This is a genomic window from Candidatus Viridilinea mediisalina, from assembly GCF_002532535.1.
Classification (GTDB): domain Bacteria; phylum Chloroflexota; class Chloroflexia; order Chloroflexales; family Chloroflexaceae; genus Viridilinea; species Viridilinea mediisalina.
Genome location: NZ_NQWI01000004.1, coordinates 57,672 through 99,627, shown reverse-complemented (window position 1 = coordinate 99,627; position 41,956 = coordinate 57,672). Strand labels below are relative to the sequence as shown.

Here is a 41,956-nt window from a genome sequence, read left to right as displayed (position 1 = left end):
GCTGAGCCTGTCGAAGCCACGCAGTGCGCCGCCGCACCGCTGGCTGAGCCTGTCGAAGCCACGCGGTGCGCCACCGCACCGCTGGCTGAGCCTGACGAAGCCACGCGGTGCGCCACCGCACCGCTGGCTGAGCCTGTCGAAGCCACGCGGTGCGCCGCCGCACCGCTGGCTGAGCCTGTCGAAGCCACGCGGTGCGCCACCGCACCGCTGGCTGAGCCTGTCGAAGCCACGCAGTGCGCCGCCGCACCGCTGGCTGAGCCTGTCGAAGCCACGCGGTGCGCCACCGCTTTTGGTAAACAGCCTGTGCTATAATAGTTCTACCTCTCGCGGGCTCAACATGGCGCTGCGTCCGCTGCTGATAGGAAGGAAGTTGCTTTATGCGACGCGGTGGAATCCTTATTTTGTTGATTGGCCTCATCCTCATCGTCGGAGCAGGTGGCCTCTTCCTCTTCATGCAAACATCAGGTGGGATAAGCCCACTTGAGCCGGGGGATTTTGATCTAGCAGAGCTTGCCGCTGAACCAACTGAGATACCGGGGGTGGAGATTGTGGTCGCCCGTGCCCCTATTGCTGCTGGGGTGATTATTACTGATACGGTCTCTTTGCTACGTCTTGATGAGATCGATCACAACCTCTTTAATGCTGACCGTAATGTGCAAAGTGTGCTTGATGTGCAGGGGATGATCCTGCTGCAACCGGTTGGGCCAGGTGATCCTATTCTGCAAAGTAACCTCACTGAGCCGGGCTTGGCGCAGCGCATTCCGCCTGCCGAAGGCAACCGCCCGCGTCATAAAGCCTATCCCTTGGTGGTGAATAACCTAACCGGGGTGGCGAATCAGGTGAAAGAGAATGACTTTGTAGATGTGGTTGTCACCTTTGTCGTGCCGCGCACGATCTCACGGGTGGTGCCCCGCGATCCCGATGCGCCACCTGAGATGCAGATGCCCCCCCAGGCGGCATTTGATACTCAGTTGATGGTAAGCACCAAAACCATCGTGCAGGGTGCTCAGGTACTCCAAATCCTGCGTCCGCCGGTGACGGTTGATCCTACGCCGGAGGGCCAAGCTGCTGGCGGTGGGGTGCAGGTTGATGATAGTGGCGCCGTGATTGGCCCAGGTGCTGATCTGGAGGCAGCCGGAGGTACGATTACCCAAGGCACATGGACGGTGCTGCTCGCGCTCAATGCCCAAGAGGCTGAGTTGCTCGAGTTTGCCCAAACCTCCGATGCGCGCATCGTCTTGGTACTCCGTGGTGCTGGCGATACCGACTTTGAGCCGACTATTGGCGCTTCTTTGGATCTCTTGATGGATGAGTTTGCGCTGCCTTTGCCCGAACCGCCCCCCTTCTACGTTGTTAGCCCCGATGAGCAGTTGACCCCGGTGCCGACGCGCACGCCCGCCCCGACTCGTGTACCGTAAGTGTAAAGGAACCCGCCATGAGTGAGGCCGAGAAGATCCGCGTGATGATCGTGGATGATATTGTTGACACGCGGGATCAGCTTGAAAAATTGCTCTTCTTCGAGAAAGATATCGAAGTGATCGCCAAGGCTGGGACGGGGCGCGAAGCGGTGGCCCTGGCCCAGAAACAACGCCCTGATGTTATTCTCATGGACATCAATATGCCGGATATGGACGGCATTGCGGCGACTGAAGCGATCATGAGCCAAGACCCCGGGGTGCAGGTTATCATCATGAGTGTGCAGGGTGAAACCGATTACCTGCGCCGTGCAATGTTGGCCGGGGCACGCGAGTTCCTTACGAAGCCGATTAGTGCCGATGATCTCTATAAATCCATTCGCCATGTCCATAAGCTGGCCGCGTCGCGCCCCAAGGTCTCGTCCGCCCCGGCGGGTGGCGCTGGTGCGCCTGGTGGCAGCGGGGGCGATGGTGGTGCCGAAGGCCGGATTATTGCCGTCTTTAGCCCTAAAGGTGGTGTTGGTACCTCTTCGGTTGCTGCGAACCTTGCCGTGGCGATTCGCCAACAGACCAACAAGAAGGTGGCGCTCGTTGACGGTAATGTGGTCTTTGGTGACCTCAGTGTCATCTTGAACCTGCGCTCCGATAAGACGATTATTGATTTGGCGCAACGGGTTGATGAGCTCGACCGCGATCTGCTCAATGATGTCTTGGTGACCCATACTTCCCAGGTGAAGGTACTCCTAGCCCCGCCTGACCCGCAGCGCGGTGAGTTGGTTAGCTCCGATCACCTGCGGGCTATCCTTGAAGCGCTGCGCCAAGAGTTTGAGTATGTGGTGGTTGATACCCCCGCCTCGTTTCAGGATCGCTCCCTGGCCGTACTCGATCTCGCCTCACGCATTGTCACCCTGATGACCTTGGAGATGCACTGCATTCGGAATATTAAGCTCTTCCTAGAGGTTGCCGATCTGCTGGAATATCCCCACGAAAAGGTGATGCTGGTTCTCAATAAGGCGAGTAATCGTACCGGCATCCGTGCCGAAGATGTAGAGAAGAACATTCAGCGCAAAGTTGTACTCCAGATTGGCGATGCGGCTCAGGATGTCACCTTTTCGATCAATCAAGGGGTACCACTGGTGATTGGGAAACCAACCCACCAGATTTCCCGCGATGTGAATACGTTGGCACGCGACCTCACGGCTACCGATAAGGGCCAAGCAGCGGCGGCCCCTGGTGCCGCTGCTGCCCCTGAGCCGCCTCAGAAGAGCGGTGGACTCTTCTCACGCTTGATTAAACGCTAGTCTGTTTGGAAGGGAGGCTCTTAGAGATGTCACTCCTTAAGCGCATTGGGGGTACCCCCCCCGCTGATGCGAAACCAACTGCGCCCCCTGCCCAGCAGCGGTCCGGTGCCCCCGCACCACCCTCCCGTCCTGCGGGCCAAGCGCTGCGTCCCAATATGCCTAGCATGGACGATAATTTTAATGAGATTAAGCTGCGGGTGCAGAATCGCTTGATTAATGAACTCGATCCTAAGCTTGATCTGAGTAATAAGGCAAAAGTTCGCAAGCAGGTTGAGGAAATCTTTCACTCGATCTTGGATGGTGAAAGCATCGTCTTGACACGCTCAGAGCGTCAGCGCCTCTTTGAAGGCATTGAGGCCGATATTATTGGCTTGGGGCCGATTGAGCCACTCTTGCAACAAGAGAGTGTCAGTGAGATCATGATCAATGGGCCTAAGCAGATCTACATTGAGGAGTCGGGTAAGCTCATTCGCAGTGAGATTACCTTTGATGGTGATGATCATGTGTTGCGGATCATTGACCGCATTGTGGCTCCGCTCGGTCGTCGTATTGATGAATCTTCGCCAATGGTGGACGCCCGTCTGCCCGATGGCTCACGTGTCAATGCGATTATTCGCCCGCTGGCGCTCAATGGCCCTACGGTGACTATTCGTAAGTTCCGTAAGGATAAGCTGGAAGTGAGTGATCTCGTGCGCTTTGGTTCGATGAGCCAAGAAATGGCCGAGTTCCTTTCAGCCTGTGTGATGGCCCGTACCAATATTGTTGTGGCGGGTGGGACTGGTTCCGGTAAGACGACGCTGCTCAATGTGCTCTCTTCGTTCATTCCCGAAGATGAGCGCATTATTACCGTTGAGAATGCTGCTGAGTTGCAATTGCGCCAGGATCACGTGGTGAGCCTTGAATCGCGCCCGCCGAACGTTGAGGGCCGTGGTGAGGTTTCCATCCGCGATCTGGTAATCAACTGTCTGCGTATGCGCCCTGAACGGATTATTGTCGGTGAGTGTCGTGGTGGCGAGACGCTCGATATGCTTCAGGCGATGAATACGGGCCACGATGGCTCGATGACGACGATCCACGCCAATACCCCCCGCGACTCGATTGGCCGTATCGAGACCATGTGCCTCATGGCCGGTATGGATCTGCCCGCCCGCGCTATTCGTGAGCAGATTGTCTCGGCGGTGCAACTGCTCGTGCAGCAGTCGCGCCTCAAAGATGGCTCACGTAAAGTCACCAATGTCACCGAAGTCTCGGGTATGGAGGGTGATGTGGTGGTGATGCAGGACATCTTTGTCTTTGAGCAGACGGGCATTGATGAGCGCGGTAAGATTGTTGGTACCTTGCGCCCCACTGGGGTGCGGCCCAAGTTTATTGAGAAGTTTGAGTCGATGAATATCTACCTACCACCGCATACCTTCGGTAGTAGTGATCGTTTTAGTTTCTAAGGGATGCTATGGATCAACTGCTTACACCCGAGTTGATGCCCTTTATCTTGGGGGGCTTTGGTCTGCTCTTGCTGCTGCTGATTGTTGCAGTGGTTGTGGTCATGCGTAACTCGGGTGATAGAGATGTCGCAGAGCGGTTGAGTGAATTCGCGGGTGGTGGTGCTGAAGCCCAACAAGGGATGGATCCACGCCAAGCCCTTGAACAAATTGATAAGGTCGTTTCCCAGAGCAAGCAGGGCAGTAATACCGCCCGCGATTTGGCGCGGGCTGATGTGAAACTGACCGTCGCTGAGTTCTATTTGACAAAATTGGCCGCTGCCGGTATTGGTGTCGCTGTAGGGCTCTACATCGGACGGGCCAGTGGCACCGCGATGATCGCTGGCGCGATTGTTGGTGCGCTTGTCTTCTCTTTCTTCCCCAACATGTACGTGAACTTTCAAGCCAAGAAGCGCTTGACCGCCTTTAATAACCAGTTGGGCGATACGATTACGATGATGGCTAATGCACTGCGGGGTGGCTATAGCTTCCTACAGACACTTGATATGGTCTCCAAAGAGGCACCCTATCCTGTGAATGTTGAGTTCCGCCGCGTGGTGCAAGAGGTTGGTTTGGGCCGGAGTACCGAAGAGGCGTTGGCCAATTTGCAACGCCGGGTACCTTCCGAAGACCTTGATCTGCTCATTACTGCCGTCAATATTCAGATGGAGGTGGGTGGTAATTTGGCCCAAATCCTTGATACGATTGGTCATACTATCCGTGAACGTGTGCGTATCAAGGGGGAAATCCAGACCCTTACCGCTCAAGGCCGGATTTCGGCTTGGGTGATTACTGGCCTGCCGATTGGCCTGGCGATCTTTATCTCAGTGGTCAACCCCGATTATATGGCCCCCATCTTTAGCTTTGGGATGCCGCCGGAACACTGGTGCTGTTTGCCGGTTGTCTCTTTGGTGATGATTGGCATCGGCTTTGTGACGATTATGAAGATTATGGATATCGAGGTGTAGCCATGGATCCAATGGTTATCCTCTTTGGTGTCATTGTTTTGGCTGGTATTGGTTTGCTCATCTTTGGCTTGGTGCGGGCGCGCCAGCCTGATAATATTGGTGAGCGGCTGACCCAGTTCACAGAACGGGCTATGACCCTTGAGGAACTGGAACTTCAGCAGCCCTTCTATCAGCGTGTGCTGATACCTATGGCCCAGAATGCGCTTACGGCGTTGGGTAAGCGTGGGCCAAAGCAGAGCGCGGAACGGCTCAAGACGAACCTGCAAATGGCGGGTAATCCTGGCAATATTACCCCAGCAATGTTTGTTGGTCTGCGCGTGGTTCTTTCATTACTCCTTGGTTCGATTGTTGCAGCCTTGACCTTTCGTACCATGGAGTTGAACCAAGCTCTGCTCTATAGTGGGGTTGGCTTTACCCTGGGCTATATGCTGCCAGTCACGTGGCTGGGGCGTAAAATGAAGGCGCGTCAGCACTCTATCCAGAAGGCGCTACCCGATGCCCTTGACCTGCTCTGTATTAGTGTTGAGGCTGGCCTCGCGTTTGACTTGGCGCTCCAACGGGTGACCCAGAAGTGGGACGATGAGTTGAGCCGTGAGTTTAAGCGTGTGCTTGCCGATATTCGGCTTGGTCGTACCCGCCGTGAGGCGCTCAAAGATTTGGCGCAGCGCACCGGCGTGGAAGATGTGCAGACCTTTACCGCCGCAATTATTCAGGCTGATCAGCTCGGGGTCTCGATGTCCAAGATTCTGCGGCTCCAATCCGACCAGATGCGCGTGCGTCGTCGCCAACGGGCTGAAGAGCAGGCCCAGCAGGCTCCAGTGAAGATGCTCTTCCCCATGGTCTTCTTGATCTTCCCCGCTCTCTTTGTCGTTATTCTTGGCCCCGCTGTTCCCCGCTTGATGGATGCGTTTGGTGGCTAAGCATGCCTCTCCGTGTTGTGAATCAAACCCGTGGTACTAATCTCGCTGAGGCGTGTGCCGAAGCACGAAGCTTTGTGGCGCGTGGCCGCGGCCTGATGGGCCACCCCGGTTTGGCTCCCGGCGAGGGGCTGCTGATTGATCCATGCTCCAGCGTGCATAGCTTCTTTATGCGCTTTCCGATTGATGTGGTCTTTGTTGATCGCCATCATCGTGTCGTTGGTCTTACCGTGGCAATGCCCCCCAATCGCCCCTTCGCTGGCGCTTGGGGCGCTCGCTATGTGGTTGAGTTGCCCGCAGGCACTATTGAGGCTAGCGCAACTGAGTTGGGCGATCAGTTGGCCCTGGAGCAGGTATGATGCCATTTCAGATTGTAGTTGGATAATGCGACAACGTTCTCTTTGGCTGGGCTTTGGTTCGTTCTTGGTTTGGGCGCTGCTCTACCTGCTGACCCTCACGGATGTTCATACCTATGATGCGCTCTCCTACATTTTGGATGTGGAGCGCAAACCATGGCGTGAACTCTTTCATCCCCACCATTTAGCCTATGGGCCGTTGGGGGCGTTGGTGCATGGGCTTGCAACGGCTTTTGGTTGGGCGCATGGTGCCGAACGCCCGCTTCAGGTGATGAATGCGCTCGCTGGGGCGTTGGGTTGTGCGCTCTTTGTGCGTCTCGTGGCCCATACCCTGCCTCAACGTACCCGGGCGGCAGCTTTGGCTGGCTTGCTGCTGGGGGCCAGTTATGCCTATTGGTACTATGCGATTGAGGTTGAGGTCTATACCATTGCGGCAATTTTCCTTATTCTTGCCCTGGGCCTGATGCTCCAATTGGCGCAACGGCCCCACCTTGGGTTGGCTCTGGCCCTGGGCCTTACCCAAGGGCTGGCGGTACTCTTCCATCAGTCCAATGTACTCTTGAGCCTACCGGCCCTCGTGGCTCTGCTGCTGGGCCTCCAAGCCGCAGGCCAGCCCCTGATCAGCCGTTCAGCCGTGCGCCTATTGCTGGCCTATGGCGCTCCGTTGGCCCTGATTGTGGCGGGTGCCTACGTGGGGATTGGGCTGGGGCTGAGTGGCTTGCGTGACTGGGCGTCCTTCTATGGCTGGGCGGCGGGCTATGCTACCACTGGCTTTTGGGGCGGGCCACTTGGTTTTGAACGTTTGCCCCTGCTTGGCCAGGGTTTGGCTGATACCTTTGCCCATCCAGGCGGCGCGTTGGTTGGTCTGCTGCTCCTCGTAAGTCTCCTGCTGCGCTGGCGCAGTTTGCAGTACGCCCCGCGTGGGGTGCTGCCTCTGACTCTGAGTTGGCTGGCGATCTATGCAGCCTTCTTTATCTGGTGGGAGCCGGATAATATTGAGTTCTGGATTGCCAGTTTGCCGCCGTTCTACCTGTTGCTCTTGACCGCACTCTTTGCCCCTGCGCCACCACAGGCTGTGCCGCAGGCTACGCGCTGGCTGCCACTCTTGGTGCTGCTCTGCGGCCTGTGGATGCTCGGGGCTAACCTGACGACCATTCGGACACGCGGTGATGCTGAACGCGATCTGCAGCGTGTGGTTGCCGCTGCGCTCGCTGCTGCTAGTGAGCCAGGCGATCTCTTGGTGCTGCCCGACGATCTGCTTGAACTCTACCTGCCTTTCTATGAGCAGCGGGAACAGGTGATTTCGCTCAATCAGGCCGTGGCCCTCGTGGGTAGCGATTGGCCGCGTGCCTGTGCCGCCATCCAGGAGCGGATCGAGCTGGCGTTGGTGAGTGGCTATGCCGTGATCGTGGCTGCTGATGCGCTGCGTCCCCCCCCCGCAGCCCCTGGCGATCCGCCAACCCCGGCCCAACGCCTTGGTTTGACCCCTGACATGGTTGAGCGTTGTTATGAGCCCTATGTGCAAGCATTGCAACCACTCGATCTCGGTATAGAACAGCAGGTCTATTTCCAGTTACCTGCGGTACAGCAATTGGCCACTGGGCCGGGCTGGGATTTCCGCCAACTGCGTTGGGGCTGGCGCTTGCACAATGGCCAGGATCATGGCCTCAGCGAGGCGGGCTGGGCCATCACGCCTGAGCTTGACCCCTATTGGCTGAGCCCGCCGATGCACGTGCAAACTAGCGAGTTTGCTGCCTTGGAACTGCGTTTCGCCGCGACCACTGCGGCCCGTGATGCCCAACTCTTCTTCCTTGATCAGACCGGCCAAACCGCAGAGGAGCGTTCGCTCCGCTGGGATTTGCACCCAGGCCCAGAGTTGCAGACCTACTGCCTAGTGTTGCAGGGTGCCCCCGGTTGGGAAGGGCTGGTCACTGGCTTGCGCCTCGACCCCGTGGGCATTGGCGACGGTGGCCGTGTGGTACTGGAGTCCATCCGCTTTGTTGATGCTTGCACCTCTAGCTATGTCGTGCTAGAATAAGCGACAGTGCGCCGTCAGGGCGCGTTTTGTTGCGCCAGGGAGGATGAAGAGCGATGGCTTCCAAAAAGGGTAATCGGATTGTGATTAAGCTCAAGAGCACGGAGAGTGGCCATAGCTACACGACGATGAAGAATCGGCGTAACGATCCGAGCCGCATTGAGTTGCGTAAGTATGATCCGTTGGTACGACGCCATGTGGTCTATCGTGAGACCAAGTAGGTGGGGTGGCTTGCTCAGTTATAGAGTTTTTTAAGGGCTTCAAAACGCCAACGAGGAGAGGTACCGAGGATTGAACCACAGAGGCACCGAGGGCACAGAGGTGTTGGAGTTGAGGTAATGCCAACAGATGGTTGCTTCGCCACAAATTTCTCTGTGTTCTCTGTGTCTCTGTGGTTCAATCCTCTGCATCTCTGCAAAAACTCTATGTAACGAAATGATGTCATGACCCTCGTAAGTGTTGGCGGCTTGGCCAAATACTATGGTGCCGAGCTGATTTTTCAAGCGATCAATTTCCAGATTGCGCGTGGTGATAAGATCGCGCTGGTTGGCGTCAATGGCGCTGGCAAGAGTACCCTGCTGAAAATCTTGGCGGGCCTTGAGACGCCAGACACGGGTCAAGTGGCTTCGGCACGCGGTACGCGGGTGGCCTATCTGGCCCAAGAGGTACGCTTCACTGGTGAGCAGACGCTCTGGCAGGAGATGGAAGCCGCGTTGAGCAATCTGGCGCTGTTGCAGCGCGAGATTGAGGCGCTAGAGCCGCTGATTGCCGATACCAATGGGCCCGATTGGGCCGCGCACATGGAGCGCTACGGCGAACTAACTGCCCGCTTTGAACATGGCGGGGGCTATGAGGTTGAGCAGCGCATCAAACGGACGCTGCAAGGCTTGGGCTTTCACGAGGCGCACTATCACCAGCGGCTCAATCAGTTTTCGGGGGGCCAGAAGACGCGTGCGGCCCTTGCGGCCACGCTCCTTGCCGATCCCGATCTGTTGCTGCTCGATGAGCCTACCAATCACCTGGATATGCAGGCCCTCGAGTGGCTGGAACTCTTTTTGCGTAATTGGGACGGTACCTTGGTGGTGATCTCCCACGACCGCTACTTCCTCGACCGGGTGACGAAGCGTACGCTGGAGTTGGCCTTTGGAACCTTGGAGGACTATCCTGCGCCCTACCAGAAGTACCTCGAACTGAAGGCCGAACGGCTCGAACGGCGCATGAAGGAGTTTCAGGCCCAGCAGGAGTTTATTGCCAAGACGGAAGAATTCATTCGGCGCTACAAGGCCGGCCAGCGGGCGCGTGAAGCCAAGGGGCGCGAAAAGCGGCTCGAACGGCTCAAGCGCGACCATGGGCTTGATCGGCCCCGTGAGCAGGCCAAGCTGAAGCTCTTCCTTGATGCCAAGCTGCGGAGTGGCGATCTGGTCTTGGCGCTTGACGGCTTGGTGATTGGCTATCCGGGCGACCGTCGGCACGAGTCTGAGCCCCGCGTGCTTTTGCGCGCCGATGGCCTTGAGTTGACTCGGGGCGAACGAGTGGCGCTCCTTGGGCCGAATGGCTGTGGCAAAACAACCCTGCTGCGCACCCTGATTGACCAACTGAAGCCCTTGCAGGGCCAGCCGCGCTTGGGCCATCAGGTACAGATTGGCTACTATGCTCAAGGCCATGATCTGCTCAATTGGGAGGCAACGGTACTTGAGGAGTTGTTGCGTGTTGGCCCCAACTTGGGTGAGGCCGCAGCGCGCACCATGCTAGGGCGCTTCCTCTTCAGTGGCGATGATGTCTTTAAGCGCATTGCCGATCTGAGTGGTGGTGAACGTTCGCGGGTGGCGTTGGCCCAACTGATGGTGCTGCCGGGCAACCTGCTGATCCTAGACGAACCAACCAACCACCTCGATATTGGGGCGCGTGAGGCGCTCGAAGGGGTGCTGCGCGACTACCCTGGCTCGATCCTCTTTGTTTCGCATGATCGCTACTTCATTGATGCCGTAGCCGACCGCATTTGGCTGATTGAAGAGGGGCGCATGCGGAGCTATCTAGGGGGCTACAGCGCCTTTATGGCCGCCCGTGAAGCCCAACCGGCCAGTCAGTCCAGCGCACACGAGCAGCAGCGGAGTAAACAGGCTGAAGCAAGTAGTGTAGGATCACCAAACACCAGCAGCCAAATCTCGGCGGAAGAACGCCAGCGCAAAAAGCGCATCGCTGCACTCGAGTCTGAAGTTGCCCTCTTAGAACAGGAGCTTGGCCAACTCAAGGCTGAACTGGAAGCCGCTAGTGCGGCTCAGGACATCAAGCAGATTACAGCACTTGGCACCCAGTATGCCGAGTTGGAAGATCTGCTGGCGGCTAAGTATGAACAGTGGGAACAGTTGGCAGCGTAAGGGTGCGCGAGGGAACTTGGTTCCCTCGCGCACCCTTACGCCTACTTGCATGCTGCGCCTATACACGCAATAATGGTACAATAAGACAACGCAAGCCCCGGTAGGCATCGAAAGTCTTTCGTACCATGCGCATTCTCCTCGCCGACGATGATAGTGTTACCCAGCATCTGCTTAGTCGCACGCTCCAGGTTGCAGGCTTTGATCCGGTGATTGTGAGCGACGGCCTAGCAGCGTGGGAGCGACTTCAGGTTGAGTATTTTCCCATCTTGATTGTAGATTGGGTTATGCCCGGCTTGGATGGGCCAAGTTTGATTCGTCAGGTACGCAAGACCACCTTTTCAGGCTATGTCTACACCATTCTGCTCACGAGTCGTCAGGCTCAGGATGATCGGGTGGACGGCCTTGAGTCGGGGGCTGATGATTTTCTAACCAAGCCGGTAGATCTGCGCGAGTTGCGGGCACGCCTTGTAGTGGCATCGCGTATCATTCAGCTTGAGACGCGCCTGCGTGAAGCGAATGCGCGTTTGGCCTACCAAGCGAGCCATGATCGTCTGACGGATCTCTTCAACCGCCCGACCATCACCGAGTATGCTGAGTCGGAATTGGCCCGCATGCAGCGTACCGGGCAAAATCTGAGCTTGGCCCTGCTCGACATTGATGATTTTAAGCCCATCAACGACCGTTATGGCCATATGGCTGGCGATGTAGCACTGCGCCATGTTGGGATGCGAATTACCGCAGCGGTGCGGCCCTATGATTGGGTGGGGCGCTGGGGCGGCGAAGAGTTTCTGATTGTGCTGCCCGAAGCCAATGTGGAACAAGCCTATATCATTGCTGAACGGGTGCGTGAGAGTATTGCTGCTGAGGCGCTGGCGCTCAACCCTGATCTGGCGGTCAGGCTCACGGTGAGTGGAGGGGTAACATGCACCGGGGAGCGTAAGGATGTGAGTGTTGATACGCTCTTTGCCGAGGCTGATGAGGCGCTCTATTGCGCCAAGCGTGCCGGGCGGAATCGGATTATGCGTGCCAATGAAGTCTCCCCATGAGTGTCGAACAACCAAGGCATGGACGCCATGCCCGTCTGCAGAGCTACCCCTCGCCCGGTAAGCAGAACGCGCTCTGGTACTATCCCCAAGTGACCGGGGGCTATGCCCGGGTGGCCCGCAATGCAGCCCTGATCCAGTTGGCACGCTACACGCCTGTTCTGCCCCTAAAGAACATGCTCTACCGACGCCTTGGGATGCAGGTAGGAGCCTATGTCTCGGTGGGCTTGATGGTCATGATTGACATCTTTTTCCCCCAAGATGTTACGCTGGGCGAGAATTGTGTGATTGGCTACCAGTCTACGATCCTCTGCCACGAGTTTACCCGCCACGAGTGGCGTCGCGGGCCTGTGGTGATCGAGCGAGATGTGACGATTGGCGCCAACTGCACGATCCTGCCGGGCGTCATTATCGGCGCAGGCGCCACCGTTTCGGCCATGAGCCTCGTTAATCGTGACGTGCCCCCAGGGGCCTTTGCGGGCGGTGTGCCGGTGCGCGTACTACGGGCCTCGTGAGGTGCTATCATGAGTATGGCTACGAAACCATCGCTTGAGACGATCATTTTGAGATTACAACAGCTTATGCCGGAAATCATATCCGAATATAGCGTAAAAAAAATTTTCGTATTTGGTTCTTATGCTCGTCATGAACAACGTGATGATAGTGATTTAGATTTACTCGTGACGTTTTACACAAAACCTGGCTTATTAAAATATATCGCATTAGAACAATACTTGTCAGATATGCTTGGTATCCCTGTTGATCTTGTTATGGAAAGTGCTTTGCGTCCTGAAGTGGCAACACATGTATATGCTGATTTGATACATGTATGAGTAATACTCATTTAAACAGTAAATACATAGAGGATATCTTGTCTGCCATGGACAAGGTTCAATCGTTCATACAGCATTTTGATGAGATTCAATTTTATAAAGATGATAAAACCGTTTTTGCTGTCATTCGTGCCCTTGAGATTATTGGTGAATCAACTAAGCGTATACCTACATCGCTACGTTTGATGTATCCTTCAGTTCCATGGCGTGCAATGGCAGGAATGCGTGATAAGCTCATTCATGATTATACACATGTTGATCTTACTGTTGTATGGAAAACGGCAACGGAAGATATTCCTCTTATTCGGCTATTGCTAGAAGAAATACACAATGACTTATGCCAGCAAGATGATCAAGATCCATGATTATGTGTATCATAGCTATGGGTTAGTTGAGAAACTTCTTCAACTCATCCTGCGCTACCCATTGCTCTTTTGGGGCTGTATGCTGGCCAATCTGGTAGGGGTCGTGTGGGGCGGTTGGGTCTGGTATGGGCCGCAGTTGGCGGCGGCACCGCTCTGGGCCTGGCCCTTCATTCCTGATTGCCCGGCTGCGGCCCTCTATGCGACGATTGCTTTTGTGGCGCTCTACTATGGGCGGCGTTGGGGTTGGTTTACGGCTTTTGCTGCGTTTGCCTGTGTGAAGTATGGTCTCTGGACGTTGGCATTTTGGTTGCGCCATTGGGCAAGTGTTGGCTTTGTGCCTGGTCTCTGGCCAATGGAACTCATGCTCTTTGTGGCGCATATTGGCCTAGCCTGCGAGGGCTTGCTCTTGGCTCTGCGCGTGGGGCCGCTGTCACTGGCGCAGCGCCTGGCGATCTGTGGCTGGTTTCTGCTTTCGGTTGGGGTAGACTATGGCTTGGGGCACCATCCACCACTGACATTGGCGGTGCCGTTTGGCTTTGTGTTTGGGGTGGCCCTCATGCTAACAGTGGGTTTGAGCATTGTGCTGCTCTGGCCGTGGCGTGGTTGGCACAATCCTGCCCCCACTTCGCGTTCATACTCCTTAGAGGGTTGAAGCGAACGTTGAGAAGCCTATGATGCACCAGAATAGCAGTGCGCCCGGTAAAGACGATCCAGATGGGGCTATGAGAACCAGTACGCGGGCTTTGCGCCATGGTCTGCGTACACCGCTCAACCATATCATCGGCTTTGCCGAGATGTTGCGCGATGAGGTGGAGGATCTGCCTGAACCGGGGCCATTTGTGGCGTTTGATGATCTGATTGCCACAGGGCGGATTGCCTTGATGGTGATCGAGGAGTTGGCCAATAATCCTTCACCTGAGGGCTTGGCTGCGTTACCGACGCTCTTGGCCCCCTCGATTGAAGCCATTCAGCAGACCTGTGCCGCGTTGGCGCACCATGCCGCTACTGTGGGGCCGCAGCATTTTTTGCCCGATATTGAGAAGATTGCGGTTGCTGCATCGCGCTTGGGTGAGTTGGCCGCTGGAAGCGATTTTGATGCGACGATGCTGAATGAGAGTGAAGCCTATGTCGCTCAAGCTCTCCCAGAGTCACCAGAGCAACAGCCTGCCGCTGCGGTGCTGATTGTTGATGATAATGATCTCAACCGCGATCTGTTGGATCGTCAAATTCGACGCTTAGGCCATACGACGAGCCATGCGGCCAACGGGCGCGAGGCGCTGGAACAACTACGTAGCCAGCCTTTTGCGCTCATGCTGCTCGATCTCATGATGCCTGAAGTGGATGGCTTTGCGGTGTTGGCCACGCTCAAGGCTGATCCGAGTCTGCAACAGGTTGCGGTGATTGTCCTGTCGGCCCATGCTGATCACGCCAGTATTATTCGGGCGATTGAGTTGGGCGCTGATGACTACTTGCCCAAACCTTTCGATCCGGTGCTGTTGCGCGCACGCATTGGCGCATGTTTGCATAAACAGCACCTGCGCGCATTGGAGATAAGCTACCTGCGGCATATTGAGACGGAGCGCCGCCGGGCCGATGAGTTGCTCCATGTGGTGATTCCATTAGGCGTTTCGCTCAGTGCTGAGAAGGATTTTAATCAACTGCTTGAACGGATTGTGCTGCAAGCCCAAGAGTTGTGTCGTGCCGATGGATGTACGCTCTATCTGCGTGATGGCGACCGGCTGCGCTTTGTGATTGCACGCAACAAGTCGCTCAATCTGGCTATGGGTGGCGCGAACGGCAAGGATATTCCCTTTGCCCCCCTGCGGCTCTATGATGAGCAGACGGGTGATCCGCTCTTTAACTATGTGGTGACCCATACGGCACTAGAGGGCGTAACGATCAATATTCCCGATGCCTATGCGGCTCATGGCTATGATTTTTCAGGTACGCGCGAATTTGATCAACGGACAGGTTACCGCACCACCTCGGTATTGAATATTCCACTCAAAGATGGGCAGCATGAGGTGATTGGGGTGATGCAGTTGATCAATGCGCTCGATGAGCATGGCGAAATAGTTGCGTTCGATCCGATTGCGGCGCAGATGATCGAATCGCTCGGGACACTCGCGGCGGCGGCACTCTCGGCCTATGTGCGCGAACAGCAGTTGCGCCAAGAGATTGCCGATCTGCGCATTGAAATTGATCAGGTGAAGCAGCAGCGCGAGGTGGAGGCAATTACCAATTCGCCCTATTTTGCCGAATTGCAAACGAAGGCGCGTGCGCTAAGGTCTGGTGCAACCAGCTTGGATACCCAAGCGAGTGGCGAATTGGTGCGCCAGGTGCTTGAGATTGATGGGCAGTCTCTGGTTGTGCGTCAGCGCGGCCCGGCCCGTGGCCGTCTGCTGCTCATGATCCACGGTTGGTCTAGTTCGTGGTATGCGCTTTCGCCGCTCATTCCGACGCTCAGTGAGCGCTACCGCTGTGTTGCGGTTGATCTGCCCGGTTTTGGTGAATCGCCACCATTGCGCCAGCGTGCCAACATCCCAGCCTATGCCGACCTTATGGCCAAACTGGTGAATCAATTGAGCCCAGGCTTACCCGCAATGGTAATTGGTCACTCGATGGGCGGCATGACGGCGCTAACGATGGCCTTGCGCCATCCCGAAGTTCTCGAGCGCATGGCATTGCTCTGCCCAACCATCAGCGGGCGGCTTTCTACCTGGATCAATGCCTTTATCTCACCGATCACGATGCTGGAGCGGATCAGCATTGCGGGGCGCATGCTCTCCTATTTGGAGCCCTCGATGCTGCGGGTTACGGATGGATTGATGAAGCCCGCCTCGTTTGCCGAGCGGAGCGACATTGCCGAGGCGGATTATCTGCGCCTGCGCGCCGACGCACGGCGTCCGGGTCAGGGGCGAGTGCGGGCCGAGTGCTTTTGGGCCATGCGCGAAAATGATCTGAGTGAGTGCTTAGGTGCGATCAAGGTTCCGGCGCTGGTTATTTGGGGCATGGAGGACAACACCGTGCCGCTGCGCGATGCCAGCATTGTGGCCGACAAGTGGCCTGCGGCACAACTGCGCGTGTTGCCCAAGGCGGGCCATTGGCCCCAATTCGAGACGCCCGATGCAACGCGGCGGCATATTCGCTCGTTTTTGAGTACGCCAGCCAAGCTGTTGAAGAATCTTTTTTAGCATGTAGGGCTATGTTAAAGTCGCCGCAAGGCTCACAAGGTGCGACGCAGCCCTTCGGCGATGGAGATGCGTGGGCTGTAGCCAAAATCGCGCTTGGCCGCGCTATGATCGAACCAATGGCTGCGCCCGAGTTGGTTGACGAGCATGCGCGTGAAGGGTGGCTCGCCAGGTAGGTTGAGGCTGAGGTAGATGCCTTCAAAGATGGACGCGACACGCATCGCCGTGGGGAGCGAGATGGAGCGGCGTACTGGCTTGATGCCAGAGCGGGTTAAGATTTCGTTGATAAAATCCCACAGATTGACGGGTTGTTCTTGGCCAATGAAGTAGGCGCGCCCACGTAGGGGTGAGCGTGCGCTCAGAGCGTCGGCGGCGAGAATATGAGCTTCAGCGGCATTTTCAACATAGGTAATATCAACCAGATTCTTACCCGCACCAATTTGCACAAGGCGACCACGGCGGGCGCGGGCGAGCAGACGTGGGAAGATGTGGGGGTCGCGGGGCCCCCAGACGATATGAGGGCGCAATGCGGTGGTAGCAATGTCATTGCACGCCAGCACATAGCTCTCTGCGAGAGCCTTGGTTGCGGCGTAGGCCGAGAGGTGGCGCGTAGGAATGGGGGTAGACTCATCAACGCCATCGAGATCAACTTCACCAATTGCAACTGAGGGCGAGGAGGTATAGACGAGCTTCGGCACTCCCGCCTTGGTGGCAGCACGCACAAGCCGCTGGGTGGCCGAGACATTGTTACGATAGAAGATCTCGAACGGGCCCCAGATATCGGCCTTGGCAGCGACATGAAAGACCACCTCAACGCCACGGAGCGCATTGGCCAAACCTGAAGCCGCAGCCGGGTCGCTCAGATCGATCTGGAAACACTCCACGCCCAGCGCCGCCAACTCGGGGTAGCTCCCGCGCCCAATGACCCGCACGCGGTCGCCACGGGCCAACAACTGCTCCACCAGATAGCGCCCAATAAAGCCATTTCCGCCAGTAACAAGAGTGAGCATGGTAATGGTCTTCTTTGCTAGAGATGCTTCGCAATGCACGTTACGCAAAGAGTTATACCCGTTCCTGGGGCAATGGTCAAGCCTGCCCATTAGCCGTCAGGCGGGGCGTAGCCTAGGGTTACGTCAGTCACCTCCGGTGGGGGTGCGGAGGCGGCTTTGCCGCCCCCGCAAATCTTTTGTATTGCTGTTTGGCGGCTTCGCCGCCAAACAGCAATACAAAAGTGGGTTTGGGGCGTAGCCCAACGATGTACCACGAAAGCTATGGCGTGCTATAATAGGGACTGATGGATTATTCTGTAGCGAGAGGCTGGCAATGCAGAACTATTGGCACGACCTTGAACCGGGGCCCAATATACCGGACGTGATCCATACGGTCGTTGAGATCCCGAAGGGTTCGCGCAACAAGTATGAGTTTGATAAACGCACTGGGGCTTTTAAGCTCGACCGCGTACTCTACTCGGCGGTACAGTACCCCGGTGACTATGGCTTTATTCCGCAGACCTACTACGATGATGGCGATCCGCTTGATGTCTTGGTCATGACCAACCTGCCGACGTTTACCGGCTGTATTGTCGAAGCCCGTCCGGTGGGGGTCTTCCGCATGTTGGATAAGGGTGAACCCGACGATAAGATTCTGGCTGTACTCCAGTATGATCCCTTCTTTCAGAGTTTTCAGGACTATACCGACCTGCCGCCCCACTATCTGAAAGAGGTCGAACACTTCTTTACGGTCTACAAAGATCTTGAAGGTACGCGGGTTGAACCTGTTGGTTGGGAGCATGTGGATGTTGCGCGTCAGCGCATCCACTATGCGATCAATGCGTATTGGGATATGCGTGCTGGACGTACAGTTAAACGTGGCTGATGAAAGGCCCATGACGGAACGTTTCCATTCCCTTCCTCCCCATCGCACCGCCTATTCGGCCGGTGGTGTTATCTTTCGGGTTGTTGAGCAGCATGTGCAGGTCGCGCTGATTGCTACCAGTCGGGGCGACCGTTGGGGCTTGCCGAAGGGTCATGTCAATCGTGGCGAGACAGCCGAGGCGGCTGCGTTGCGCGAAGTGGCTGAAGAGACGGGGCTTGAGGGTACGATTGTTTGTCACCTTGCGACGATTGAGTACTGGTTTCGGGCTGGCACGACACGCGTCCATAAGTATGTTGATCTCTTCCTGATTCGCTACGAGCATGGTCAGGTGCGTCCCCAAGTGGCTGAAGTTGATGATGCACGCTGGGTGCCGCTGCACGAAGCGATGCATTTGGTCTCGTTTGAACGTGAGCGTGATGTACTCGCCCAGGTAAACAGAATCCTCACGGCGCAAGGGCTGAAAGCCTAGCGGAGCGGGTGTGGAAGGGGATGTGGGAGAACCTGGTTCTCCCACATTTTTGCTTTTGGGATGGTTTCAGCATACGTTACAGTTTGCGCTATTGCCTATTTTCTATTTTCTCGTTTCTATATTCTGCTCTTAGGCCAAGATCATTGGAAGGGGGTTGCATGAATGCATCCTATACCATTGAAGTCCATAGCGATGAAGCGGTAGCCGCGCAACTTGCTATGCTTGAGCTTGATCTCAGTTTGGTTGAACAGGTCGTGATGGCGGTGTTGCAGAGCGAGGCAGTGCCTGGCCCCGCTGAGGTGGGCGTGATGCTCAGTGATGATGCCCAACTTCAGACTCTGAACCGCAGCTATCGCGGGCTGGATGCGCCGACCGATGTGCTTTCGTTTGGCGATGATGGGGCCGCGTCGCCCTTTGTGGCTCAGCCGGGGGCGACGCGCTACTTGGGGGACATTGCCATCTCACTGGATCGGGTGTTGGTCCAAGCCACTGAGTATGGCCATAGCCCTGCCCGTGAATTGGCCTATCTGACTGTGCATGGCACGCTGCATCTGTTGGGTTACGATCACGAACAAAGCTCCGCTGCGGCTGCGTTGATGCGTGAGCGTGAAGAGGCTGCACTGCTGGCCCTTGGCTTGGAAAGGAGCGCCTAGTGGAGACGATTACCGTCATGTTGATTGACGATCATCAAGTGGTGCGTCAAGGTCTACGCGACTTCCTGGAGTTGCAGGATGATATTGAGGTTGTGGGCGAGGCACCCAATGGTGAAGAAGGAGTGCAATTAGCGGGTGAATTGCTACCCGAAGTGGTCTTGATGGATCTGGTGATGCCGGGGATTGACGGGGTTGAAGCGACCCGTCGGCTCAAAGCGGCCAGCCCAAGCAGTAAGGTGATTGTCCTCACGAGTTTCGCCGATGATGATAAGGTCTTTCCGGCAATTAAAGCAGGGGCGATCTCCTATTTGTTGAAGGACATCTCGCCCGCCGATCTCGCCCATGCCATTCGCGCAGCCCAGCGCAATGAGGCGGTCTTACACTCGGAAGTGGCCGCAAAGCTGATGCAGGAATTTTCGGCCCCGCGTACCAACGAAGCGCCCGTTGAGCAACTAACCCCGCGTGAGATGGATGTGCTGCGCTTGATTGCCAAGGGCAAATCGAATAAAGAGATTGCCGATACGCTTATTGTCTCAGAGAAGACCGTTAAATCCCATGTGAGCAATATTCTCTCGAAGTTGCACCTGGCCGATCGTACGCAAGCGGCGATCTATGCCTTGCGTCAGCGTTTGGTGCCTATGGAGTGAAGGAGGCGCTCATGCCGCGCATGATTCTGCTTGGTACCGGAACGGGCTTGCCCGACATTGATCGTGGCAATACCCATATGCTCTGGGATGGGCCGGGTGGCCCGTTGCTGATTGATGCCGGTGGCTGTACCTACGAGCGACTGCTGCGCGCTGGGATTGATCCACAGGGCTTGCGTGGGGTTGTGTTGACCCATAGCCATTGTGATCATATTCATGGCTTGCCCGGCTTGCTCTTTAGTATGCGGCTGGGGCGTCGAACGACCCCTTTGCCCATCTACGGCCTAGAGGAGACCTTGGAGATTGCACGAGCCACATTGGAGGCAATGCGGGTCGAGTACTATGTGCCACCTGATTGGCGCACGCTCCGTGGCGATGATCACCTGGCATTGGATGATGCCTGGGGCTTGCGGACGGCATTGACGGCCCATAGTCGCCCTTGTGTGGCCTTGCGCTTTGAGGCTAGCCCCAGCGGGGTGGCGCTGGTCTATTCGGCTGATACAGAACCGTGTGCGGCGGTGCAAGCCTTAGCCACTGGTGCCCAAATTCTCATCCATGAGGCCACAACGCCTGATGCGTTTGCTGGGCATACCTCGCCGCGCCAGGCGGGAGAGGTGGCGTTGGCAGCAGGGGTAGCGCGGCTGGTACTTGTCCACTTTAGTCCGCGTTGGACGATGCCCATCGAGCAGGCGGTTGCAGCCATGCGCTCCTCTGGTTTCAAAGGCCAAGCCGAGGTAGGCCAAGATGGCCAAATTTTGCAGCTTGAAATGGATTGACAGAGCACGGAATTATATGTACAGTTAAGGGTACTCAACACAACTATATGGGCGAAGGATTGCAGTGGTGCAGACTTGGCCAGGTGGGGCAGAGATGCAAATTATTGTTGCAAGCGCAAATGTCTTTCGGCGTGATCTTTCCAGTTCGATCCTCAACGAAGCAGGCTACACAGTGGCTGAAGCACGCACGGCTGCGGGCCTCTTCACCTACCTCCACGATGCCTTGCCCGCATTGATTGTCTTGGACTACCAGCTTGATGATACCGAGCCAAGCCGTTTGCTGCGGCTGTTACGCCAGCAGACGAATGTGCCATTGGTGTGGGTTACTGAGCAGATCCAGAGTATGCGCTTAATCGCCAGTGATCAGGGGCGTTCTGCGGTGCTGGCGTGGCCCTACCAGACAGAGCAGTTGCTCACGGTGGTAGCCATGCTGCTTGGCCAGGTGAGCCCACATTTGAGGCTTGGGATCGAAACGCGGCCTTACTTAACATAAAAGATGGTTTCAGAAAAACCGAAGGTTGCTTTACCATTTTGCGAGGATGCGTGAGGCGAAGATGCGAGGGCTTCGTGTCCTCGCGTCTTCGCGTCTTCGCGTCTTCGCGTCCTCGCGTCTTCGCGTCTTCGCGTCCTCGCGTCTTCGCGTCTTCGCGTCTTCGCGTCCTCGCGTCCTCGCGTCCTCGCGTCCTCGCAAATGGTAACGTACCTACGAACCATTGCTCTAGGACTACAGTTGCCCATGGTTCGCATCGTAGCTATAATAGAAGTACGATGCAGCTTGACTGTGCCCCCACAACAAGCGCCTACGTGAGCGTATGGCCAAGCTTGATGCCTCTGCTTCCCGTTGCTCCTACGGAGATGAGGCTCTGTTCTGCAACCTGTGCTTGGCGCTGGCAGCCTATGGAGCAAGCTTGCTATGCGTGAGCGCGTCTATCGCACGGAGGCTCTGATCCTGCGCCGCAGCGATTTCGGTGAGGCGGATCGTCTGTTGTTGTTGGCAACCCCAGGGGGCAAACGGCGCGTGGTGGCCAAGGGGGCGCGTAAGACGACGAGTAAGTTGGCTGGCTACCTTGAACTCTTTACCCATGCCAATTTGCTCTTGGCAGTGGGGCGTAATCTTGATCTGGTGACCCAGAGCCAGACGTTGCATGCGCATGCTTCGCTGCGGGAGAGCCTGCCGCGCTTGAGTTGTGCCTACTATGCGGCAGAGCTCTACGACCGCTTTACCGAAGAGGAAGACGAGAGCCAGCAACTCTTTGAACTACTAGTAGCCATTTTGGGGGCGCTCGATCAGAGCGCCTACCCCGATCTCGTGTTGCGTGCCTATGAGTTGCGCCTGCTGCATCTGGCGGGCTATCGCCCCCATTTGCACTACTGTGCAGTCTGTGGTGCCCGCCTGAGCGAAGCGGCTGAACATTTTAGCCCCAGCTTGGGTGGCATGCTCTGCCCGCATGACTGCAATGCTGACCGGGCTGCGCTACCGTTGAGCGGCGCAGCCTTTCGTTTGCTGCGCTACCTACAGACCCAACCGCTGAACGTGGTTGAGCGGTTGCACCTTTCGGCCCATGTGCGTGACGAGGCCGCTCAAGTGCTTCGCGCCTACCTGCGCCAACTGCTTGAACGGGAACTCAAGTCGGTGGCTTTTCTTGATGAGATCCTGCGAGTTGAATAATACCATTTACGATTGTAGATTGCAGATTGCAGATTGTCGAACACGGCGTCCCAATAGGCTTTCGCGTTCTTGATAATGTGGCATGTTCAAGGGTAATTGGTATAATTGCGTGGTCTCTCGTGGATAATCTGATGCTGTAGCACAGTTTATTACTATATGTGGGGAAGCGTGAGCCATGCTCCATGCGCATTGAGTTTAGCACTGCCGCCCTACAACCTACTAATGGGGCACAGCCCCATAATCTCCTCTTTAGTACTTGCGTTTTGGTGGCTTCGTCGCTACAACGCAAGCCGAGAGTTTCCCCAGCGCTATATCAAAGGAGAGTCGTGATGGATTACATTGAACAGCAACTCAGTGCTGGTGAGCAAATTCTCTATGTTGCTCGCCAACATGTCTTCGTGCTGATCACCAACATTCTGGCTGAACTTTCGCTCATCTCGCTCTTGGTGGCGGCTGGGGTTGCTTCACATATGGCATTTGATACTAGTAGTGTGGTTATTGGTGAATTGACTGCAAGTAATCTCATTCTGTTGATCTGCGTTGGAATTAGTGTTATTGTGCTGATTAGTGGTTTTATTGACTACCTGCGTTGGATCAATGATCAGTATATTATCACCGACCGGCGGGTGATTCAGGTGCGCGGGGTGATTACCAAGCGAGCGGTGGCATCTTCGTTGGAGAAGATCAACGATGTTGAATTGCGCCAAAGCATCATTGGGCGCATGATGAACTTTGGGACAGTGGCTATTTTGACCGCTTCTGGTGAAGAGAGCAATAATACAATGGATCGGATTGCCGATCCAGTCCAATTTAAGCGCGTCATGCTTGACGCAAAGCATAACCATGAGCGGGGCTATGGCTATTTGCCCGAACATGATTATGCGCCACAGCCGCTTCCACCAGCCACCCGCGCTTCGATTGTGGATGAACTAACGCGCCTAGCCGATCTCCGTGATCGGGGCATCCTCTCGCCAGAGGAGTTCGAGAGCCAGAAGCGGCATATCTTGAGTCGCATGCGCTGATGAGGGGGAAGGATGAAGGAGGAAGGAGGAAGGATGAGGGAGGAGGAACGTTCCTGTTTGTGCCGTAGGTAGTGCCGACGTTAGTCGGCTTCCCAGCGCTACCAAAGATCTCAGCCGACTAACGTCGGCCCTCCGATGCCTGTCTGCTTCCCAGCGTTGCCAAAGACCTCAGCCGACTGAAGTCGGCCCTCCGATGCCTGTCGGCTTCCCAGCGTTGCCAAAGACCTCAGCCGACTGAAGTCGGCCCTCCGATGCCTGTCGGCTTCCCAGCGCTACCAAAGACCTCAGCCGACTGAAGTCGGCCCTCCGATGCCTGTCGGCTTCCCAGCGCTACCAAAGACCTCAGCCGACTGAAGTCGGCACTCCAACGCCAATCCATAGAATTTTCAGACAGCCTCTAAAGGCCCGCGCACCCAGCATAGGGCGAATGTTGCGCTCCCTTTCATCCCGCATCCCGCATCCCGCATCCCACATCCCGCATCCCGCATCTCTCCTCACCCCAAGCGCTCAATGCGGGCGATCCACTCCTCTGGGCACTTGATCTCGGCCATGGTTGGCAGATGGGCGGGGGATTCCCAGACGCGGTGGGCGAAGGCGCGCCCGCGCATAGCAATCACTTGGTTGATGAAGGCTTCGCCCTGCTGGTACTGGGCCAATTTGAGATCCATGCCGGTGATGCGGTTGAAGAGTTGCTCGATCAGCGTCTTGGTAGACTGCCGTAGTGCCACGCGCTGTTCGATCTGCTCGAAGCTGGGCAGCAGCCGCTTGCCGACGGCATTCATCACATGGTTGCCGTAGCCCTCGACGATTGACATAAGGGCTTGGAGTTGTTCAAAGATGGCCCGCTGTTCTGGCGTCAGCACCAGTTCGATCCAGTGTTGCCCACTGCTCCAGCCTTGAATGAGGCGCGCTAAGACTTGGGGCAGACCTGAACCAATGCTTTCGAGTTGCTGATCCAACTGATCAAAGTATTGCTGCAAGAGATTGCGGAAATGCTCGCGCACCCAGGGGTAGGCTTCAAACTCAAAGACATGGGTTGCCTCGTGGAGTGCAATCCAGAGCCGGAAGTCTTCGTCGTTGAGCCCGAGTTGGTGTTGCACATTGGCGATATTGGGTTCAACAAAGTAGAGCGCACCGCGTGCGGCGGGATCGGGCGAGAGCAGGCTGAGATCATACTGACCAAGCACGCGGCGGGCGAGGTAGCCCAACATTACCCCCATCTGGGCCCCAATCAGCCGTCCGTTGAAATCGCCCATCAGGATCGCGGCAGTGCTGCGCTGTCCGGCGCGGGCATAGATGGCTTCGACCGGCTGGAAGAGGTGTTCAAACGAGACAAAGTTGGCCTCCAGCCACTCGCGCCGGTCGTGGACATAGACGCGGGTGATGGGCTGGGGCAGTTGTACGCCTAGGTACTCGGCGATCAGCGGCTCACTCTGTTTGACCAAGCGCAGATACTGGGCTTCGCGGTATTCACGGGCGTGGACGGGGGCTTGTTCCCACTGCGAGACACGCAGCGCTGCTGTGCGGGCTTGGTTCCAATCGATCAGGCGCGGGCCACCTTCGGCCTCAGCCCGCGTGCGAGCCGTAATATAGTGTCGCGCCGCTGCTCCGGCTACCACCCCGATCAGCAGGATGGTACCGAGGCGACGCATGTCGGACATAGGATTTCTCACGGATAGGGCTTCCTTTCACAGCGCAACGACACAATTGCGTCCGGCAGCCTTCGCTTGTTGCATGCGTTGAATGGCTACCGTTATGAGTTCCTCGGCACTCTGGCCAGAGGCTGCAACCATCCCGAAACTGATGGTCAGGCTCAGTTGGGGGTGCAGATTATACCATGGATAGTTGGCCACGCGCAGGCGCAGGGTTTCAATGCGGTGACTCAGTTGCGTAATGGTCTGGTCAGGGATCAAGATCAGGAACTTGTCGTCATTGTAGCGTGCCAGCACATCAGCAGGTTGGGTACTACTACGGAGTAGATCAGCAACAATACGCAGGACTTCATTGCCCAGCATATGGCCAAAGCGCAGGTTGAGATCGTTGAAGTGATCAAGGTCGGCCAGTACGATTACCAATTGGCGGGCGCTACTCTGGTTCTGTTCCACAAACTCAATGAGACGTCGATCAACGTGGGCGCGATTAGGCAAGAGCGTGAGGCTATCTTCGTTCGCTTCACGCTGCAACGTCAGGGTGCGCACCTGCTGCATCTGGATCGGCTCTTCGTCACGCAGTGGTTGCGTTGCTTCAGCCGGGGGCAGGTGGAGCATCAGTTGATCGCTAAAGTCTACGATATTCTCAGTGGCAATGAGTGCCACTTTGGCTCCCCGCTCAATGGCCACGCGGGCATCGGTTTGATTGGGCACAATCGCAATGAGTGGAATGGGCGGTGCGAAGTGGTTACAAAGTTGCCACACCGCTTCATCGCTCGTGGTAGCTAGCAGCAGTGCAGGGTTGGGAGTTTGGGCCAGCAAATCTTGGGCGCGCACGATACTGTCGGCAATGAGGGGGCGGTAGCCCTGGTGGCGCAGGCTGGTAACCATTGCGGCGCGGATGCTATCATTGATATAGATGATGAGTGCGGCAGGGCGCGGCAAACCGCGTCGTTCTTCGGGGGGGGCTTGCTTGCTGCTCCGCCGATCAAAGACATAGCTACTGCCCGAAATGCTCTTGGCGGCTTGTTTGACTTCAGCCGCAATCTTACTGATCTCATCCACACTCGTAAATTCCCGTTCGCTGGTACTCACAACTGAGATGGAGAGGCTAAGCAACCCAAACTGACGCGCCATACCCTGGCGATCAATGCCGCGCAAGAAGCCACGCTGCAGATCTACCTCATCATAGAGTTGGGGTACTTGGGCATCGAAGCTGGCAATGATACGCTGACAGAGTTGTTCGCTCTGCTCGCCGTAATGGATGATTGCAAAATCATCGCCACCAATATGGCCCAAAAAGTCTTCACTGGAGGCAATGGCGGAGAGGGTGTCGGCCAACAGATGAATGGCCCGGTCGCCACGGGCAAAGCCATAGGCATCATTGAAAGCTTTGAAGTTATCGAGATCAACATAGAGTAGTGCAAAATCGTTTTGTTGCTTCAGTTGGCGTTTTAGTTCGGCTTCCAGCAGGACATTTCCAGGTAGGCCAGTCAAGGGATTGCGGACTGGCAACTTTGCGGCGCGGCGCAGGTGGCTGCGGATGCGCGCCAGGAGGACGTCAATATCGTAGGGTTTAACAATGTAATCATCCGCGCCAGTATCGAACCCAACCACCACTTCCGATGACGCGCTACGTGCCGTAAGGATAATCACTGGCAGGTGTGATGTGCGGGTATCATTACGCAATTGGCGAATTGCCTCAAACCCGTCCATCAGTGGCATCATGAGATCCACAAGCAGCAGATCAGGGGGATCTTCTTGGGCCATACGTACCAGTTGATCGCCATCATAGGCAAGCGCAACCTCATAGCCCGCATCCTGCAACGTTTCGCGCAGAATCAGGCAGAGGGCTGGGTCGTCATCGGCTACAAGGATCCGGGCTAGGGGTGTCATTGGTCATCCTTGAACAGTCCAATAGACTCTTAGCATACCATAATTGTAGGCTTGTAGGTTAGGGCGTTATTGGTAGGGTTTTGGTAAAGTTTTGCGCTTGCGCGTTGGCGGCGAAGCCGTCAACGTGAAAGAAAGAAAGCTCTGCGTAAGCAGCGAAGCCGCCCCCGCATGGTATAATCGGTGCCATGACAATCTTCAGCGAACTTGGACTTAGTGAACCAATCCTGATCGCGTTGCGCGATCTAGGTTATGATGAGCCGACGCCGATTCAGGCCCAGGCGATTCCCGTTATGTTGGCAGGCCACGATGTTATTGCCCATGCCCAGACAGGCACCGGCAAGACGGCGGCGTTTGCTCTGCCCATCCTTAGCCGTCTCAAGCCTGAGCATGTGCCCCAGGCTTTGGTCTTAGCGCCAACCCGTGAATTGGCTATGCAGGTTGCCGAAGCGATGTTTCGCTATGGTAAACATGCGTCTACCCGCGTCACCCCCGTCTATGGCGGGCAACCGATTGAGCGCCAGTTGCGCAGTTTGGCGCGTGGGGTGCAGGTGGTGGTTGGTACCCCAGGGCGCGTGATGGATCATATGCGTCGCGGTACCTTGGTACTCGATCATATCAGCATGGTCATCCTTGATGAGGCGGACGAGATGCTCGATATGGGCTTTGCCGAGGATATTGAGTATATCTTGCAGCAAACCCCCAACGAACGGCAGACGGCGCTCTTTTCAGCGACGATGCCAGCCGCAGTGCTTGATTTGGCCATGCGCTATACCCGTGAGGCCAAACGGATCAGTGTGGTGAGTGAACAACTCACGGCACCGCGCACGCGCCAAGTCTATTACGAAGTGACTCCGCGTGAAAAGCTGGACGCCCTCTGTCGTGTGTTGGATGTCGAAACCCCCGGTTCGGCCATGATCTTCTGCCGTACCCGTGCTGACGCCGACCGCTTGGGTGAGAGTCTGCAAGGGCGTGGTTATATGGCTGAGGTGATCCATGGCGATCTGAGCCAGCCCATGCGTGAGCGGGTGATGAAGCGCTTCCGCGAGGGCCAAGCGGAACTGCTCGTTGCCACCGATGTGGCTGCCCGTGGCCTCGATATTCCCGATGTGACCCATGTGATCAACTATGATGTACCGGGCGATCCGGAGAGCTATGTGCATCGGATCGGGCGCACTGGGCGCGCCGGGCGCACGGGCCTCGCTATCTCGCTGATCACTCCGCGTGAACGGCGTCAAATCCAGATTATTGAGCGCACCACGCGCTCGCGCATCCAGCGCCTCAAATTGCCCTCGCTCGCCGATGTGGCGGCGCGGCGGCGCGAAGCTTTCCGTGATGCGCTACGCGAAGTTCTGCGTGAGGGTGAGCTTGACCCCTACATTATGATGGTCGAGGAGATGGCCGAAGGGCATGAGGTTGCCGATTTGGCCGCTGCTGCCTTCAAACTGTTGCTCAACGAAGTGGAACAGGAAGAGAGCTTGGTTTCGGTGGAGGGCGATGGGGCCGGTGCCGAAGCGGGCATGATCCGGCTCTTCCTTGATGTTGGGCGCTTCGACCGCGTGCGCCCTGCCGATATTGTGGGCGCGATTGCTAACGAAGTGGGTATCCCTGGCAAGCAGATCGGCGCGATTGACATCTACGACCGCTTCACCTTCGTTGAGGTGCCGAATGACACCGCGCACCGGGTGGTACGGGGGCTCTCGGGGGTCAATTTGCGCGGTAAACCCGTCAAGGTCTCGTTTGCGAAGCCAAAAGTAAGCTGATTCCGGAACGTGACCCTAGTTTCAGCTTTTTTGCACGTTTACTGTAACAGTTTTGCGGTATGATGATAGTACGGGTAGTATCACCCGGCGAGTTCGTACACCGCAGTACGCGTCGGACGACACCCATTGGAGTCGCTCTGGAATGGATATCGGAGCGGATCAGCTTGCTTCGTAGCTTCAGCACACTCAAGGGCGCTCACAGCCGCCCGGCTGAACCGGTATCCACAGAAAGGACGCTGCTGTGACTGACATCGACATCCAAGAACTGGGTATTCCGGAACTGGAACGCTTACGTGATGCAGTAAACCAACGCCTACTCCAGTTACGCTACAGTAATCGCCATACGCTGCCGGAACTCTTACGGATGCTTGAGGAGTTGAAGGGCGTACTGAACGATCAGGGAAAGCAGTGGCGTTCCCTCGAACGCTGGCAATGGATGGATGGCCAGATTCGTTTCTGGCTCAATCCCACCGACCAGGTGCAGTACCAGTCGGGCTGGTACACCATAGACGAGTTGTTGCAGTGGTCATACAACGCCGGCCCGGTCATTGTGCGTGACGAAGAGTTTGACGATGACGGGGAGACGTGGACCGAGGTGGATGGGGTGCGGATTCGCTGGCTACCCGATGGGACGATGCTACGCGAGAGTTTGTAAGAATCATTTGTTAGCGCGAAAAAGCCCTGGGCTCGTGGGGGGCGTCGCGTTGGCTGAGCCTGTCGAAGCCACCGCGACGTTGGCTTCGACAGGCTCAGCCAACGTCGCGGCCCAGAACTTTTTCGCGCTAACAATCGTTTGATGTTGGGCTGGGGCGGCGAAGCCGCCCCAGCCCAACATCAACATGGGTTTGGGGCATAGCCCCTAGTACCCTCTAGCGACTAATTCAGCCAGAGGCTCTTGGCTTGTGGTGCGCCGAGCTTACGAAAGCCCGGCCCGAAGGGGCGTGCCCGTACCATTTCACCCAAGCAACTGAGCCGCGCCTCAGCCGCTTCGATCAGGCTGGTGAGCGTGCGTAACTCAGCGCGGCTCAGGTTGAGCCCAATATTGTTGAGCCACAGTTGCAAGCCGCCATTTGGGGCCGGCTCGATACGATAGTAGCCCCGGCGCAAAAGGGGCAGTTCCTCTTCCTGTGCCCAATCATCAAGCAGGTTGGCTAAGTGGGAGAGATCAAAGAGTGCGATGCGGATCGTCGCCTCATCCCAGATCAGGCGTAGCGAGCCATCCGGCGCAAAGGCCAGCATGCGACCAGGGGTGGCTTGAGCCAGCGTGGTGAGTTGTAAATCCATAGTCTCTTTCTATGCCTCTTCGGCGGCGCGCCGCGCAAGACGGCGGCGCATGCGGGGATGGAGGTGTTCGAGCAGTGGGTTGCCATCACGCAGGTGGCTCAAAACGACCTGACGTGTGGTGGCGGGGTTGAGCTTGAGGTAGGGGTAGAAACCGGGGACGACAGTAAGCACGGGGCCGTCGTCACAATGATCTTGGCAAGTGGTAGCCACGACGCTCACCTGCTCGGCCAATTCAGCCTCGTGCAGGGCGGCGAGGGCAGCACCGATCACCTGTTGCGCCCCGGCGCGCTTGCAATGCTTATCGCTACAGACCCCCAAGCATGGCCGCCCTAAGCGGGCGAGTTGTTCAACCTTCGGTTCGCCTTTGCCCATCCCAACTCCTCCTTGCTGCTTGTTGTCGTGCTACCACATCGAGAACTGAACGGGCGTTGCACTTGATATTCAACTGTACCAGCACCCAGCCAAGCCAACCGATCCCCAACGCGAGCGTAAGCTGAAGAAACTCAAACCAGATGCCCATAGGATGTTTGCTTCTAGAGGGAAGGACGGAGCAACGAGGAACGTAGAACATAGGCGAACGATTACCTAACTCCCACGTTTCTGCTAAAGAGCTACCCTATGTTAGCATACCCTAACATGGCGCATTGTCTAGTTGTGAATTTTCAAACTACTATTGGGTTTTTAGCTCAAGCTTGCTCGCAGGGTAATAGTTCACACTACTTCCAGTCCATTGACGAAACAGACGATAGGACGTACCATTGTTCGCTACAGCCCTTCAGATACAGTGTCTTGAAAGGGAGGAGTGAAGATGTGCCGAGCGAACAGCTCCCTTTGAACGAAATTATCCAGGGAAGTTGTCTTGATCTGCTCAAGACCTTGCCTGAGCAATCGGTTGACCTGATCTTTGCCGATCCTCCCTACAACCTACAGTTACAACATGAACTGCTTCGTCCTAATCAGACTGTGGTAGATGGTGTAGCTGATGCATGGGATCAATTTGCTGATTTTGCTGAATACGATCACTTTACTGAGCAGTGGTTGTCAGCATGTCGTCGCGTCTTAAAGGATAATGGAACGATCTGGGTCATTGGTTCATACCATAACATCTTTCGTGTTGGCAAGATCATGATGGATTTGGGCTACTGGCTCCTCAATGATGTCATTTGGCATAAAACCAATCCGATGCCCAATTTTCGTGGGACACGCTTTCAGAATGCTACTGAGACGCTGATTTGGGCTAAAAAATCGGCAACGCAGAAAAAGTACACGTTTCATTACCAGGCGATGAAAAATTTTAATGACGAAAAGCAGATGCAAAATGTCTGGTATATTCCGCTCTGCACTGGCGCAGAGCGCATTAAAATCAATGGTAAAAAAGCCCATTCAACCCAAAAGCCAGAGGCGCTTTTACATCGTGTCATTCTCTCATCAAGTAATCGCGGCGACGTCGTCCTTGATCCATTTTCTGGTTCTGGGACAACCGCAGCCGTAGCGAAGCGACTTCAGCGCAGGTATATCGGGATCGAAATTTCACCTGAGTATGTGGCGATTTCACAGGAACGGCTTGCATCGCTCCCAGCATCACCCGTCAGTGAGCATGAACTCGTGACCAAATCAAAGCGTGATGCACCAAGAATAAGCTTTGGGCAGTTGATTGAGGCCGGATACCTTGCTATTGGTCAACAGGTCTTTTCCAAAGATCGAAAATTCGTTGCAACCATCAAAGCGGATGCTCATCTTATTTGGCAGGAGCAGAGCGGTTCGATTCATAAAATCGCGGCATTGATCCAAAACCGACCGGCATATAATGGCTGGGAATATTGGTATTGTGAAAGCGCAACGGGTAGCTTCGTCAGTATTGATGATCTGCGTGAGCAGTATCGCCGTGAACATTAGGAGCCACCCCATTCACATTACGTGTAGGGCTGCGGCCCTGAAACCCGCTTTGGGGCTATGCCCCAAACCCCGCTTTTTGTTCCGTGTTGGCGGCGAAGCCGCCAACACGGAACCACAAGAGTTTTTTTGGGGAGGCTTTGCCTCCCCAAAACCCCCGCCAGAGGGTTAACGTACCTAGCGTGGCGACGGCGCAAGCAGAATCTCAAGCTCCTGGTTGTAGGCTTTGCGGAAGAGGTTGCTACGTCGGGCTGCGTCCCAGACTTCGAGTTGTGCGTCGCCGGTGGCTTGCACCAGGATGCGGATGGGGGGGCCAAGTTCCACGCGGACTGCTTGGACAACCTGGCTCTTGCCGCGCTCAAGGTATTCGGCGATCCGCAGCAGGGCGCTGAGGCGCGCAATGCGGGTACTGTCTTCGGGTTTGAGGATGGCAGCGTAGGGTGTGGCATCAGTGAAGCCTTTGCGGTGGTTCCGCACAAGCGCACTGAGCATGATGCTTTCGCGGTGGCTAAAACCAAGTAGTAAGCTGTTATGGACGAGATACTCACCATGCTTATGGTGGTCGTAGTAACCTACGGCTACGCCAATATCATGGATCATGGCTGCTTGGGCGAGCAGATCGCGTTCCCAGGCACCGTAGCCATGCAGCGGGATGAGTTGATCGAAGAGGCTCAGGCTAAGTTCGGCCACTTTGTGACAGTGGGCCTCTTGAAAGTGGCTGAGACGGGCTAGGTTGAGAATACTGAAGCTACGCGGATCTTCTAAGATCGGCGGGTCGTTGGGAGCAAGGAAGTGGGCATAGAAGAGCCCTTCGCGGAGACCTTGGCCGCTCACGGTTAGTTCGCTGAAGCCGCCTTGATCCATCAGCGCCTCGATGATTACAGCACCAGCCAGCGTTACATCGGCGCGGTCGCGCTTGAGGCCGGGAATCTGCTCGCGCTCGCGGCGATTCTTCTGGATCAACTGTTCGCTTATGGCCGCAATAGCTGCGCGGGTGAGCGTATAGGCATGGACGCGATCAAGGGGATAGTTGCGGGCCTTCTGGTCTATGCGGGCTAAGGTACGCACGGTGCCGCCCATGCCTGCAAGCCGTTGACCGGTGTCGGCTTTGAGCCACGCCAGGCCGCTAAAGGCTTGCTGGGCAGCCGCACGCAGTTCACGCAGATCGCGCTTGCTGATGGGGTCGCTGTTTACATAACGTTCAGTGAAACGTAGAACCCCCGCCTGCACCGAAAAGCTCTCGGTCGGGCGACCATCTTGCACCGCAACCACCTGGGTTGAGCCGCCGCCAGTATCGAAGGTGACGCCGTGGCGCAGACCGAGGGCATTTGCGGTTCCCAGAAAGCCATAGTAGCCTTCTTCTTGGGTGGTGATAATGCGAAGATCGAGATCTGTTTCCGCCCGCAGCGCCCTCCAGAATTCCTCTTGGTTTGCGGCTTCACGAATGGCACTGGTACCAACGGCAACGACATGGTTGACGGCGGTACTCTTGCAGAAGCGGTTGAACATACTCAGCGCATTGACCGCCCGGCGGATCGGTTCAGGTTGTAGTTCGCGGTTGGGGCCCACGCCCTCAGCCAAGCGCACCGCCTCGCTGACCTCATCGATCAGGCGGAAACATGAGCCGCGCTCGTAGGCCATAACGATCAGGCGGGTGGTGTTGGAGCCGAGATCAATGATGGCGATTTTTTCCATATTCGGCAATCTACAATCTGCAATCTACAATCTACAATCGTAAATGGTATTACTCCACTACGTTAACGCAACGCCTCTGCGACGAGCGCCACCACTTCAGCCAATTCATCATAGCTGATCACGAGGGGGGGCAAGAGGCGCAGAACGTTGGGCCCGGCGGGGAGGGCCAGCAGGCCGCGCTCAAGCAGGTTTTGGAGTACAGGTTGGACCCGCTGTTTCAATTCGAGGCCAACGAGTAGACCCAGGCCGCGCACTTCGCGCACCGCCGGGAGCTTGAGCGCCTTGAGTTGCTGATGCAGCCATGCCCCCTTTTCGGCGGCTTGGCGGGGCAGATCCTCCTCTTGGTAGACGCGCAGGGCGGCGTGGGCCACGGCGCAGAGCAGCGGCCCACCGCCAAAGGTTGTCCCGTGGGCACCGCCGGGCAGCGGCCCGTGGCGGGTATGGAGAGCAACCGCGCCCATAGGCAAGCCAGCGGCAATACTCTTAGCCAGAATGAGCAGATCGGGCACCACGCCGCAATGCTCTAGGGCAAAGAGCCGCCCAGTGCGCCCAAAGCCGGTCTGCACCTCATCAGCCAGCAGCAGCGCCCCGTGCTGATCGCAGATGCGCCGCGCCGCCTCAAGGTAACCCGCAGGGGCCGGGCGTACTCCCCCTTCACCCTGCACCGGCTCCAGCAGCACGGCGGCGGTCTGGTCGCTCACCGCAGCCTCGAGAGCGGCGACATCGCCATAGGCCACATGGTGAAAGCCGGGCACCAGTGGCTGGAAAGGCTCACGGTACTTCGGCTCCCAGGTAGCACTGAGCGCCCCCATTGTACGCCCGTGGAAGCCGCGCATGGTCGCGATCACCTGCTGGCGGCCAGTGAGCAGACGCGCAAACTTGAGCGCTGCTTCAACCGCTTCGGCCCCCGAATTGCAGAGGAAAATACGGGCGGGCAGCGGCAATGCGGCAGCCAATGCCTGCAGATAGGCCGCCCGTTGGTCGTTATAGAAAATCTCTGGACAACTGATCAGCGTCGTGGCCTGTGCCTGAAGCGCAGCCACAATCGCGGGATGACCGTGGCCCAGATTGGCGGCACCCTGGCCAGCGACACAATCAAGGTAAGCGCGGCCATCGGCAGCATAGAGCCGTGCCCCGGCCCCGCGCACCAGCGCCAGCCCACGCTTGGGATAGAGCCCTGAAGTGTAGTGTTGTTCGGTGGCAATGATGGAGGTATTGTCGTTCATGGTATGCCATTATACCCATCCTGAAGGATTTGTGCATGGGGTGCTACAATGTACTGAGGGCTACGCCCCAAACCTCAATGTGTAGCTAGGGTGTGCGAGGGAACCTGGTTCCCTCGCGCTCCCCCTCCGTCCGAAGGGTTGTAGGGCACCGCCCTACAGATTTTGATCACACCCAAATAAAAGGAACTGGTATTCGCCATGTATTCACCATTTCCAGGGATGGATCCCTACCTCGAAGACCCCAAGGGATGGCCGGGGGTGCATCTGCGTATGCTTGGGGTCATCAGTGATATGTTGGTTGAGCAGGTTGCACCCCATTTCTCGGTTGTCGTTGAGGAGCGCGTTTATATTGCTGATGAAGATGATGATGATGATGCGCTTCAAGCTCAAGCGCGCCGCCAATTTGTGCCCGACATTTTTCTTGTAGAGCGTCCTCAGTTGCAGAACGCAACGACTGCTGTTAGTCTTTCTGTGACCCCCGCCACAATCATCGAACGTTTGCCATCTGATGTGGAGCAGCGTGATCGCTACTTAGCGATCTATGATCGACGCCAGCGTGAGTTGGTGACCACGTTGGAGTTGCTATCACCTTGGAATAAGGCTCGCGGTACACGGGGGCAGCGTGAATTTTTAGCCAAACGTGCAGCAATTTTTACGACCCGCACCAATTGGCTTGAGATTGATCTATTGCGGGCAGGCGAACGCCCTGAAGAGGTTGTAGGACAGAGCGACTACTATGCTCTTTTGCACCGTGGAAGTAACATTGGGCGCTTGGAGGTTTGGTATGTAGATGTGCGCGATCCTTTGCCGCGCATCAGCGTACCGTTGCGCTCGCCTCATCCTGATGCGGTACTTGATCTCCAAGCCGCCTTCACGACCGTCTACCGACGGGCGCGTTATGGGGACGATGTAGATTATGAGCGTCCTGTACCGCCTCCAGCGCTACCACCTGCTGCGGCCCTTTGGGCAGCGCAGCGTGTGCAGGAGTATCGGGATACTTTGGATCGTAGGGGCTGAGAAAATAGAAACGAGGAAATAGGAAAGTAGGAAAGAGGTGCCACATCATATTTTCTCTTTCCTACTTTCTATCTCCTGCCCTCTGTCATTTATCCCGTTGGCGCAGCCGTAGGGGCGCTGTGCGCTGCTCGCGGGGGGCGTTGCGCTGTGCTTGGGCTTCGGCGTAGATCGCCTCAATGGTGCGGGCGGCCCGTTCCCATGAGAGTTCGGCGACGGCTCGTTGGCGGGCGGCGGCTCCTAAGTTGGCAGCGAGGGCGCGATCATCGAGCGCCTGCTCAAGGCGGGCGGCGAGGTCGGCGGCGTTGCCCATTTCGGCATAGAGCCCGGTATCGCCCAGAATCTCGCGGGCCACGGGGGTGGCGAAGGCAACCGTGGGTAGCCCCATAGCCATATAGTTCGCAATCTTGCCATTGCCCTCGGTGAGGCTCATCTTCGGCGCAACGGCCACGTCGCCCAAGGCAAGGTAGCTATGCAGATCGCGGTAGATGATGCGGCCCGGCAGGGTAACATGCTCGGCCACACCGAGACTCGCAGCGTAGCGGCGGTAGCTCTGCGGGTCGGGATGGCCCATAATCAGGAAGTGTACCTCGGGGCGGCGGGCGGTAAGCATGCGTGCAGTTTCGATCAGCAGATTGGTGCCCTGATAGGGAGCTAAGAGGCCAATATAGACAATGATGCGGCGGTCGGGCGGGATGCCCAATTGGGCGCGCAGTTCGGCGCGTTGCGCGGCCCATGCCACCGAACCATCGTAGGGTCGAAAGCGCTCGGTATCCACCCCATCGGGTACGGCATGGATGCGCTCGCTTGGCACCAGCCCGTCGGAGCGTAACCGTTGCGCCGCGTTGTGGGTCGAGGTCATAATTGCATCGGCAGAGCGATTGAGCATCTGTTCGACGCCATGCACCGGCCCATAGAGCCGACTCGATCGCTTGAGGAAGCCATGGTCGAGCATCTCGCTCGTCATGCTGCCCTGATAATCAAGGATCAGCGGCACGCCCAAGAGTTGGCGTAGCGGCATACCAATTGCGGCAGCCTCGTGGGTATGGGCATGAATAATATCGGGGCGCAGTTGCAACGCCACCCGCAGCGTGCGCCAAGCCAGCCCCACATCAAGGTAGAGCTTATGGCGCGAAGAACCTACCACAGCGCGCTTAATCCAGGGAACATCCCAAGAACGCCGGATGTCCAAACCGGGCATATCATCGCCGTTATGGTAGCTCGCCAGCACCAGCCGATGGCCGCGCCGCTGGATCGCTCGCGTCTCTTCCCAGATCCGCACATGGTTGCCATAATCCGAGAAGAAGCTGGTCGAGGCGATCATAAGGACGTTGTAGGTCATGGGAACTTTCTATGGAGAAGAGAGGAAGTAGGAAGTAGTGAAGGGCGGGCGTCATTGTACGCGAGGCTATCGTAGTCTGCAAGAGCATATTTTTTGGTTCGTGTTGGCGGCGAAGCCGCCAACACGAACCAAAAGAGTTCTTTGGGGGAGGCGAAGCCTCCCCGCCTTATTTGCCGGTTCATGCTAGGTATACTATAATGGGGATGTTGCTCGCGTTGAACGGGCCTTTTTTGGGCTATGCTGTAAAACATTATCTATCCTCACGTTCATCTACCTGCGAGCGCAACCAAGTCAGGAGGATGTGTCAACCATGTTTGGCCTTAATAGAAAGCCCCAACCCGCCACCTCCTCGATCTACAATAAGACCGAAACCGTTATCGGTGCCAATACCCGCTTTCAGGGTAGTTTGACCTCCGATGGCAATATTCGGATTGATGGATCGGTTGAAGGTGACGTTGAAGTACTCGGTAATCTGATTGTTGGCGAGACGGGGCGTGTGATTGCGACCGTCAAAGCCCAGAATGTCCACGTTTCGGGCGCGGTCAAGGGCGAGATTACCGCCGTTGAGCAGTTGGAGATTTCGCCCACCGGCAAGGTTTGGGGCGATATTACGACTGCTGCGCTGCATATCGAACCAGGTGGCCTCTTCCGTGGTCAGAGTGCGATGACTTCGACGATTGATGAACCGCTGCTGCTTGAGGCTCCGCGCCCCAGTGAGGGCTAATACCATTTATGATTGCAGATTGCAGATTGTAGATTACCGAACATGGCGTCCCAATGGGCTTTCGCGTTTTTGATAATGCGGCATGTTCAAGGGTAATTGGTATAAGCAGCAGAAGGTCGCTTTACCATATCTTTCGGGGATGCGTGCGGCAAAGAGGCGATGGCTTCGCGTCATCGCATCCTCGCACCCTCGCCAACTGTAGGGGGCGCCCATGAAACGGCTGCGTAGTCACGCTTCGCGGCGTCTGATTGGCCTGGGGCCGCGCCGACGGGCTGCTTCAAGCGCGTTGCCGCTTGCGGATCGCTTGATCGCTGGTTTACGTGCTGTGGGTAGCAATGCCTTCTCGTTGGGCATCGCAGCCCTGATGCTAGTCTTCATTGGCCTGCTCATGGTCAACTTTGTGGGCCAGGTGTTGCAGAGTGCCCGTCTGGAGACGCGCCGCGCCGAGCTTGAGGCTGAGGTGTTGACGATCAGGTATGAGAATGAACGCCTTGCCGGGTTGGTTGAGTATACCGAATCGCCCGTCTATGCCGAAATGGTGGCGCGCGGGCAGCTTGGCTATGCCCGTGAGGGCGACGTGGTTATTCTCAGCCGTACAGAACCGTTGAGTATACCTGAGATCGCTGCCCCCGATGAGGCGCTAGATCCGTCAGTGGTTGTCCCGCAACAACCGGAGAATTGGCGGCTCTGGTGGCAAGCGTTGAGGGGCGGGTAGTACGCCGTGCCTCTGCTTTAGGGGAGGAAATAGAAACGAGGAACGTAGGAAATAGGGCAAAGGTTACCCTTACTATTTTCTACGTTCCTCTATTCCTATTTTCTGTGTTCCGTATGGCAATTCTCGTTGTCACAACTGATGCTCCCCTTGTTGAGGGGCCGTCCCAAGGGGCATGGACGTTTGCCGATTGGGAGCGGTTGCCCGCTGATGGGCGGCGCTATGAGGTTATTGGTGGGGTGCTCTATATGACGACCGCGCCGAGTAGCTTTCATCAGTGGATTGTGCGGCGTCTTGAGCGTTTGGTTGGGATTCCGGCAGAGGATGCGCGGCTGGCCTATTGCTTTCCTGCGCCCATAGGTGTGCTGATGCCCGCTTGCCATCCGGTGCAGCCCGATTATGTGGTGGTGCGTTTTGGACGTGAAGCACTCTTTCGGGCGGGGCGGATCTATGGGGTGCCGGATCTCTTGTTTGAGATTCTTTCGGCAGCTTCGCGCTCCTACGATGAGCGGATCAAATTGGCAGCTTATGCTACTGCTGGGGTGCCAGAGTATGCGATTATCGATCCGCGTGAACGTAGTCTGAACCTCTATTGCCTCGTGGCACCCGGGGCGTATGCGGCACCAAGGTGCTTTACGGCGGGCGATCATGTGGCCTTTGCCTGCCTCCCAGGGCTGTTGTTGCCGGTTGCTGAACTCTTTGCCGGTGCGCCCGATAGTTCATTGTAGCCCCCATGCGCCCCACCAAGCCCCAACCTACCGATATGGTCGCTGCGCTCCGCAGTCTCCGTTGGCCCATTGCAGGGGTGGTGGGCTTGCTCTTTGCGTTGGTGCGCTTGGTCGAGACGAGCTTGATTGGCTTTCGCCCGCTCGATCCGCTCTTTGAGACGCTTGAGGCGCTTTTTTGGGGTGCGTTGGCGGCAGTAGCGATCTATGCGGTGCTGAGTTGGGCTGCCCATCAGGAGCAGCGCCGCCAGGTGGCTGAGGCGAGTTTTCTTGATGAGTTGCGCCTAACTAATGCGCGTCTGGAGTTGCTCTATGAGCTGAATCAGCGCATTGCGAGTAGCGATACGCTTGATGATGTGCTTGATTATGCGATTACGCTGCCTGCGCGTCTCTTTGCGGCCCGTGCGGCTGCGCTGGTGCTCTATGGTGAGCAGGGTAGAACGTTGACGGCGCGCTGCCTCGGGTTGAATGAGGAGCAATTGGCGGCGGCGCGTAGCGCCTTTGGCTTGGCCTACCACTATGAGTTACCCCCTGAACCCACCATCCTGAAGCCGCGTGGCCGTACACCCGCCGGGATTGTGGCTTGTCTGATCCTGCCTTTGGCTGAACGGGATAATCAGCCCCTTGGTTGGATTGAAGGCTACCTGACGACAACCGACCAGTTGACGTTGGAACAACCCAGTGCTCGTTCCGATCAGGTGCTTCCGCTGCTGCTCAGTGCGGAGAGTACCGCCCTGTTGCTGACGGTGGCTGGTGAGTTGACCGAGAGTATTCAGGGTAGTCGCCGGCGCGCCCGTGAGTTGGCGAGTGTCGCTACGTTGGAGCAGGCGATCACGGAAGAGCGCACTCGGATCGCCCGTGATCTGCACGATGGCGTAGCTCAGAGCCTCGCCTTCCTGCGCATGCGGGTGGACCTCTGGGCAGATTGGTTGCACCAAGACCCGCAGCGTCTCAGTGGTGAGTTTGTGAACCTGAAGGCCAATCTGCGCCAACAGATTGATGAGTTGCGGCGGGCTATCTTTGCCTTGCGGCCCATGGAGTTGGGGCAACTTGGCTTTGTGGCCGCACTACGGCGCTATGTCAGTGAATTTGCTGAACAGCAAGCGTGGGAGCTTGAGCTTGAACTGAGTGATCTGCCTACCGATATTCCCCAGGTGCTTGAATTGGCTGCCTTTCGCTTTGCCCAAGAGGGGCTAAACAATGCAGCCAAACATGCCCACGCCAGCCATGTGGCGTTAACCATCCGCACGCTGGACGGCGGGCTGCAAATTGTTGTGCGCGACAACGGGATCGGCTTCGATCCTGGGGCCCAAGGCGAGCGGCCTGGAACCCGTTTGGGCCTGCGTCAGTTGCGTGAGCGGGCCACCGCACTCGATGGGCGGCTCACCATCCTCTCGCGCCCCGGCCAAGGCACTGAGTTGCGGGTTTGGTTGCCGCTACGCTATGCTGCTGAGGATAGAATTGGTAAAACCCTCTAGTCATGGGCGTTTAAGTTTTATATAATGTTTGTAATGGCAGTTTACGATTGTAGATTGCAGATTGCAGATTGTAGATTGCCGAGCATGGCGTCCCAATGGGCGTTAACGTTCTTGATCATGCGGCATGTTCAAGGGTAATTGGTGTTATTTTGTTCGGTGTTGGCGGCGAAGCCGCCAACACCGAACAAAATGAGTTTTATTGGGGGAGGCTTCGCCTCCCCCAAACCCCCACCGAGGGCTTCGCTTTATTAAGATGAATATGGTACTGCTATGGTGCTACGTCGCTACCACATGATTGGTGCTGCGCTGCTGGTGTTTGGACTCACCCTTGTGCTGCTGCTTTCGATTCATGCGGCAGAGGCACGCCATCCCCAGGCCGATTTTGCGGCGCCGTTGAGCTACCGCGAGGCTCAGGCGGTGGTGGTGGCGGCGCAGGCTCGTGAGGCGCACCTGCGGACTGTGGTTAGTCAGCCGCTGGGCTCGGTGAATCCTGAATTGTTGCCGCGCATGCAGACGATCTATTTTCCTCAGACTGGGCATCATCTCAGTAATCGGAGTGGCTTTTTGGATTTTTGGCGTGCCAATGGTCAATTGCAGAGCTTTGGTTATCCACTGACTGAGGAGATTGTTGAGCATGGCCGTATTGTGCAATACTTTGAGCGGGCGCGTTTTGAATTGCACGCTGAATATATTGGGACGCCCCAACAGGTGCAGTTGGGTTTGCTGGGGCGCGAAATATTGGAAAAGCAGGGTGTTCCGCCACGCCTCGATGAAGCGCAGAGGGAGGGACGCTATTTTCCTGAAACGGGCCATACGCTCTGGGGGAGGTTCCGTAGCTTCTGGGAGCGCCGCGATGGTATGCAGCTCTATGGTATGCCGTTGAGCGAGGTGGTTGAAGAGGATGGTCGGAGTGTGCAGTACTTCGAGCGGGCTAAGTTTATCTACTTCCCCGAAGAACTGCCAGCGGTCTTTCGTTCGCTGCAACACTCCTATGGCTACCCCCTCAACGCGCTCTATGAGGTGCAACTGAGTGATTTGGGGCGCTTGCTCGCAGAACAGCGGGGCATCAATCTGGCCCCAGTGCCCCAGTTGGAGGGTACGCACACATGGCACCCGGCCCTCTGGGAGCGGCGCGTCGAGATTAGTATTGGTGAGCAGTGGCTCAGTGCC

Annotated in this window: 41 protein-coding genes (1 of these 41 running past the window's edge); 33 read left to right on the top strand and 8 right to left on the bottom strand. The window is 56.6% G+C overall.

The annotated features are described in order from the left end of the window. From CJ255_RS23265 to CJ255_RS01875, 16 genes are all read left to right on the top strand, one after another. Positions 1 to 312: hypothetical protein (locus CJ255_RS23265; RefSeq protein WP_500681114.1), on the top strand; the 312-nt coding region annotated here is incomplete at its 5' end. A 65-nt stretch (positions 313 to 377) separates the two neighbouring features. Continuing rightward, on the top strand, positions 378 to 1,418 hold the full coding sequence (cpaB, locus tag CJ255_RS01945) for a Flp pilus assembly protein CpaB (protein WP_097642411.1): 1,041 nt from the start codon (positions 378 to 380) through the stop codon (positions 1,416 to 1,418). 17 nt (positions 1,419 to 1,435) lie between these two features. After that, positions 1,436 to 2,716: a CpaE/TadZ family protein gene (locus CJ255_RS01940; protein WP_097642410.1), complete on the top strand. Its 1,281-nt coding sequence runs from the start codon at positions 1,436 to 1,438 to the stop codon at positions 2,714 to 2,716. Positions 2,717 to 2,742: 26 nt separating this feature from the next. Beyond that, positions 2,743 to 4,158, top strand: a complete 1,416-nt coding sequence (locus CJ255_RS01935; RefSeq protein WP_097642409.1) for a TadA family conjugal transfer-associated ATPase — start codon at positions 2,743 to 2,745, stop codon at positions 4,156 to 4,158. An 8-nt stretch (positions 4,159 to 4,166) separates the two neighbouring features. Further along, positions 4,167 to 5,162, top strand: coding sequence for a type II secretion system F family protein (locus CJ255_RS01930; protein ID WP_097642408.1), 996 nt, complete (start codon positions 4,167 to 4,169; stop codon positions 5,160 to 5,162). 2 nt (positions 5,163 to 5,164) lie between these two features. After that, entirely contained in the window at positions 5,165 to 6,082 is a 918-nt protein-coding gene (locus CJ255_RS01925) for a type II secretion system F family protein (protein WP_097642407.1), read from the top strand. A 2-nt stretch (positions 6,083 to 6,084) separates the two neighbouring features. After that, the gene (locus CJ255_RS01920; RefSeq protein ID WP_097642406.1) at positions 6,085 to 6,438 is read left to right on the top strand and encodes a DUF192 domain-containing protein; all 354 of its coding nucleotides are present in this window, start codon (positions 6,085 to 6,087) and stop codon (positions 6,436 to 6,438) included. 25 nt (positions 6,439 to 6,463) lie between these two features. Next, the gene (locus CJ255_RS01915) at positions 6,464 to 8,473 is read left to right on the top strand and encodes a glycosyltransferase family 39 protein (protein WP_097642405.1); all 2,010 of its coding nucleotides are present in this window, start codon (positions 6,464 to 6,466) and stop codon (positions 8,471 to 8,473) included. A gap of 53 nt (positions 8,474 to 8,526) precedes the next feature. After that, entirely contained in the window at positions 8,527 to 8,691 is a 165-nt protein-coding gene (rpmG, locus tag CJ255_RS01910) for a 50S ribosomal protein L33 (RefSeq protein WP_097642404.1), read from the top strand. Between the two features lie 222 nt (positions 8,692 to 8,913). Then, positions 8,914 to 10,848 carry an ABC-F family ATP-binding cassette domain-containing protein gene (locus CJ255_RS01905; RefSeq protein ID WP_097642403.1) on the top strand — a complete coding sequence of 645 codons (1,935 nt, stop codon included), beginning with the start codon at positions 8,914 to 8,916 and terminating at the stop codon, positions 10,846 to 10,848. A gap of 125 nt (positions 10,849 to 10,973) precedes the next feature. Continuing rightward, positions 10,974 to 11,894, top strand: coding sequence for a GGDEF domain-containing protein (locus tag CJ255_RS01900; protein ID WP_097642402.1), 921 nt, complete (start codon positions 10,974 to 10,976; stop codon positions 11,892 to 11,894). Next, positions 11,891 to 12,406, top strand: a complete 516-nt coding sequence (locus tag CJ255_RS01895) for an acyltransferase (protein WP_097642401.1) — start codon at positions 11,891 to 11,893, stop codon at positions 12,404 to 12,406. The genes CJ255_RS01900 and CJ255_RS01895 overlap by 4 nt, the downstream gene beginning before the upstream one ends. A 9-nt stretch (positions 12,407 to 12,415) precedes the next feature. Further along, complete coding sequence (locus tag CJ255_RS01890; protein ID WP_245863119.1) at positions 12,416 to 12,724, top strand: nucleotidyltransferase family protein; 309 nt, start codon at positions 12,416 to 12,418, stop codon at positions 12,722 to 12,724. After that, positions 12,721 to 13,089 carry a HepT-like ribonuclease domain-containing protein gene (locus CJ255_RS01885; RefSeq protein WP_097642400.1) on the top strand — a complete coding sequence of 123 codons (369 nt, stop codon included), beginning with the start codon at positions 12,721 to 12,723 and terminating at the stop codon, positions 13,087 to 13,089. Before CJ255_RS01890 ends, CJ255_RS01885 begins: the two co-directional genes overlap by 4 nt. Further along, the gene (locus tag CJ255_RS01880) at positions 13,055 to 13,741 is read left to right on the top strand and encodes a DUF1405 domain-containing protein (protein WP_245863118.1); all 687 of its coding nucleotides are present in this window, start codon (positions 13,055 to 13,057) and stop codon (positions 13,739 to 13,741) included. The genes CJ255_RS01885 and CJ255_RS01880 overlap by 35 nt, the downstream gene beginning before the upstream one ends. 19 nt (positions 13,742 to 13,760) lie before the next feature. Further along, on the top strand, positions 13,761 to 16,283 hold the full coding sequence (locus CJ255_RS01875) for an alpha/beta fold hydrolase (RefSeq protein ID WP_097642398.1): 2,523 nt from the start codon (positions 13,761 to 13,763) through the stop codon (positions 16,281 to 16,283). 32 nt (positions 16,284 to 16,315) lie between these two features. Here the strand turns inward: CJ255_RS01875 and CJ255_RS01870 are convergent, their stop codons facing one another. Further along, on the bottom strand, positions 16,316 to 17,290 hold the full coding sequence (locus CJ255_RS01870) for an NAD-dependent epimerase/dehydratase family protein (protein ID WP_097642397.1): 975 nt from the start codon (positions 17,288 to 17,290) through the stop codon (positions 16,316 to 16,318). Positions 17,291 to 17,603: 313 nt separating this feature from the next. Between CJ255_RS01870 and CJ255_RS01865 the strand changes: the two genes are divergently transcribed. From CJ255_RS01865 to CJ255_RS01830, 8 genes are all read left to right on the top strand, one after another. Beyond that, entirely contained in the window at positions 17,604 to 18,155 is a 552-nt protein-coding gene (locus tag CJ255_RS01865) for an inorganic diphosphatase (protein ID WP_097642396.1), read from the top strand. 10 nt (positions 18,156 to 18,165) lie between these two features. Next, complete coding sequence (locus CJ255_RS01860) at positions 18,166 to 18,624, top strand: NUDIX hydrolase (protein WP_097642395.1); 459 nt, start codon at positions 18,166 to 18,168, stop codon at positions 18,622 to 18,624. Positions 18,625 to 18,782: 158 nt separating this feature from the next. Beyond that, positions 18,783 to 19,277 carry an rRNA maturation RNase YbeY gene (ybeY, locus tag CJ255_RS01855; RefSeq protein ID WP_097642394.1) on the top strand — a complete coding sequence of 165 codons (495 nt, stop codon included), beginning with the start codon at positions 18,783 to 18,785 and terminating at the stop codon, positions 19,275 to 19,277. Next, positions 19,277 to 19,924, top strand: a complete 648-nt coding sequence (locus CJ255_RS01850; protein WP_097642393.1) for a response regulator — start codon at positions 19,277 to 19,279, stop codon at positions 19,922 to 19,924. Before ybeY ends, CJ255_RS01850 begins: the two co-directional genes overlap by 1 nt. Positions 19,925 to 19,935: 11 nt before the next feature. Continuing rightward, positions 19,936 to 20,697, top strand: a complete 762-nt coding sequence (locus CJ255_RS01845) for an MBL fold metallo-hydrolase (protein ID WP_097642392.1) — start codon at positions 19,936 to 19,938, stop codon at positions 20,695 to 20,697. Between the two features lie 67 nt (positions 20,698 to 20,764). Continuing rightward, positions 20,765 to 21,190 carry a response regulator gene (locus CJ255_RS01840; protein ID WP_097642391.1) on the top strand — a complete coding sequence of 142 codons (426 nt, stop codon included), beginning with the start codon at positions 20,765 to 20,767 and terminating at the stop codon, positions 21,188 to 21,190. Positions 21,191 to 21,610: 420 nt separating this feature from the next. Continuing rightward, positions 21,611 to 22,366 carry a DNA repair protein RecO gene (gene recO / locus CJ255_RS01835; protein WP_097642390.1) on the top strand — a complete coding sequence of 252 codons (756 nt, stop codon included), beginning with the start codon at positions 21,611 to 21,613 and terminating at the stop codon, positions 22,364 to 22,366. A gap of 329 nt (positions 22,367 to 22,695) precedes the next feature. Beyond that, complete coding sequence (locus CJ255_RS01830; protein ID WP_097642389.1) at positions 22,696 to 23,388, top strand: PH domain-containing protein; 693 nt, start codon at positions 22,696 to 22,698, stop codon at positions 23,386 to 23,388. A gap of 494 nt (positions 23,389 to 23,882) precedes the next feature. Here the strand turns inward: CJ255_RS01830 and CJ255_RS01825 are convergent, their stop codons facing one another. Together CJ255_RS01825 and CJ255_RS01820 are read right to left on the bottom strand one after the other, a co-directional pair. Then, a complete protein-coding gene (locus CJ255_RS01825; RefSeq protein ID WP_097642388.1) occupies positions 23,883 to 25,049 on the bottom strand; it encodes a zinc-dependent metalloprotease in 1,167 nt (388 codons plus the stop codon). A 27-nt stretch (positions 25,050 to 25,076) separates the two neighbouring features. Then, positions 25,077 to 26,933, bottom strand: a complete 1,857-nt coding sequence (locus tag CJ255_RS01820) for a diguanylate cyclase domain-containing protein (protein ID WP_097642387.1) — start codon at positions 26,931 to 26,933, stop codon at positions 25,077 to 25,079. A gap of 185 nt (positions 26,934 to 27,118) precedes the next feature. Between CJ255_RS01820 and CJ255_RS01815 the strand changes: the two genes are divergently transcribed. Both CJ255_RS01815 and CJ255_RS01810 read left to right on the top strand, forming a co-directional pair. Next, entirely contained in the window at positions 27,119 to 28,693 is a 1,575-nt protein-coding gene (locus CJ255_RS01815) for a DEAD/DEAH box helicase (protein ID WP_097642386.1), read from the top strand. A gap of 241 nt (positions 28,694 to 28,934) precedes the next feature. Then, positions 28,935 to 29,348, top strand: a complete 414-nt coding sequence (locus CJ255_RS01810) for a hypothetical protein (RefSeq protein ID WP_097642385.1) — start codon at positions 28,935 to 28,937, stop codon at positions 29,346 to 29,348. Positions 29,349 to 29,569: 221 nt separating this feature from the next. On the opposite strand, the gene CJ255_RS01800 is transcribed toward CJ255_RS01810, so the two are convergent. Both CJ255_RS01800 and CJ255_RS01795 read right to left on the bottom strand, forming a co-directional pair. Then, positions 29,570 to 29,977, bottom strand: coding sequence for a hypothetical protein (locus tag CJ255_RS01800; protein ID WP_097642383.1), 408 nt, complete (start codon positions 29,975 to 29,977; stop codon positions 29,570 to 29,572). A 9-nt stretch (positions 29,978 to 29,986) separates the two neighbouring features. After that, complete coding sequence (locus tag CJ255_RS01795) at positions 29,987 to 30,349, bottom strand: (2Fe-2S) ferredoxin domain-containing protein (RefSeq protein ID WP_097642382.1); 363 nt, start codon at positions 30,347 to 30,349, stop codon at positions 29,987 to 29,989. Between the two features lie 438 nt (positions 30,350 to 30,787). Between CJ255_RS01795 and CJ255_RS01790 the strand changes: the two genes are divergently transcribed. Beyond that, positions 30,788 to 31,873, top strand: a complete 1,086-nt coding sequence (locus tag CJ255_RS01790) for a site-specific DNA-methyltransferase (RefSeq protein ID WP_245863117.1) — start codon at positions 30,788 to 30,790, stop codon at positions 31,871 to 31,873. Positions 31,874 to 32,047: 174 nt separating this feature from the next. Here the strand turns inward: CJ255_RS01790 and CJ255_RS01785 are convergent, their stop codons facing one another. Then, positions 32,048 to 33,565, bottom strand: a complete 1,518-nt coding sequence (locus CJ255_RS01785) for a Ppx/GppA phosphatase family protein (RefSeq protein ID WP_097642381.1) — start codon at positions 33,563 to 33,565, stop codon at positions 32,048 to 32,050. A gap of 62 nt (positions 33,566 to 33,627) precedes the next feature. Beyond that, positions 33,628 to 34,791, bottom strand: coding sequence for an aspartate aminotransferase family protein (locus CJ255_RS01780; RefSeq protein WP_097642380.1), 1,164 nt, complete (start codon positions 34,789 to 34,791; stop codon positions 33,628 to 33,630). Positions 34,792 to 34,989: 198 nt separating this feature from the next. Between CJ255_RS01780 and CJ255_RS01775 the strand changes: the two genes are divergently transcribed. Continuing rightward, positions 34,990 to 35,808, top strand: coding sequence for a DUF4058 family protein (locus tag CJ255_RS01775; protein WP_097642379.1), 819 nt, complete (start codon positions 34,990 to 34,992; stop codon positions 35,806 to 35,808). Between the two features lie 85 nt (positions 35,809 to 35,893). On the opposite strand, the gene CJ255_RS01770 is transcribed toward CJ255_RS01775, so the two are convergent. After that, positions 35,894 to 37,147: a glycosyltransferase family 4 protein gene (locus tag CJ255_RS01770; RefSeq protein WP_097642378.1), complete on the bottom strand. Its 1,254-nt coding sequence runs from the start codon at positions 37,145 to 37,147 to the stop codon at positions 35,894 to 35,896. Between the two features lie 310 nt (positions 37,148 to 37,457). On the opposite strand from CJ255_RS01770, the gene CJ255_RS01765 reads away from it, so the two are divergent. The 5 genes from CJ255_RS01765 to CJ255_RS01745 all read left to right on the top strand — a co-directional run. Beyond that, positions 37,458 to 37,871 carry a bactofilin family protein gene (locus tag CJ255_RS01765; protein WP_097642377.1) on the top strand — a complete coding sequence of 138 codons (414 nt, stop codon included), beginning with the start codon at positions 37,458 to 37,460 and terminating at the stop codon, positions 37,869 to 37,871. A 211-nt stretch (positions 37,872 to 38,082) separates the two neighbouring features. Further along, positions 38,083 to 38,586 carry an FtsB family cell division protein gene (locus tag CJ255_RS01760; RefSeq protein ID WP_097642376.1) on the top strand — a complete coding sequence of 168 codons (504 nt, stop codon included), beginning with the start codon at positions 38,083 to 38,085 and terminating at the stop codon, positions 38,584 to 38,586. A 113-nt stretch (positions 38,587 to 38,699) separates the two neighbouring features. Then, on the top strand, positions 38,700 to 39,311 hold the full coding sequence (locus CJ255_RS01755; RefSeq protein ID WP_097642375.1) for a Uma2 family endonuclease: 612 nt from the start codon (positions 38,700 to 38,702) through the stop codon (positions 39,309 to 39,311). Positions 39,312 to 39,316: 5 nt separating this feature from the next. Continuing rightward, positions 39,317 to 40,786 (top strand): sensor histidine kinase, encoded by a 1,470-nt coding sequence (locus tag CJ255_RS01750; protein WP_097642374.1) that lies wholly within the window; start codon positions 39,317 to 39,319, stop codon positions 40,784 to 40,786. A gap of 270 nt (positions 40,787 to 41,056) precedes the next feature. Then, positions 41,057 to 41,956 carry the 5' portion of a L,D-transpeptidase gene (locus CJ255_RS01745; RefSeq protein ID WP_245863116.1) on the top strand. It continues 324 nt past the right edge of the window, so 900 of the gene's 1,224 nt are visible here — the first part of the coding sequence; it begins with the start codon at positions 41,057 to 41,059; its stop codon lies off the right edge, out of view.

What these genes read in the sequence shown, in the direction of transcription:
- cpaB (WP_097642411.1), top strand. Translation starts at nt 378, where the DNA reads ATGCGACGCGGTGGAATCCTTATTTTGTTGATTGGCCTCATCCTCATC.
- CJ255_RS01940 (WP_097642410.1), top strand. Translation starts at nt 1,436, where the DNA reads ATGAGTGAGGCCGAGAAGATCCGCGTGATGATCGTGGATGATATTGTT.
- CJ255_RS01935 (WP_097642409.1), top strand. Translation starts at nt 2,743, where the DNA reads ATGTCACTCCTTAAGCGCATTGGGGGTACCCCCCCCGCTGATGCGAAA.
- CJ255_RS01930 (WP_097642408.1), top strand. Translation starts at nt 4,167, where the DNA reads ATGGATCAACTGCTTACACCCGAGTTGATGCCCTTTATCTTGGGGGGC.
- CJ255_RS01925 (WP_097642407.1), top strand. Translation starts at nt 5,165, where the DNA reads ATGGATCCAATGGTTATCCTCTTTGGTGTCATTGTTTTGGCTGGTATT.
- CJ255_RS01920 (WP_097642406.1), top strand. Translation starts at nt 6,085, where the DNA reads ATGCCTCTCCGTGTTGTGAATCAAACCCGTGGTACTAATCTCGCTGAG.
- CJ255_RS01915 (WP_097642405.1), top strand. Translation starts at nt 6,464, where the DNA reads ATGCGACAACGTTCTCTTTGGCTGGGCTTTGGTTCGTTCTTGGTTTGG.
- rpmG (WP_097642404.1), top strand. Translation starts at nt 8,527, where the DNA reads ATGGCTTCCAAAAAGGGTAATCGGATTGTGATTAAGCTCAAGAGCACG.
- CJ255_RS01905 (WP_097642403.1), top strand. Translation starts at nt 8,914, where the DNA reads ATGACCCTCGTAAGTGTTGGCGGCTTGGCCAAATACTATGGTGCCGAG.
- CJ255_RS01900 (WP_097642402.1), top strand. Translation starts at nt 10,974, where the DNA reads ATGCGCATTCTCCTCGCCGACGATGATAGTGTTACCCAGCATCTGCTT.
- CJ255_RS01895 (WP_097642401.1), top strand. Translation starts at nt 11,891, where the DNA reads ATGAGTGTCGAACAACCAAGGCATGGACGCCATGCCCGTCTGCAGAGC.
- CJ255_RS01890 (WP_245863119.1), top strand. Translation starts at nt 12,416, where the DNA reads ATGAGTATGGCTACGAAACCATCGCTTGAGACGATCATTTTGAGATTA.
- CJ255_RS01885 (WP_097642400.1), top strand. Translation starts at nt 12,721, where the DNA reads ATGAGTAATACTCATTTAAACAGTAAATACATAGAGGATATCTTGTCT.
- CJ255_RS01880 (WP_245863118.1), top strand. Translation starts at nt 13,055, where the DNA reads ATGACTTATGCCAGCAAGATGATCAAGATCCATGATTATGTGTATCAT.
- CJ255_RS01875 (WP_097642398.1), top strand. Translation starts at nt 13,761, where the DNA reads ATGATGCACCAGAATAGCAGTGCGCCCGGTAAAGACGATCCAGATGGG.
- CJ255_RS01870 (WP_097642397.1), bottom strand. Translation starts at nt 17,290, where the DNA reads ATGCTCACTCTTGTTACTGGCGGAAATGGCTTTATTGGGCGCTATCTG.
- CJ255_RS01865 (WP_097642396.1), top strand. Translation starts at nt 17,604, where the DNA reads ATGCAGAACTATTGGCACGACCTTGAACCGGGGCCCAATATACCGGAC.
- CJ255_RS01860 (WP_097642395.1), top strand. Translation starts at nt 18,166, where the DNA reads ATGACGGAACGTTTCCATTCCCTTCCTCCCCATCGCACCGCCTATTCG.
- ybeY (WP_097642394.1), top strand. Translation starts at nt 18,783, where the DNA reads ATGAATGCATCCTATACCATTGAAGTCCATAGCGATGAAGCGGTAGCC.
- CJ255_RS01845 (WP_097642392.1), top strand. Translation starts at nt 19,936, where the DNA reads ATGCCGCGCATGATTCTGCTTGGTACCGGAACGGGCTTGCCCGACATT.
- recO (WP_097642390.1), top strand. Translation starts at nt 21,611, where the DNA reads ATGCGTGAGCGCGTCTATCGCACGGAGGCTCTGATCCTGCGCCGCAGC.
- CJ255_RS01830 (WP_097642389.1), top strand. Translation starts at nt 22,696, where the DNA reads ATGGATTACATTGAACAGCAACTCAGTGCTGGTGAGCAAATTCTCTAT.
- CJ255_RS01825 (WP_097642388.1), bottom strand. Translation starts at nt 25,049, where the DNA reads ATGTCCGACATGCGTCGCCTCGGTACCATCCTGCTGATCGGGGTGGTA.
- CJ255_RS01820 (WP_097642387.1), bottom strand. Translation starts at nt 26,933, where the DNA reads ATGACACCCCTAGCCCGGATCCTTGTAGCCGATGACGACCCAGCCCTC.
- CJ255_RS01815 (WP_097642386.1), top strand. Translation starts at nt 27,119, where the DNA reads ATGACAATCTTCAGCGAACTTGGACTTAGTGAACCAATCCTGATCGCG.
- CJ255_RS01800 (WP_097642383.1), bottom strand. Translation starts at nt 29,977, where the DNA reads ATGGATTTACAACTCACCACGCTGGCTCAAGCCACCCCTGGTCGCATG.
- CJ255_RS01795 (WP_097642382.1), bottom strand. Translation starts at nt 30,349, where the DNA reads ATGGGCAAAGGCGAACCGAAGGTTGAACAACTCGCCCGCTTAGGGCGG.
- CJ255_RS01785 (WP_097642381.1), bottom strand. Translation starts at nt 33,565, where the DNA reads ATGGAAAAAATCGCCATCATTGATCTCGGCTCCAACACCACCCGCCTG.
- CJ255_RS01780 (WP_097642380.1), bottom strand. Translation starts at nt 34,791, where the DNA reads ATGAACGACAATACCTCCATCATTGCCACCGAACAACACTACACTTCA.
- CJ255_RS01775 (WP_097642379.1), top strand. Translation starts at nt 34,990, where the DNA reads ATGTATTCACCATTTCCAGGGATGGATCCCTACCTCGAAGACCCCAAG.
- CJ255_RS01770 (WP_097642378.1), bottom strand. Translation starts at nt 37,147, where the DNA reads ATGACCTACAACGTCCTTATGATCGCCTCGACCAGCTTCTTCTCGGAT.
- CJ255_RS01765 (WP_097642377.1), top strand. Translation starts at nt 37,458, where the DNA reads ATGTTTGGCCTTAATAGAAAGCCCCAACCCGCCACCTCCTCGATCTAC.
- CJ255_RS01760 (WP_097642376.1), top strand. Translation starts at nt 38,083, where the DNA reads ATGAAACGGCTGCGTAGTCACGCTTCGCGGCGTCTGATTGGCCTGGGG.
- CJ255_RS01755 (WP_097642375.1), top strand. Translation starts at nt 38,700, where the DNA reads ATGGCAATTCTCGTTGTCACAACTGATGCTCCCCTTGTTGAGGGGCCG.
- CJ255_RS01750 (WP_097642374.1), top strand. Translation starts at nt 39,317, where the DNA reads ATGCGCCCCACCAAGCCCCAACCTACCGATATGGTCGCTGCGCTCCGC.